The sequence below is a fragment of the Bradyrhizobium forestalis genome (genome assembly GCF_002795245.1).
Lineage (GTDB): Bacteria > Pseudomonadota > Alphaproteobacteria > Rhizobiales > Xanthobacteraceae > Bradyrhizobium > Bradyrhizobium forestalis.
Genome location: NZ_PGVG01000042.1, coordinates 1 through 57671 on the forward strand (window position 1 = coordinate 1; position 57671 = coordinate 57671).

The 57671-nt window shown below is 66.0% G+C and carries 48 protein-coding genes, 1 other RNA gene and 2 pseudogenes (1 of these 51 running past the window's edge); 36 read left to right on the plus strand and 15 right to left on the minus strand.

The window, feature by feature from the left end; translation table 11 throughout:
• Positions 1–341: 341 nt before the first annotated feature.
• The 3 genes from CVM73_RS32350 to CVM73_RS32360 all read right to left on the minus strand — a co-directional run bounded on the left by CVM73_RS32350 (position 342) and on the right by CVM73_RS32360 (position 3938).
• On the minus strand, positions 342–1910 hold the full coding sequence (locus tag CVM73_RS32350) for a DUF4403 family protein (protein WP_100235830.1): 1569 nt from the start codon (positions 1908–1910) through the stop codon (positions 342–344).
• Between the two features lie 141 nt (positions 1911–2051).
• Positions 2052–2690: a Vgb family protein gene (locus CVM73_RS32355; protein ID WP_100235831.1), complete on the minus strand. Its 639-nt coding sequence runs from the start codon at positions 2688–2690 to the stop codon at positions 2052–2054.
• A gap of 27 nt (positions 2691–2717) precedes the next feature.
• Complete coding sequence (locus tag CVM73_RS32360; RefSeq protein WP_100235832.1) at positions 2718–3938, minus strand: helix-turn-helix domain-containing protein; 1221 nt, start codon at positions 3936–3938, stop codon at positions 2718–2720.
• Between the two features lie 150 nt (positions 3939–4088).
• On the opposite strand from CVM73_RS32360, the gene CVM73_RS32365 reads away from it, so the two are divergent.
• Positions 4089–4883 (plus strand): DUF899 domain-containing protein, encoded by a 795-nt coding sequence (locus tag CVM73_RS32365; protein WP_100235833.1) that lies wholly within the window; start codon positions 4089–4091, stop codon positions 4881–4883.
• Positions 4876–5148, plus strand: coding sequence for a hypothetical protein (locus tag CVM73_RS32370; RefSeq protein ID WP_100235834.1), 273 nt, complete (start codon positions 4876–4878; stop codon positions 5146–5148). Before CVM73_RS32365 ends, CVM73_RS32370 begins: the two co-directional genes overlap by 8 nt.
• 120 nt (positions 5149–5268) lie before the next feature.
• Here CVM73_RS32370 and CVM73_RS32375 read toward each other — a convergent pair.
• From CVM73_RS32375 to CVM73_RS32385, 3 genes and pseudogenes are all read right to left on the minus strand, one after another.
• Positions 5269–5601 (minus strand): annotated as a pseudogene (locus CVM73_RS32375) (GIY-YIG nuclease family protein).
• Positions 5602–5805: 204 nt separating this feature from the next.
• Entirely contained in the window at positions 5806–6234 is a 429-nt protein-coding gene (locus CVM73_RS32380; protein ID WP_100235835.1) for a c-type cytochrome, read from the minus strand.
• 97 nt (positions 6235–6331) lie between these two features.
• A complete protein-coding gene (locus CVM73_RS32385) occupies positions 6332–7057 on the minus strand; it encodes a L,D-transpeptidase (protein WP_100235836.1) in 726 nt (241 codons plus the stop codon).
• A 274-nt stretch (positions 7058–7331) separates the two neighbouring features.
• On the opposite strand from CVM73_RS32385, the gene CVM73_RS32390 reads away from it, so the two are divergent.
• From CVM73_RS32390 to CVM73_RS32400, 3 genes are all read left to right on the plus strand, one after another.
• Complete coding sequence (locus tag CVM73_RS32390; protein ID WP_100235837.1) at positions 7332–8384, plus strand: glycosyltransferase family 4 protein; 1053 nt, start codon at positions 7332–7334, stop codon at positions 8382–8384.
• A gap of 33 nt (positions 8385–8417) precedes the next feature.
• The gene (locus tag CVM73_RS32395; RefSeq protein WP_036038402.1) at positions 8418–9107 is read left to right on the plus strand and encodes a class I SAM-dependent methyltransferase; all 690 of its coding nucleotides are present in this window, start codon (positions 8418–8420) and stop codon (positions 9105–9107) included.
• A gap of 120 nt (positions 9108–9227) precedes the next feature.
• Positions 9228–9887, plus strand: coding sequence for a hypothetical protein (locus tag CVM73_RS32400; RefSeq protein ID WP_100235838.1), 660 nt, complete (start codon positions 9228–9230; stop codon positions 9885–9887).
• A 329-nt stretch (positions 9888–10216) separates the two neighbouring features.
• Here the strand turns inward: CVM73_RS32400 and CVM73_RS32405 are convergent, their stop codons facing one another.
• The gene (locus CVM73_RS32405; RefSeq protein WP_100235839.1) at positions 10217–11881 is read right to left on the minus strand and encodes an aminotransferase class III-fold pyridoxal phosphate-dependent enzyme; all 1665 of its coding nucleotides are present in this window, start codon (positions 11879–11881) and stop codon (positions 10217–10219) included.
• 35 nt (positions 11882–11916) lie between these two features.
• Here CVM73_RS32405 and asd point away from each other — a divergent pair, with 35 nt between their 5' ends.
• Entirely contained in the window at positions 11917–12780 is an 864-nt protein-coding gene (gene asd, locus CVM73_RS32410) for an archaetidylserine decarboxylase (RefSeq protein WP_100235840.1), read from the plus strand.
• 67 nt (positions 12781–12847) lie between these two features.
• Positions 12848–13435 (plus strand): NUDIX hydrolase, encoded by a 588-nt coding sequence (locus CVM73_RS32415; protein WP_100235880.1) that lies wholly within the window; start codon positions 12848–12850, stop codon positions 13433–13435.
• A gap of 198 nt (positions 13436–13633) precedes the next feature.
• Here the strand turns inward: CVM73_RS32415 and CVM73_RS32420 are convergent, their stop codons facing one another.
• Both CVM73_RS32420 and CVM73_RS32430 read right to left on the minus strand, forming a co-directional pair.
• A complete protein-coding gene (locus CVM73_RS32420) occupies positions 13634–15064 on the minus strand; it encodes a FecR family protein (protein WP_167407180.1) in 1431 nt (476 codons plus the stop codon).
• Positions 15065–15393: 329 nt separating this feature from the next.
• Positions 15394–16170 (minus strand): DUF2147 domain-containing protein, encoded by a 777-nt coding sequence (locus CVM73_RS32430; protein ID WP_100235843.1) that lies wholly within the window; start codon positions 16168–16170, stop codon positions 15394–15396.
• 194 nt (positions 16171–16364) lie between these two features.
• Here CVM73_RS32430 and CVM73_RS32435 point away from each other — a divergent pair, with 194 nt between their 5' ends.
• Positions 16365–17195: a DUF2147 domain-containing protein gene (locus CVM73_RS32435; protein WP_100235844.1), complete on the plus strand. Its 831-nt coding sequence runs from the start codon at positions 16365–16367 to the stop codon at positions 17193–17195.
• A gap of 541 nt (positions 17196–17736) precedes the next feature.
• Entirely contained in the window at positions 17737–18939 is a 1203-nt protein-coding gene (locus CVM73_RS32445) for an extensin family protein (protein WP_100235846.1), read from the plus strand.
• 87 nt (positions 18940–19026) lie between these two features.
• Here the strand turns inward: CVM73_RS32445 and CVM73_RS32450 are convergent, their stop codons facing one another.
• Positions 19027–19362 carry a DUF6665 family protein gene (locus CVM73_RS32450; protein WP_100235847.1) on the minus strand — a complete coding sequence of 112 codons (336 nt, stop codon included), beginning with the start codon at positions 19360–19362 and terminating at the stop codon, positions 19027–19029.
• 43 nt (positions 19363–19405) lie between these two features.
• Positions 19406–20041 (minus strand): TetR/AcrR family transcriptional regulator, encoded by a 636-nt coding sequence (locus CVM73_RS32455; RefSeq protein ID WP_100235848.1) that lies wholly within the window; start codon positions 20039–20041, stop codon positions 19406–19408.
• A gap of 195 nt (positions 20042–20236) precedes the next feature.
• Here CVM73_RS32455 and CVM73_RS32460 point away from each other — a divergent pair, with 195 nt between their 5' ends.
• The 4 genes from CVM73_RS32460 (at position 20237) to CVM73_RS32480 (ending at position 27125) form a co-directional block, all read left to right on the plus strand.
• The gene (locus tag CVM73_RS32460) at positions 20237–21565 is read left to right on the plus strand and encodes an HlyD family secretion protein (RefSeq protein WP_100235849.1); all 1329 of its coding nucleotides are present in this window, start codon (positions 20237–20239) and stop codon (positions 21563–21565) included.
• A gap of 210 nt (positions 21566–21775) precedes the next feature.
• The gene (locus CVM73_RS32470; protein WP_100235851.1) at positions 21776–23362 is read left to right on the plus strand and encodes a DHA2 family efflux MFS transporter permease subunit; all 1587 of its coding nucleotides are present in this window, start codon (positions 21776–21778) and stop codon (positions 23360–23362) included.
• A gap of 516 nt (positions 23363–23878) precedes the next feature.
• A complete protein-coding gene (locus tag CVM73_RS32475; RefSeq protein ID WP_167407175.1) occupies positions 23879–25678 on the plus strand; it encodes an ABC transporter ATP-binding protein in 1800 nt (599 codons plus the stop codon).
• A 49-nt stretch (positions 25679–25727) separates the two neighbouring features.
• The gene (locus CVM73_RS32480) at positions 25728–27125 is read left to right on the plus strand and encodes an MATE family efflux transporter (RefSeq protein WP_100235853.1); all 1398 of its coding nucleotides are present in this window, start codon (positions 25728–25730) and stop codon (positions 27123–27125) included.
• A 262-nt stretch (positions 27126–27387) separates the two neighbouring features.
• Here CVM73_RS32480 and CVM73_RS32490 read toward each other — a convergent pair whose 3' ends face one another.
• Positions 27388–28131, minus strand: coding sequence for a sulfite exporter TauE/SafE family protein (locus CVM73_RS32490; RefSeq protein WP_100235854.1), 744 nt, complete (start codon positions 28129–28131; stop codon positions 27388–27390).
• A 216-nt stretch (positions 28132–28347) separates the two neighbouring features.
• On the opposite strand from CVM73_RS32490, the gene CVM73_RS32495 reads away from it, so the two are divergent.
• Positions 28348–28608 (plus strand): hypothetical protein, encoded by a 261-nt coding sequence (locus tag CVM73_RS32495; protein WP_167407181.1) that lies wholly within the window; start codon positions 28348–28350, stop codon positions 28606–28608.
• A gap of 4 nt (positions 28609–28612) precedes the next feature.
• Here CVM73_RS32495 and CVM73_RS32500 read toward each other — a convergent pair whose 3' ends face one another.
• Positions 28613–29983, minus strand: a complete 1371-nt coding sequence (locus CVM73_RS32500; RefSeq protein WP_167407176.1) for an aminotransferase-like domain-containing protein — start codon at positions 29981–29983, stop codon at positions 28613–28615.
• A gap of 73 nt (positions 29984–30056) precedes the next feature.
• Here CVM73_RS32500 and CVM73_RS32505 point away from each other — a divergent pair, with 73 nt between their 5' ends.
• The 3 genes from CVM73_RS32505 (at position 30057) to CVM73_RS32515 (ending at position 31781) form a co-directional block, all read left to right on the plus strand.
• Positions 30057–30488, plus strand: coding sequence for a DUF983 domain-containing protein (locus tag CVM73_RS32505; protein ID WP_100235857.1), 432 nt, complete (start codon positions 30057–30059; stop codon positions 30486–30488).
• Positions 30489–30555: 67 nt separating this feature from the next.
• The gene (locus CVM73_RS32510; RefSeq protein ID WP_167407177.1) at positions 30556–31266 is read left to right on the plus strand and encodes an alpha/beta fold hydrolase; all 711 of its coding nucleotides are present in this window, start codon (positions 30556–30558) and stop codon (positions 31264–31266) included.
• On the plus strand, positions 31263–31781 hold the full coding sequence (locus CVM73_RS32515; RefSeq protein ID WP_100235859.1) for a GNAT family N-acetyltransferase: 519 nt from the start codon (positions 31263–31265) through the stop codon (positions 31779–31781). The genes CVM73_RS32510 and CVM73_RS32515 overlap by 4 nt, the downstream gene beginning before the upstream one ends.
• A 131-nt stretch (positions 31782–31912) precedes the next feature.
• Here the strand turns inward: CVM73_RS32515 and rnpB are convergent.
• An RNA gene (gene rnpB / locus CVM73_RS32520) (RNase P RNA component class A) lies at positions 31913–32344 on the minus strand.
• Positions 32345–32493: 149 nt separating this feature from the next.
• Here rnpB and CVM73_RS32525 point away from each other — a divergent pair.
• Positions 32494–32844, plus strand: a complete 351-nt coding sequence (locus CVM73_RS32525; RefSeq protein WP_100235860.1) for a YciI family protein — start codon at positions 32494–32496, stop codon at positions 32842–32844.
• On the plus strand, positions 32844–34076 hold the full coding sequence (locus CVM73_RS32530) for an RNA polymerase sigma factor (protein ID WP_167407182.1): 1233 nt from the start codon (positions 32844–32846) through the stop codon (positions 34074–34076). Before CVM73_RS32525 ends, CVM73_RS32530 begins: the two co-directional genes overlap by 1 nt.
• A gap of 201 nt (positions 34077–34277) precedes the next feature.
• Here CVM73_RS32530 and CVM73_RS32535 read toward each other — a convergent pair whose 3' ends face one another.
• On the minus strand, positions 34278–35141 hold the full coding sequence (locus tag CVM73_RS32535) for an N-acetylmuramoyl-L-alanine amidase (RefSeq protein WP_208639272.1): 864 nt from the start codon (positions 35139–35141) through the stop codon (positions 34278–34280).
• Positions 35142–35580: 439 nt separating this feature from the next.
• Between CVM73_RS32535 and rsmH the strand changes: the two genes are divergently transcribed.
• From rsmH to CVM73_RS32620, 17 genes and pseudogenes are all read left to right on the plus strand, one after another.
• A complete protein-coding gene (rsmH, locus tag CVM73_RS32540) occupies positions 35581–36579 on the plus strand; it encodes a 16S rRNA (cytosine(1402)-N(4))-methyltransferase RsmH (RefSeq protein ID WP_167407178.1) in 999 nt (332 codons plus the stop codon).
• Positions 36580–36582: 3 nt separating this feature from the next.
• Complete coding sequence (gene ftsL / locus CVM73_RS32545; RefSeq protein ID WP_100235863.1) at positions 36583–36975, plus strand: cell division protein FtsL; 393 nt, start codon at positions 36583–36585, stop codon at positions 36973–36975.
• Positions 36972–38726 carry a peptidoglycan D,D-transpeptidase FtsI family protein gene (locus CVM73_RS32550; protein ID WP_100235864.1) on the plus strand — a complete coding sequence of 585 codons (1755 nt, stop codon included), beginning with the start codon at positions 36972–36974 and terminating at the stop codon, positions 38724–38726. The genes ftsL and CVM73_RS32550 overlap by 4 nt, the downstream gene beginning before the upstream one ends.
• A gap of 85 nt (positions 38727–38811) precedes the next feature.
• Positions 38812–40284: pseudogene (locus CVM73_RS32555) on the plus strand (UDP-N-acetylmuramoyl-L-alanyl-D-glutamate--2,6-diaminopimelate ligase).
• Complete coding sequence (locus tag CVM73_RS32560; protein WP_100235865.1) at positions 40281–41663, plus strand: UDP-N-acetylmuramoyl-tripeptide--D-alanyl-D-alanine ligase; 1383 nt, start codon at positions 40281–40283, stop codon at positions 41661–41663. The pseudogene CVM73_RS32555 and the gene CVM73_RS32560 overlap by 4 nt, the downstream one beginning before the upstream one ends.
• Positions 41664–41845: 182 nt before the next feature.
• Positions 41846–42949: a phospho-N-acetylmuramoyl-pentapeptide-transferase gene (gene mraY / locus CVM73_RS32565; protein WP_100235866.1), complete on the plus strand. Its 1104-nt coding sequence runs from the start codon at positions 41846–41848 to the stop codon at positions 42947–42949.
• 10 nt (positions 42950–42959) lie between these two features.
• Positions 42960–44360, plus strand: a complete 1401-nt coding sequence (gene murD, locus CVM73_RS32570; protein ID WP_100235867.1) for a UDP-N-acetylmuramoyl-L-alanine--D-glutamate ligase — start codon at positions 42960–42962, stop codon at positions 44358–44360.
• A gap of 200 nt (positions 44361–44560) precedes the next feature.
• Positions 44561–45712: a putative lipid II flippase FtsW gene (gene ftsW / locus CVM73_RS32575; protein WP_100235868.1), complete on the plus strand. Its 1152-nt coding sequence runs from the start codon at positions 44561–44563 to the stop codon at positions 45710–45712.
• 184 nt (positions 45713–45896) lie between these two features.
• Entirely contained in the window at positions 45897–46997 is a 1101-nt protein-coding gene (gene murG, locus CVM73_RS32580) for an undecaprenyldiphospho-muramoylpentapeptide beta-N-acetylglucosaminyltransferase (RefSeq protein ID WP_100235869.1), read from the plus strand.
• 120 nt (positions 46998–47117) lie between these two features.
• On the plus strand, positions 47118–48521 hold the full coding sequence (gene murC / locus CVM73_RS32585; protein WP_100235870.1) for a UDP-N-acetylmuramate--L-alanine ligase: 1404 nt from the start codon (positions 47118–47120) through the stop codon (positions 48519–48521).
• A 274-nt stretch (positions 48522–48795) separates the two neighbouring features.
• Positions 48796–49716, plus strand: a complete 921-nt coding sequence (gene murB / locus CVM73_RS32590; RefSeq protein ID WP_100235871.1) for a UDP-N-acetylmuramate dehydrogenase — start codon at positions 48796–48798, stop codon at positions 49714–49716.
• Between the two features lie 69 nt (positions 49717–49785).
• Entirely contained in the window at positions 49786–50772 is a 987-nt protein-coding gene (locus CVM73_RS32595; protein WP_167407179.1) for a D-alanine--D-alanine ligase family protein, read from the plus strand.
• 349 nt (positions 50773–51121) lie between these two features.
• The gene (locus CVM73_RS32600; protein WP_100235873.1) at positions 51122–52138 is read left to right on the plus strand and encodes a cell division protein FtsQ/DivIB; all 1017 of its coding nucleotides are present in this window, start codon (positions 51122–51124) and stop codon (positions 52136–52138) included.
• The gene (gene ftsA, locus CVM73_RS32605) at positions 52135–53457 is read left to right on the plus strand and encodes a cell division protein FtsA (protein ID WP_100235874.1); all 1323 of its coding nucleotides are present in this window, start codon (positions 52135–52137) and stop codon (positions 53455–53457) included. Before CVM73_RS32600 ends, ftsA begins: the two co-directional genes overlap by 4 nt.
• Before the next feature lie 87 nt (positions 53458–53544).
• Positions 53545–55332: a cell division protein FtsZ gene (ftsZ, locus tag CVM73_RS32610; protein ID WP_100235875.1), complete on the plus strand. Its 1788-nt coding sequence runs from the start codon at positions 53545–53547 to the stop codon at positions 55330–55332.
• Positions 55333–55695: 363 nt separating this feature from the next.
• Positions 55696–56658, plus strand: coding sequence for a UDP-3-O-acyl-N-acetylglucosamine deacetylase (gene lpxC / locus CVM73_RS32615; RefSeq protein WP_100235876.1), 963 nt, complete (start codon positions 55696–55698; stop codon positions 56656–56658).
• A 237-nt stretch (positions 56659–56895) separates the two neighbouring features.
• On the plus strand, positions 56896–57671 hold the 5' portion of the coding sequence (locus tag CVM73_RS32620; RefSeq protein WP_100235877.1) for an outer membrane protein assembly factor BamD. 115 nt of this gene lie beyond the right edge of the window; 776 of the gene's 891 nt are visible here — the first part of the coding sequence; the start codon lies at positions 56896–56898; its stop codon lies off the right edge, out of view.

The following is a 57671-nucleotide window of genomic DNA, read 5'->3' on the forward strand; positions in this document are numbered from 1 at the left end:
TGCATGCCGATCTGACTGCGTTCCGGCACCCGCAGTCGCAGCGCACCTCGCCTCTCGGCCTGCGGTCCTTCCTGCTTGGGTAACCCCTCGAACAACTGCTCGTCAGCCATCATCAGCCCCTGCTTCGTGCCATGCGATCGAATCACAGCTTCGCCTCTGTGGCAAATGCTGCCAAAAGATTCTCACGCTCTCAGGATGAGGCTAAGCAGCGTCGGTGCCCGTTGAAACTGCTGCCGCGCGCTCCGTCCTCATCCTGAGGAGCCCGCCTAAAGCGGGCGTCTCGAAGGATGGCCGCAGGGAAAAGCTCTCAAATGCGATAGCCCTGTGGTGAGTGGGGCGCGCTACATCCCCGACAGCTTGCTCACATACACATTGAGCGTTCCGCCGGCTTCGGCGACGACGCGCAGCGTCTTGGAGTCGAAGGCGATGTCGGCGAGCGTCAGGCTGTCGATCTTGGCGTCGACCTTGAGGCCGTCCTCGCTCTTCTGATAGTCGGCGATCGCGGCGGCGATCTTCTCGCGGGCATTGGCGGCGATCGGCTTCAGGTCGAGCGTCGCCTTCTGCACCAGCGCCTGCTGCATCTGCGGAACCACGGCGCGGGCCGCCGCTCCCAGGAGGCCGAAGGCCGCTTCGGACTCGACCGCGAGTTGGATGTCGGTGAGCCGCAGCGTCTGCTGCGCCTGGTCGAGCACCGGCCGACCCCAGATGTGCACGGTCGCCTCAGCGTCGAGGCCGAACCAGCTCTTCTTCTCCTTGGCGCGCACCAAAAGCGAGATCAGCAGCCGGTCACCCGACGGGATCACGTTGGCGCTCTTGACGGTGACGTCGACCGGGCCTGAGCCGTCCTCGGGATAGGTGCGGCCGACCATCTGCGCCGCGATCAGCTTGTTGATCTCGGTGAAGGGCACGTCGATCGGCACGCCGATGTTCACGCCGGTACCGGTCGGCGGCACGATCGAGATCTTGTCGGGGAACGGACAGTCCGGCTTGGTCGGCGCCGAGGTCACGCGTGTCTCGGCTTCGAGGCCGAGCAGCAGCGTCACAGCCTGTGCATCGACGCGCGGCTGCGCCGCGATGGCGCGGACCGGCTTCATCTCGAGCCAGAGCGGCGGCAGCGCGGCCGAGCCGCCCGAGCCTTGCAGCGGGATCGAGCGGCACGCCTTGGCCCATTGCGCTTTCGCATTCTCGCGCAGCGAGGGATCGTTGCGGATGCGCTCGGAGACGATGTTGATCTGCTCGCCGACATTCTTGTCGATCAGCGGCTTCACCTGCGCCGGCACGTTGACCTTGGCGCCGGCAACGTTGAGGTTGGTGTCGCCGAGATTGACCTGGGCACCAAGATTGGGCTCCAGATGCCAGTTCGCCGCGAGTTTTGGGCGCGAGGTGACGATCACGTTGCCCTTGATCTCGGCGCTGGCGTTCAAATTCTTGATGTTGACCGCGCCGATCCGTTTCGCCGCGTCGCCACCGAGCACGCTGCCGAGCGCATCGCCAAGCGCGCCCGTGGCTTTCGAGGACAGCGAGCCCGTCACGTTCAGCTTGCCGCTGAGCGGCGTCGAGATCGTCAGCACGTCCTTGTCGCCGGCAGCTGCCATCGGCCCGCGCACGGCGGACCAGCCGATATCGGCGTTCTCCAGGATCTGCGAGATCGGGTTGTCGGCCTTGCCGGCGAAATTGCGCGGTGCGGCCTTCTCGGCCTGCTCGCGGATCGCGGATATCGCGATGGCGACCGGCGCGACCACGATCGAGCTCTTCGAGACCGGCGGCAGCGGCCGCAGTTGCGCGACCGGCGGCGCCGAATTCGTCGCGCGCGGCGACAGGAAATCCATCGCCTTCAGGCTGATGAAGAACGACGCCGCGAGCACTGCGACGCCGATCAGGATAGTCTTCAGATTCAACGTCAGACGCATCAATCCCCCAAGCCGCCCCGGCGGGGATTCTATAGGGCGGGCGAGGAGGGCGCTAGAGCGCACCGGTGGGGTGGAATTGGGGCGAACAGGTTAACGGCTGCAAACGCGCCGTTACCACGCATTCAAGCCATCACGACGGAGCTAGCTGCGCCGGGGACGGCGGACTGCCCTCACATTGCCGCGACCGCCGCCGCCGCAGAAGAAGCGATCGCCGCCGTCGGACTCCAAGCCTGAAACCATGGTCCCGGCGGGCATGTCGAGCTGCTCGAGCACCTTGCCCGTCTCAGGATCGATCCGCCTGATGTCGCTGTCCTCGCCTTCCCAGGTGCCATGCCAGAGCTCGCCGTCGACCCAGGTCACGCCAGTCACAAAGCGCTTGCTCTCGATGGTGCGGAGGACCTTTCCCGTTTCGGGATCGACCTGATGAATCTTGCGCTCGCGATATTGTCCGACCCAGAGCGAGCCCTCGGCCCAGGCAAGGCCGGAATCGCCGCCGCCGCCGGGTGCCGGAATGGTGCTGAGCACCGTGCCCGAGGCCGCATCGATCTTCTGGATGCGATCCTCGGCGATCTGGAACAGGTGCCTTCCGTCGAACGCCGTTCCCGCATGCGCGGCGACGTCGATGGAGCGCGCGATGTTGCCGCTGGCCGGGTCGACGGCATTCAACTTGTCGCCGGATGCGAACCAGACGTGCTTGCCGTCATAGGTGACGCCATGCACGGCCTCGACGCCTGGAAAGGGCCCATACTCCGTGACGATCTCGGCGGCTGAACGTTTCATGTGCTCGATCCCTGTGCTCGGTGCATCCTACGTCTTCAGGAGCGGCGTGGGGAGTAACAAGCCTGTCGGGAAACCCGGAACGGGCGGCGTCATCCAGCGGCGCGCCCGTCCGTGTCCGAACGACTGCACCTTGCTCGATCGCGCCAGCTCCTCGAGGGCGCGCTGCACGGTGCGCGGGCTGATCCCCAGCGCAAGTGCGAGCGCTGAGCTCGACCACGGCTCGCCGTCGGCGAGAAAGGCGAGGACAGCGGCGTGCTTCTCCTCATTGGGCCGCGCCAGCACGAGGACGTCGCGCGTCTTCCGCGGCGCCAGCACGAAGCCCTGCTGCGTCGCGCTGATGTCGGCCAGCGGCTTGAGCTGGGTGCGGAGCCGTCCGATCTCGACGCGTAATCGCGCGCGGTGCGATTCGTCGGCGTGCTTGGCTTGAAACGCGCCTGATATCAACGTCTCTCGCAAGACATCCGCGGGCCATGCCTGCGCCAGCAGACGAGCGAGCGCGAACAGCACGGGGCGCGTTCCGAGCGACACCACGACGCCTTGCCTGCGCACCACATGATGGAAGGTGTCCACGACGAGCGCCGTCGAGGTCGCCAGTCGTTCGACCTCTCCGAGCAACAACGGGTGTTCGCTGCCGCGCGCGATCAGGCGCGCCGCCGGCGTGTCGAGAATGAGGTTGGCGCTGTCGACCTCGGCCACGAGCGCCGGGATTTTCGCAAGGCGCGCCGCGAGAGCCGCGCGGCTGAGGGCCGTGCGCGCGTCTTTCGTTCTGAGCCGCCTGATCGCGATGCCGGCAACCACGAGCTCGCGGACGACTTGCGAGGCGGGGGGGAGCGGCGCAGGGCGGACCTCTGCCAGCGTGCGCTCGGCCTCATCAAGGCGTCCGACCAGAAGGAAACGGCGCGCTTCGATATGGCCTGCATAGGCGGCATTGGCGAGATCGCCGTGCTTTTCGAGCGTCACGCGTGCCGCCGCGAGCGTCTTCACCGGCCAGTTCAAATCGCGCGAGACCAGCGCGATCTCGGCTTCGGCGACGATGCACCTTGCGCGCGCCACCGCCTCGCGCGGACCGAAGGCGCGCGCGGCGCTGCGCAGCAGCGACTTGGCTTTGGCGAGATCGCCGAGCTGCGCCATCGCGATGCCGCGCAGCGCCAGCGACGGCGCATCATTGCGCAGCGCAACGCGGTTCAGCGCGCCGAGCGGATCGCCGGCCTCGAGCGCGCGTGCCGCGGCCGTGATCAGCGACTCCATGTCAATCCCGCCACACTTGTTACTCCCACCGCGCAACCGCCCGGTGCCAGAAATCGTTGACGGCCGACAATGTGCGGTGAGGGGCGAGCGGTTCCGCGAGAGGCGGGATGGTCGCCCGGGCAAAACGTCAGGCAAGAAGTTTGGAGAACCATGATGACTTCAGCAGACCAAGCAGGGACGAACGGACAGACCGCCATGCAGACCCCACCGGGGGGGTCGCCGCAGGACTGGGAGGCCGCCCGCCAGCAACTGCTCGTGAAGGAAAAGGCGCATACCCGTGCCCGCGACGCCCTGGCCGCCGAGCGCCGGCGCATGCCATGGATGGAAGTTGCTAAAACCTATGCGTTCGAGGGGCCCGGCGGCAAGGTCAGTCTGGCTGATCTGTTCCAGGGCCGGCGGCAACTGATCGTCTACCGCGCCTTCTTCGAGCCGGGCGTGTTCGGCTGGCCCGATCAGGCCTGCCGCGGCTGCTCCATGGTGGCCGACCAGGTCGCTCATGTCGCGCATCTGAACGCCCGCGACACCACGCTGGTGTTCGCCTCGCGCGCGCCGCAGGCCGACATCGCCAGGTTGAAGAAGCGGATGGGCTGGACCATGCCATGGGTCACCATTACCGATAGCTTTGATGCCGATTTCGGCGTGGACGAATGGCACGGCACCAACGTGTTCTACCGCGACGGGGTGCGCATCTTCCGCACCTATTTCGTCAAGAGCCGCGGCGACGAGCAGATGGGCGGCACCTGGAACTATCTCGACATCACCCCGCTCGGCCGGCAGGAGGTCTGGGAGGACTCGCCCAAGGGCTATCCGCAGACGCCGACCTACAAATGGTGGAATTGGCACGACAGCTACACGGAAGGCGCCACACCCGACAAGAAATGGGTGGAGATCTCGGACGCCGGCGAGAAGGCCTTTCGCCAGGAGGCCGCGGAAGGCCGTGACTAGTCCCGTCAGCGCAACGGCCGGCGCCAGCCGCGACGGCGTCGTGGCCGCGCGCCACCTCGCCAGATGGCTGGGGCTGGCGGCCACGCCGACCTTCGCGGTCATGGCTCTGCTGACCGCCGTGCTCGGCGGCGGCCCGGCGGACATGCTCTGCGCCGCCGGGCAGGGGTCTCTGCTCGGCGGGATGGTGCCGATGTATCTCTTGATGAGCGCGTTTCATGCATCGGCGTGGCTGAGGTTGGTTGCGGAGCGGCGGCTCGGCGGGTGAACGCAGCCTCTCACCTTGCGCCCGCCTCGTCCTTCGAGACGCCGCGCAAGCGCGGCTCCTCAGGATGAGGCTCAACGGGCATCCGCGTCGCGGCGAGAGTGCTGCGGCGTACTCCGCTTCTCATCCTGAGGAGCCCGCCGGAGGCGGGCGTCTCGAAGGATGATGTGATCCGCGCTTCGCCAACTCATGCAGTTCGGCAAAATCGCCGCGCATGAAAGCTTCCTTTTTGGCGCGGCTCTATTTCTTGAGTTTGCGTTCGCATTCGATTGCGTCGGTGATGCGGTCGAACCACTGTGAGAAGACCGGCGTGACGGGCCTGCGTGACTTCGTATAGCCAGCGAACGTACCAGCGTTGTGCTGCGCGATCCTGATCTCAAGCTCGGTGCGCGTCGTTCCGATGTAGTAGCTGCCATCGGCGCATCTGAGAATGTAAAGGTACGCGCCTTCGGTCATCGTGCCCGCTTCGTCCTTCGAGACGCGCGCTAGGGCGCGCTCCTCAGGATGAGGCTAATCGGCATTTGCGGGCTGGCGCAAGTGCGATGGTTTGTTATCTCAGGCCACCAGCTCATCCCTCATCCTGAGGGCCCACCGAAGGCGGGCGTCTCGAAGGATGGCCACGATCACCGACGCCAAACAACGACCGCGTCGCCCAAGTCGTTACTGCGAAGCCGCCTGCAGATACGCAAACACCTTCGCCGCCTCCTCCGTCGAGATGCCGCCATAGGGCTGCATCTTGTGGCCGGACACGACCTCGTCGGGCTTGACCATGAAGCGGGTGAGCTTGTCCTGGTCCCAGTTGAAGCCGGCCTCTTTCATCGAGGAGGAATAGTTGTAGTTCGGCAGCGAGCCGGCCTTGCGCCCGACGATCTTGTTGAGGTTGGGACCGAGGCGGTTGTCGCCTTCTTTCACGGAGTGACAGGTGCGGCAGGAATTGTTGAAGGCCTGCTGGCCCGTGTCGTCACTCGCGGGTTGCTGCGCGAGCGAGGAGAACGCGGACACGAGCAGCGTCAGTGCTCCGGCGCCGGCGAGGGCGTGCAGCCATGGGCTTGGCGAGGATCGCAGGCGTGGTTGCATTTGCGCCTCCATCGGGGACCGCGCCGCAGCAAGCGCGTCGGGATGTCGAGGCAAACGAACACGGCCCCGGTGAGTTCCGGGGCCGCTCGCGTCACGATGTCCTGTCGCTTTACCGCGTCGCGGCGCCGAGATCTGCACGGCGCTCGGTCATCGGCAGCACGATCACCTTGGTGCCGACGTTGACGCGGGAATAGAGGTCGGTGACGTCCTCATTGGTCAAGCGGATGCAGCCCGAGGAGACGCGCTTGCCGATGGTCTCGGGCGCGTTGGTGCCGTGGATGCGGTAGATGGTGCCGCCGAGATACATGGCGCGGGCGCCCAGCGGATTGCCGGGGCCGCCGGCCATGTGGCGCGGCAGATAGGGCTGGCGGGCGATCATCTCCGGGGGCGGAGTCCAGGCCGGCCATTCGGCCTTGCGGCTCACCGACTGGATGCCGGACCAGGTGAAGCCGTCGCGGCCGACGCCGATGCCGTAGCGCAGGGCCTGGCCGCCTCCGAGCACGTAATAGAGATATGTGTTGGGCGTATCGATGATGATCGTGCCCGGCGCTTCGCGCGTCGCATAGGAAACGGTCTGGCGGCGGAAGCGGGCCGGCAGTTCGACGGCATCCTGATCCTCGGACGGCTCGGTCTGATAGGTCGGCGCCTGATAGGGCTGATAAGGCTGATAAGGCTGGATCGGCTGCGGCGCGGCCATCGGCGGCAGCGGCTGGAAGAACGGGAAGAGCTGCATCGGTGCGGCCTCGGCTGCACCTGCGAACGCGATTGCGGAGACCGCGACTGCGCCGAATGCAACGGCGCGCGAAAACGTCTTGAACGTGTCCAGATTGAACATGTGATCGCCCCTGTTTGCTCGGTGTCTTTGCTCACCGCGGCACCGTTTCGGTGCTCCGTTGCCTAAAGTCCTAACGGCAAAACGTTTCGGGACATTTGCGCGGAAAACCGAAAACGGTTTCATGGCGGCAAGGATTGTTTCATGACAGTTTCGTGGCTCCGCGAGCCTGTTAACGAACAAAACAGCACGCCGACACTTCTGTGACGTCACACGCCTGAAATATCCTTCGTTGATGGTCGTTGCCTGAGAATCATCAAACTCTCGGGATTTCCCCATGCGGGTATTAATCGCGACCGATGCCTGGCATCCGCAGGTCAACGGTGTGGTCCGGACGCTGACCTCGCTGGCGAATGCGGCCAAGGCCCTCGATGTCGAGATCGACTTCCTCACCCCCGACGGCTTTCCGTCCTGGCCGCTGCCGACCTATCCCGGCCTGCGCATCGCGCTGCCGAGCGGGAAGGAGATCGCGCGGCGGCTCGAGAGGGCGGCGCCGGACGCGCTGCACATCGCGACCGAAGGCCCGATCGGCTGGGCGGCGCGGGCCTATTGCCGCCGCAACCGGCTCGCCTTCACCACCTCCTATACGACGCGATTCCCGGAATACGTCTCGGTGCGGACCGGCATTCCGGCCGCAATCGGCTATGCCGTGCTGCGCCATTTCCACGATACCGCCGCCATGACCATGGTGGCGACGCCCTCGCTGCGGCAGGAGCTCGCCGAGCGCGGCTTCAAGCGGCTCGGCTTCTGGACGCGCGGCGTCGACACCGAGCTGTTCCATCCCGACGCTCCGGCTCAGCTCGACCTGCCGCGCCCGATCTTCATGACCATGGGGCGCGTGGCGGTGGAGAAGAATCTCGAAGCGTTCCTCTCGCTTGACCTGCCCGGGACCAAGGTCGTCGTCGGCGACGGTCCGCAGAAGGCGGCGCTTGAAAAGAACTATCCGGGCGCGGTCTTCCTCGGTGAGAAGAAGGGCGCGGATCTCACCGCGCATCTCGCCGCGGCTGACGTCTTTGTGTTTCCGAGCCTGACCGACACCTTCGGCGTGGTGCAGCTCGAGGCGCTCGCCTGCGGCACGCCGGTTGCGGCGTTTCCGGTCACAGGGCCCAAGGACGTCATCGCCGATCATCCGATCGGCGCGATCGACCACGATTTGCGTACCGCGTGCCTGCGCGCGCTCACCATGTCGCGCCAGACTTGCCGCAATTTCGCGCTGGAGCGTTCCTGGGAGAACAGCGCGCGTCAGTTCGTCGGCAATCTCACCTCACTTCAGCCCAGCCGCGTCTTGCGCGCCTCGCCTCGCATGGCGCGGCGGCCGGTGCGCGGCTGATCGTCCATTTGAACCACAGCGAGAACCTCATCGATGGCTAAGATCATGAACCTTGACGGCACCCAGCAGCTCGACCTCACCCGCGGCACGGTCGAGCAGGCCTATGACCGCTGGGCGCCGGTCTACGATCTCGTGTTCGGCGGCGTGTTCGCCAAGGGCCGTCAAGCCGCGATCGCGGCCACCAACAAGATCGGCGGCCGCGTGCTCGAGGTCGGCGTCGGCACCGGCATCTCGCTGCCGCTTTACGCGCCGAACCTGCGTATCTTCGGCACCGACATTTCGGAAGCGATGCTCGACAAGGCGCGCCGCCGCGTCAAAGAGCAGAAGCTGAAGAACGTCGAGGGGCTCGCGGTGATGGACGCCGAGAAGCTCGAATTCCCCGACAATTCCTTCGATGTCGTGATGGCGCAGTACGTCGTCACCGCCGTGCCGAATCCGGAGAAGGCGCTCGACGAATTCGCCCGCGTGCTGCGTCCGGGCGGCGAGCTGATCATCCTCACCCGCGTCAGCGCCGACACCGGCATGCGCCGCTTCATCGAGCAGAAGCTGCAGCCGGTGGTGCGTCCGCTCGGCTTCCGCACCGCCGAGTTCGCCTGGTCGCGCTATGCCAAGTGGCTGGCCGGCGCGCATGGCATCGAGCTTGCCGAGCGTCGTTTGATTCCGCCGCTGGGGCACTTCTCGCTGGTCCGCTTCCGCAAGGTCGACGTCGCCAAAGCGGCTTGAGCCTACGCGTCGCGTGCGTCATCGCGCCGCTGCACATCGTCACATGACAAAATGATGATGTCACACGGCCTACATCGAATCTCTGTAAATCCCGAACCCGAAAGCATTTTGGGGAAGAGCATGATCAAGAATTATCTCGAGCAGCTGCGGATCCAGCGCTGGGACGACCATCGCTACTATCACCACAGCCGCATCAATCAGAGCCTGCACTTCGTCAGCGCGCTGAGCTTCCTCTTCGCCTATGTCTGGCTGTTCATCGATCCCGTCGTCTCCGCGCTGGTCGGCTGGCTGGTGTCGATGACCTCGCGCCAGGCCGGTCACTTCTTCTTCGAGCCGCACACTTACGATCACATCAATCAGGCGACGCACGAGTACAAGGAAGAGATCAAGGTCGGCTACAATTTGCAGCGCAAGGTGGTGCTGATGGCGATCTGGGCGCTCTCGCCGCTGGTCCTGGTTGTCGATCCCACCCTGTTCGGCCTGTTCACGCCCTGGGCCAGCGCGACCGACTTCATGCGTCAGGTGGCCAAGATCTGGCTCGTGGTCGGCGGCGGCGGCCTTCTGTTCCGCACCGTGCACCTGTTCTTCATCCGCGATGTCGAGACTGGCCTCGTCTGGATGACCAAGATCCTGACCGATCCCTTCCACGATTTGATGCTCTATCGCGGCGCCCCGCTCGCCCTGATGCGCGGCGAGCTGATGGATCCCGGCCTGCACCTCAACCCCGAGCACACGCTGGGCCTCATCGGCGAGCCCACGCTCGAAGAGCAGCACGCCTGAGCGCGCTGGTCTCACCACGTACTCCGATGTCTGATGGTTACGTCATGCCCGGCCTCGTGCCGGGCATCCACGTCTTGGGGGCTGCTTCTTCGCCTCTCCCCGCGTGTGGTAGGGCAAGCGCATATGGTGCACACAATGCAGCGGCATTGGCAGTGGGCTCCCTCTCCCGCTTGCGGGGGAGGGTGGGGGTGGGGGTGTCTCCGCGTCGGGATTGTCGGGGATTACTGAGGGTGTCCCTATGCGGCGAGAACCCTCACCCGCCGCGCTCTGCGAGCGCGTCGGCCTCTCCCGCAAGCGGGAGAGGCGGAGCAAGCCCGCTCGATGAAGCCTCAGCGCCCGAAGCGCTTGGCCAGCATCTCTTTCAGGATCTGCCGCTTGATATTCTTGTTGGTGAGCACGCCGTCGTGCCACCAGAAGCCGTCGGCTTTCATCTTCCCGGCGGCGCGGACGAAGCGTTCGGCGACTTCGCTGAAGTCGGCGTCGGTGTAGTTGAGGCTGAAGATCAGCCGGCCGGTGCCGACCCAGCTCAGCGCCAGGCCCTCGGCGCGCAGGTAATATTGCAGCATCCAGTTGTAGCGGGACGGGGTGGTGTATTTCACCGTCCAGATCGACGAGAAGTTGGCGAACCGCACCGGCAGGTCGGCGCCCTCCATCATCTGGTTCAGCTTTCGCACGCGCCCGTTCCAGGTCTCCTCCAGCCCGTCATAGACGGCGCGGAAGTTGGGACTGGAGAGCCGGCTCAGGAACTCGTCCATCGCCGTCATGACGTAGGGATGCGAGTTGAAGGTGCCGCGGGCGAAGCAAATGTCGGCGGGGCGATCGTCGCGGAAGCGGCGCATCAACTCGCGTTTGCCGCAGACCACGCCGACCGGCAGGCCGCCGGCAAGGCTCTTGCCGTAGGTCACCATGTCGGCGCGCACGCCAAAATAGTCCTGGGCGCCGCCGACGGCGAGACGGAAGCCGACGAACACCTCGTCGAAGATCAAGACGATGCCGCGTTGGTCGCAGACCTCGCGCAGCTTTTTCAGCCATTCGGTGTAGGCCGCGCGATCGAAATTGCCGCCGCGGGAGGAATCGACCAGCGAGGAATCGCCCGGCGCGTTGGCGTTGGGATGCAGGCCCTGCAGCGGATTGACCAGCACGCAGGCGATGTCCTTGCGCGTGCGCAAAACATGCAGCGTCCTCTCCGACATCTCGGCCAGGGTGTAGGTCTCGTGCGCTGGAATCGGGTTGCCGACGCCGGGCTGCACGTCGCCCCACCAGCCATGATAGGCGCCGGCGAAGCGGACCAGATGCGTGCGCTTGGTGTGGTAGCGCGCCAGCCGCACCGCCTGCATGACGGCTTCGGTGCCGGACATGTGGAAGGAGACCTCGTCGAGGCCCGAGATCTGGCAGAGCCGCTGCACGTTCTCGAGGATGACGGGATGGTAGGGACCGAGCACCGGTCCGAGCGCATGCGCCCGCTTCTCGGCGCCTTCGATGCACTCCTTGTAGAAGTCGTTGCCGAAGATGTTGACGCCGTAGGAGCCGGTGAGATCGTAGAAGCTGTTGCCGTCGACATCGGTGACGGTGACGCCGCGCGAGGACTCCATGAAGGTCGAGGTGCCCAGGTGCTCGCGCACGAGACGCGAGAACTGGAACGGCACGCGGTAGCTCTCGGTGAAGTTCAGATCGGAGATTTTCTCCGCGGCCTCTTTCGTCATCGCGCGGCCCTTCGGGTAGCGCTCGGCGTAGAGGTCGGCGAGGCGGAAGAAGCCCTGCTTGCGCTGCGCGGCGATGTTCGCCGGCGCGCCGTCGCAGGAGAAGTAGTCGTTCTCTCCGAACTCGTAGAACGGGAGCAGCTTTGCCACCCGGCGCGACATCTTGGAGTGCCCGGCGAGCGAGCGGTGCTTGGCGCGGGACAGTTCGACCCGCGCCTTGATCTTCGGGAAGACGGCGGCAGCGGAGGCTGCGGCGGCCACGGACATCGAGAGAATCGGGAGTGTCGTTTCCATGACAACAAGCGCTAATACTGCGAGCTGACAGATTCATGACAGTCAAAGCCCTCATCACCTCTTTCACCCAGCAGGAAGATCTCAACTTCCTGTTGACCAACCGCATCCCCCGCGCGGCCCTGACCCGCTTCATGGGCTGGTTCTCCAAGATCGAGAATCCCTTCGTGCGGGACTTCTCGATCGCGCTGTGGAAGCTGTTCTCCGACCTCGACCTGTCGGAGGCGCGCAAGACCCATTTTAGGAGTTTGCACGATTGCTTCACCCGGGAGCTGAAGCCGGGCCTGCGGCCCTTTGACCCCGATCCTTCGGCGGTTGCGAGTCCGTCCGACGGCATCGTCGGCGCTCATGGCCGGATCGCGGACACCGAGCTGTTCCAGGTCAAGGGCGCGCCCTATTCGTTGCTGGACTTGCTTGGTGACTCGGCGCTGGTCGAGCAGCACCGCAACGGCTCCTTCGTCACGCTGCGGCTGACCTCGAGCATGTATCACCGCTTCCACGCGCCCTATGACGCGCATATCGAGCGCGTCACGCTGATCCATGGCGATGTCTGGAACGTCAACCCGATCGCGCTCAAGCGCGTCGAGCGGCTGTTCTGCAAGAACGAGCGCGCGGTGATCCGGACGCATTTGTCGACTGGCGAAGCGGTGACGCTGGTGCCCGTTGCCGCGATCCTGGTCGCGAGCATCCGCCTGCACTTCCTCGACATGGTGCTGAATGCGCAGACCCGCGGCCCGGTCAATTTCCCTTGCGACGTCAACGTCGCCAAGGGCGAGGAGCTCGGCTGGTTCGAGCACGGCTCGACCATCATCATCCTCGCGCCCGGCGATTTCACCTTCTGCGACGGTATCAACGAGGGCACGCGCATTCGCGCCGGTCAAGCGCTGTTGAGGAGAAAGTAGCCTTCAATCCGCCGCGTCCGCCGCCTATATCGTCCGTGGGGACGATTCTACGACGACGGATTTGATGATGGCGCGGGCGCCGGTGATGGCGGCGGGTGGTATTGTGCTGCGGCGTGGCTCGACGCCGCTGCTTGCAGTCGTGCGCCAGCGCAAGCGCAACGAGTGGGTCTTGCCCAAGGGCAAGCTCGATGACGGCGAGACGCCGAAGGAAGCCGCGCACCGCGAGGTGATCGAAGAGACCGGCCACGACGTTGCCGTGCACGAATTTCTGGGCACGCTCGTTTATCAGTCCGGCGGGCGCTCCAAGGTGGTGCATTTCTGGCGGATGGAGGCTGACGGCGGGCCGGTCCGCAAGCTGATGAACGACATCAAGGCGGTCGACTGGCTGACGCTGGACGACGCAATCGCGCGCCTCTCGCGCGAGTATGAGCGCGCCTTCCTGACCCAGATCGGTCCGATTGCGCTCGCGGCGGCGGGGCTCGCGCCTCTGTCCGCGCCGGAGTCGAAGCAGGATTCCGAGCCGGTATCGCCATTGGCCACCGACGATATCGAGTCAGCCCTGCAAACGCTGACACCGGCGGAAGCCGCGTCCGTGGATGAACTGCGGCACGGCCTGTTGCAGAAGGTGAAGGCCTGGTTGCGCGGCGAAGCGTGAGTTGCTTACGCGTAGTTTTAGTGCGGCATTGACGGTGCCCCCTCTCCCCTTGTGGGCCCCTTGTGGGGGAGGGTGGCTCGCCGCAGTAGCGGCGAGACGGGTGAGGGGTCTCTATCCTCACGGGCGGGTCCGGCGAGTGGATAGAACCTCTCATCCGGCGCTTCGCGCCACCTTCCCCCACAAGGGGAGAAGGAAGGCTCACCGCCGCTCTTTCTTGTCCTTCGGCGCCGGCGCCGGCTTGCGCGGCGCGGCGGGGACGCGCTGCTGGGAGCCACTGGGGCGCTGCATGCCGGGGTGTTGAGCCGCGGGCGGCTGGCCCGGCTGCATGCTGCTGCGCGGCAATTGCTGCTGCGGGCCTGCTTGTTGCGTCCCGCCCGGTTGTGGCGGCACGACTCCTCCAGGCTGACTCTGTCCACGGCGCTGCGGCTGGGTTTGCGGCGTGCCGCTGGGTGCTGTGCCCTGTCCAGCGCGCGGTGCGCCCGGACGGCCGGCACCTTGCTGCTGGCCGGGTTGCGGTTGTTGCTGCTGCCGTTGGCCCGCACGCGGCGTACCCGGCTGCATCGCGCCACCTTGTTGCCCTTGCCGCTGCTGCTGCGGCTGCGCGCCTTGCCGACCTGGCGTGCCCGGCTGCTGCTGGCCCGGACGGTTGTCTCGACGGGGCTGGCCGTTCGGCCGTTGCGGCAGTTGGCCCGGCGCCGTCGTCGGCCGCAATTGTTGCTGCTGCGGCGGTTGTGCCGGCCGCGGAATGCGGCTGAGCGCGCCCGGATTGGCGCGACGGAAGTCGCGCTGTTCGATGACGATCTGCCGGCCCGTGGTCTGCGCCAGATGCACCTGGCTGACGAAGCCGCGGTCGCGCGCGATCTGCTGCGGTGGGATCGTGATCGGTACCGCGGCAAAGCGCATGACGCCGCCGCTCGCGCCAGGCCGGATCGCAAAGCCGCTCGCAGCTTGCGTCAGCGCGCCGAGCCGCGCGCCGCTGCTGCGGTCGTCGACATCGATGTGGCCGACCCGGCCGTCGGCGTCGGGATAAAGCTTGATGTTGACGTTGTTCGCGCTACGCGCCGCTGCGCCTTCGGGCACGTCGACGACTCCAGTGGTGCCGCGGATGCCGAGCGTTGCCGTCGGCGTCGTGATCTTCATGTCGCCGGTTTTCGCCACCGCGGCCGCAACGAAGGCGACGGTGCCCTTGCCGACGTCGAAGATCGCCGAATTCTGCTTGCCGCCGTCCTCATAGACGTAATTGTCGATGGTGATCCTGGCGCTGGCGGAGAGGTTGAACGTGGTGGCGTCGTTGAAGGTGATGCCGAGCGAGGAGTTCGACGAGGTCTGCACCACGTCGTTGAGATAGATGTCGTCGCGCACGCGCAGCGGATAGGAGTTCTTGTCGCGGATCACGGTCGCGATCCCCGTCACCGTCGCGACGTTGCCGATCGGCTCGACCGCAGCGGGCTGCGTGTCTGCAGACGGTGCTGGTGAGGCCGACGGCGTCGGGGAGGAGGCGGGTGTTGACTGTGATTGCGGCTGCGCCTGTGCAAGCTCGATTGCATCGGATGCAAAAGCTATGCTGCTCGCGGCCGACGGCAAGGCCAGCAGCACGAGCGCGAACACGGAGCGGCGCCAAGCCACCATTGAAGTCACGAGGATGTCCCGGTGAGAACGCGAGGCGAGATCGGCCGATTTCAGCCGTGTGGGGCTGAATGGTGGATGAACGTCTGTCGGATGGGAAGGGTGAATGTTCAAACGCTACTCTTTCCCCTCATGGTGAGGAGCGCGCTCTTGCGCGCGTCTCGAACCATGCAGGCCCGGCTCTCAATCCCGGGCCTTACCCTTCGAGACGCCCGCTGCGCAGGCTCCTCACAGGTGAGGGATAAAGTGATGCTGTCGCGCGAGATCCTCAGGTGCGCAATTGCGCACCATAGTTCGATGCTTCGCATCGCCCCGGGATGACGGCGGTAATATCAGCTCACGCGCTTCCAGGTCTGGCCGCCGCAGAACATGCCGCCGAAGGCGCAGCCCTGCACGCGCATCGCATTCGGACCCTTCATCGCAATGGTCGAGTCGTAGTTGCGGCCGGAGTCGGGATCGTGGATGCGGCCGCTCCACTTCGAGCCGTCGGGCTTCATGTTGATCAGGATGCGCTCGTTGGTCTTCTCGGCGTATCCGCAGAGATTGGCGCCGCACTGCTCGACGCGGACATTGCCTTTGTTCTCTTCGGTCGCCCACACGCCGATCGGCGTGCTGGCAGCCGCCACGGGCGCGGCGGCAACCGGAGCCGGTGCGGGAGCAGCAGCGACGGGAGCAGGCGCGGAAACAGGCGCAGGCTGCGTATTGTCGACGCCGACGGACGGGGTGGCGGCAACGGTCGCGGCCGGGGCGGCGGGCGTGCCAACGGTTGGCGCGGTCGGCGGAACCGCCTGCACCGGCGCTTGCGGCATGGGCTGCTGCTGCACCGGCGCCGGCGCAGGTTGCGCCGTCGTGGTCGCCGGAGCCGGGGTGGTGTCGACGTCATCGTCCTTGGAGCCACCAAGGCCGTTGAGGTTGATGTTGTTCAGCTTGATCGGCTTGTCCGACAGGCCGGGCGCGACGATGGTCACGCAATTGAGCGAGGCGCAGTTGCGCGGCGTCTCGATGCGGATGTGCTGCCCCTCGATCTGGAACGCGATCGAATTGCCGGCCTGCGCGGCGGCCGTCGAAGCGAGGAAGAGGGCGGTGGCGGCGATGGAAAGCTTGTTCATGACAACCTCCGAAAATGGCGTGGTCCCGATATGAACTGGTGTCGCTGGTGGATGAAGCGTGGCTCGACCCTACACGGGGATGGTCCAGCGTTCTGTGATGGGCGTCACAACGACGCCCACCGCCTGGGTGAGGCAGCGCACATTCAGCCGCGCCTGCTCTGCGTAAAGTCGTCTCGACACTGAGGGAAACGCCGATGCAGCGGCTTGCAACTTGGCTTGGCACATTGATCGCATTGATGGCGATCGCGCCCACGGCGCAGGCCGGCTCCTACACCTTCTCGGTTGGCGGCCACCGGTTCCATGTCGAGGCGCCGCGCAATTGCCGATCCACCTCCTGTGTCACGGTGTCCTCCAATCGCAGCCTCCGGCCGACGGACAATGTCGGCGCAGCACCGGCCTCGCAACCGGCGCCCGCGCCAGTGGTCCAGGCGCCGCAGCCGGCTTGTCCGGCGGCACCGGTCCGGCCGCCGCAAGCAACTGTGGTCGTGCCGCCCCCGCCGCCTCCCGTCCTTGCCGCGACGACGTCGCAATCCGTTGTGGCGCCGCCGGCGCCAAGATTGGAGGCGTCCCAGGAGACGTCAAAACTCGAACCGCCGCGCATCCAGCCGCCGGCCATCGTCCCAAAGCCCGGAAGCCAGCAGACCGCAACGGTTGCACAGACCGGCGACGACGAGAGTTATACGCCGCTCGGCGAGTGGGAGAGCGCCGGCGCCAGGGGTACGGTCCGCATCGAGCGCTGTGGACCTGCGCTGTGCGGCTATGCGCTCACTGAAGCGTCGAGCAGGGGCGAGAGCGTGCTCGTCAACATGAAGCCGAAAAAGCACGATGCATGGGCCGGCAGCATCTACAGCCGCTCCAGCGGCAACACCTATTACGCGACGATGACGTTGAAGAGCTCAGGCAAGCTGCACGTGGAAGCCTGTGCGCTCGGCCGCTTCTGGTGCTCCGGCAACGACTGGACGCGGGTCGAGGCGCCGCGCGAGCAACTGATCACGACGTCACCTCAATGGAGCGCGCGGTCGTAGCTCGCGAGATGTCGAAGTTGTCCCTCTCATCTTGTTACGAGAGAGGAGCTGAGCGTTTGCTGCTGCCCTGGATCTTGTAGAGGCGAGATGCGCATTGCTGTGCCCTCGCCCCTTGTGGGAGAGGGCAGCTTCGCTGGTCGACACGGGCTCACTGGGGTGAGGGGTTGTCTCCACGAGCACAGGCGCGCGAGGATAGAAACCCTCATCCGGCGCTTCGCGCCACCTTCTCCCACAAGGGGAGAAGGAACAAGAGGCTGCTGTCTTCTTCTAAATCATGCCGAGCACGATGGCGCCGACGAAGGCCATGGCGAGGTAGGCGGTGATAACGCTCAGTCTGCCGGCGAACGTCATGAAGTCGCTCCCGCTGGTCGCGCGCTTTGCCGCAACCGTTATGGTTAACAGAGAGTCTCCTCGCGGAAAAGTCAGCCTTGCTGTCGCTCATCGGCGGCAGCGTCCGGCCACGCGCGGGGCCGTCATGGTTAAGGAAGGCTGAAGTCAACACGTTGAAGAGTCTTTAAGTAAATTCACCGAACGTGCGTGCATGACGCGCGGAGTTCGTTTGTACCTCGTCGGCTCCATCGTCCTTGTTTCGCTAGCGGGTTGCGGTCGCGGCTTCTTTCAGGCCGAACGTGAGCCATGGCGGGCCGAGGCGGAAGCGGCGTGCCTGAAATCGGGCGCGGTGAAGGAAGGTGCGGACATCGTCCGCATCGACCCGATTTCCGGGCCTGGCAGCTGCGGCGCCGAGTTTCCGCTCAAGGTCGCCGCCATCGGCGAAGCCTCCAGCACCTATGGCTTTGCCGACGAGGCGCCGCGCCCGCCCGGCAGCATCGGCAACCAGCCGCGTTGGCCGGTGCAGCCGCAGTCGAATTATCCGCAGAGCCAGAATTATCCGGCGTCGTCCTATCCGCAACGCTCGAACTATCCCGAGAGCTCGGTGCGTCAGCCCGCCGGCTACGGCACCTCAACCGGCCCGATGTCACTGAATGCGCCCGGCGTCGCCCCGCAGGAGGACGAGATCGACCTACCGCCCGAGGGCACCGATGCCGCGGGCGCGGCGCGCTACATGAATGCACCGAGCTATCCGGCACGGCCAGCGCCTTACTCGCAGGCGCCGGCGCAGCAGCCGCTGCCGCGTCTTGGCCCGGCACAGGGCAATCCGGTCACGACCGTCGGTCCCGTCGCGATCAAGCCGACCGCGACGCTCGCCTGTCCGATCGTTTCAGAGCTCGACCGCTGGCTCGCCGACACGGTGCAGCCTTCGGCAATGCGCTGGTTCGGCGTCCGCGTCGCCGAGATCAAGCAGATCTCCGCCTATTCCTGCCGCGGCATGAACGGCAATCCGCACGCGCACATCTCGGAGCACGCCTTCGGCAATGCGCTCGACATCTCCGCCTTCGTGCTCGCCGACGGCCGCCGCGTCACGATCAAGGACGGCTGGCGCGGCATGCCGGAAGAGCAGGGATTTTTGCGCGATGTACAGTCGGGTGCGTGCGCGCATTTCACCACCGTGCTCGCGCCCGGCTCGAACGTCTACCACTATGATCACATCCACGTCGATCTGATGCGCCGCGCCAGCCGCCGCCTGATCTGCCAGCCCGCCGCCGCCTCCGGCGAAGAAATTGCCGCCCGCGCGCAATCGCGCAGACCCTATGCGAGTGCGCGCGAGCCGTCGGTGACCGGTTCGCTCGGCGCGCGCAAGAGCACGATGCGCAAGCGCGAGGAAGACGAGTACGCCGACGATTAGCACGTCGTGTCTCTTGTAGCCCGGATGAGCGCAGCGATATCCGGGAACAGCCTTCCCGCATATCGCTGCGCTCATGCGGGCTACGATCTACGCAGGCTTCGGCGGTGTAGGAGCCAGCCCCATGCAGCGCTGCACCTCACCCGGGACGTTGTAGGTGCGCATGATATGGCGGCTGTCGCGCAAGCCGGACGCCTCACGTTGCACCACGAACATCCATAGCGCCTGGCCGGCTTCCAGCACCAGCTTGCGCCTGGCCGGTTGCATTGAGGCCGGCAGCTCGGTCGCTGCGTGGGCAGCGTCGAATTCGCGCAGGCGCGAGAGGCACTGTTCGAGCGCGGAGCCCATCCGTCCAAGCGCCGAGGCCTGTTCCTGGACGATCTCGTAGTGGAGGATGTCGACCGGCGGGCGAAGATCGCGAGACATGGCCGCAATATAGTGCTGCCCGCCCCGTAGGCGCAACGCGCTGCTACTTCGCCTTATACGCCGCCAGGAACATCCGCGTTGCGCTGTCGACCACCGCGGTCATGCGCTGTTCCGACGGCGCGGGTGCGGCCTGGAACACGAAGGGTAGGAAGAGCGAGGCTTTGCACAGCTCCATGAATTGCGAGGCGGCAAGATCGCAATCGTCGATCGCGAGATCGCCAGATGCGACACGGGCCTTGAGATAGCCGGAGAGGCGATTGATGCTCTTGTCCAGCACGCGCGCATAGTAGCGGCGACCGACATCCGGCATGCGTTCGGCGATCGCCATCACGGTGCGGATCGCCGATCCGCCGCCCGGGCGGCAGATCAAGTGAAGGTAGGCGATGCCGAATTCCTTCAGCGTGGTCTCGGCATCGCGGTCGAGATCGAAATTGAACACGACCTGGCCGTGCTGGAGCGCCTCCTGTTCGAGGATGGCTTCGAACAGCGCGAATTTGTCGGCGAAGTAGACGTAGAGCGTGCCCTTGGAGACCTGTGCGGCGCGCGCGATCTCGCCCATGCTGGCGCCGTCGAAACCAAGATCCATGAACACCTTGCGGGCACCGTCGAGGATCTGGCGGCGCTTGGAGCTGTCCTCCTCCTGGACGGCGTGCAGATGTTCGCTGGCAGCCACAACCATTGGTTCAGTGTCTCGGAAGGTTTTTGGACCGGATCAAGGCCATGAAACCCCAATAAAGGATTCGAGGCGGTACAGTCTTGACCCGGAATATTATTGTATATTGACCGAACCGTTCGGTCAATGATATCTGGGATCGGCGAGAGGAAACCGGCTGCGCAGCGGCCGCCCTCGGTCGCGCTTATTGGGGAGGCCTTTATGGCCGTATCGAGAGACCAGGCGGCGCGCGTCCTTCGCCAGGAAGCGGTGGAGGACCAGGCGGGCGGTGATGCTGCGTCCGAGACATCGGCACCCCCTGCCGAGCAGTTGCGCGCTCATGTCGCCGAGGAAACGAAGCGGCCGACCCGCGAGGCGCCGGAGAACCCGGTGACCGACAAGCCGGCCGCACCCGCGCCGGGCGCGCCCGCCGCCACTGCGCCCAAGTCAGGTGCGCCCAAGTCCGGCAAGCGCAAATTCGTCCTGATGGGCGTCGGCCTCGTCCTCGCACTCGCTGTTGCGGGTTATGCCGGCTATTACACCTTGGTCGGCCGCTTCTACATCTCGACCGACGACGCCTATGTCCGCGCCAACAACACCATGCTCGGCGCGCGCGTTGCCGGGCACATCTCCTCGATCCTCGCCGGCGACAACACGCCGGTGCGTGCCGGCGACATCGTCTTCCGCATCGACGACGGCGACTACAGAATCGCGGTCGACGCCGCCGCGACCAAGATCGCGACCCAGCAGGCCGCGATCGATCGCATCGGCCGTCAGGTCGCCGCGCTCGACAGCCAGGTCGCGCAGGCCAAGGCGCAGCTCGTCTCGGCTGAAGCGGGCCTCAAGCGCGCCGACCTCGATTATGAGCGCCAGCAGGCGCTGAGCAGCAAGGGCTTCGCCTCGCGCGCCACCTTCGAGAGCTCGGAGGCCGGACGCGACCAGGGCGCCGCGGCGGTCAAGGCCGCGCAGGCCGCCTACGACGTCGCCGTCAGCAATGTCGATGTCGCCAAGGCGCAGCAGGTCGAGGCGCAGGCTCAGCTCGCCGAGCTCAAGACCACGCTCGCCAAGGCCGAGCGCGACCTCGGCTTCACCGCGGTCCGTGCGCCGGTTGGCGGCACGTTCTCCAATCGTCTGGTCAACACCGGCGACTTCGTCGCGGTCGGCCAGCGTCTCGGCAACATCGTGCCGCTGGACGATGTCTATATCGACGCGAACTTCAAGGAGACGCAGCTCAAGCGCATCCGCCCCGGCCAGCCGGTGACGATCAAGGTCGACGCCTACGGCATGCGCAAGTTCTCCGGTGTCGTCGACAGCATCGCGGCGGGCGCGGGCTCGGTGTTCACGCTGCTGCCGCCGGACAACGCCACCGGCAATTTCACCAAGATCGTGCAGCGCGTGCCGGTCCGTATCCGCGTGCCCAAATCGGTGGCGAAGCAGAACCTGCTCCGGGCCGGCATGTCGGTCTACGCGACCGTCGACACCAACAAGGGCGCGGCCGACGCCGACAGCGAGGTCGATCTCGACGATCCCACCGCGATCCATCCGCAGTAGGATGTTGTGACATGAGGGCGCGACGCATTCTTGCCCGGAGCGCAGCTGCGCTCCCTCTCCCGCTTGCGGGAGAGGGCTGGGGAGAGGGTGTCTCCGCAGTGGGACAATCCCCAAGCGGAAAGAACCCTCACCCGGCGCTTCGCGCCGACCTCTCCCGCAAGCGGGAGAGGTGCACCGCCCCCGCGCCTTGCTCCAGCCCGAGCTGACACCATGGCCAACGCCACCACTGCTGCACCTGCCATGATGGCGGATCCCGCTTCGGAGCGCATCGCGCCGAAGCGGCTGTTCGCTTTCATCATCATGGTGTTCGGGATGTTCATGTCGATCCTGGACATCCAGATCGTCTCGGCCTCGCTCAGCGAGATCCAGGCCGGGCTGTCGGCGAGCTCCAGCGAAGTCTCCTGGGTCCAGACCGCCTATCTGATCGCCGAAGTGATCGCGATCCCGCTGTCGGGATTCCTGTCGCGCGCCTTCGGCACGCGGCTGCTGTTCGCGATCTCGGCGGCGGGCTTCACCTTCTCGAGCCTGCTCTGCGGCTTCGCCACCACCATCGAGGAGATGATCCTCTGGCGCGCGCTGCAGGGCTTTCTCGGCGCCGGCATGATCCCGACCGTGTTCGCCTCGGCTTACACCGTCTTCCCGCGCACGAAATTCCACATCGTCGGTCCCATCATCGGGCTCGTCGCGACGCTGGCCCCGACCGTCGGGCCGACGGTCGGCGGCTACATCACCGACCTGATGTCGTGGAACTGGCTGTTCTTCATCAACGTCGTGCCCGGCATCGGCATCACCGTGGGCGTGCTGGCGCTGGTCGATTTCGACGAGCCGCATTTCGAGCTGCTCGACCGCTTCGACTGGTGGGGCCTGCTGTTCATGGCCGGCTTCCTCGGCACGCTGGAATATGTGCTGGAGGAAGGCCCGCAATATGAATGGATGCAGGACACTTCCGTGGCGATCTGTGCCTGGATCTGCGCGATCTCGGCGATCGCCTTCTTCTGGCGCGTGTTCACGGCGGCCGAGCCGATCGTCAATTTGCGCACCTTCTCCGATCGCAATTTCGCCGTCGGATGCACGCTGCAATTCTGCATCGGCATCGGTCTCTACGGCCTGACCTACATTTATCCGCGCTATCTCGCCGAAGTGCGCGGCTACAGCGCGCTGATGATCGGCGAGACCATGTTCGTCTCCGGCATCACCATGTTCCTGGTCGCGCCGCTGGTCGGCCGGCTCATGGCCAAGCTCGACATGCGCTATATGATCGCGTTCGGCCTCATCGTGTTCGCGATCGGCTCCTACCAGATGACCTGGATGACCCGCGATTACGATTTCTACGAGCTGCTGGTGCCTCAGATCCTGCGCGGGATCGGCATGATGTTCGCGATGGTGCCGACCAACAACATCGCGCTCGGCACGCTGGCGCCAGACCGGGTGAAGAATGCGAGCGGGCTGTTCAACCTGATGCGCAATCTCGGCGGCGCGGTCGGCCTTGCCGTCATCAATACCGTGCTCAACGACCGCACCGACCTGCACATCACCCGCCTGCAGGAGCGCGTGACCTGGGGCAACGCGACCGCGACCGAAACCCTGACCATGTTCATGCAGACGTTTCAGGGGCTCGGCGATTCCACGCTGATGGCGATGAAGCAGCTGTCCCAGCTCGTGCATCGCCAGGCCGTGGTGATGAGTTTTGGCGACGCCTTCCTCATGCTGACGGTGTTCTATCTCGGCCTCAGCCTGCTGGTCGCGCTGCTGAACAAGCCGGCTTCGCCGTTCGGCGCTGGCGGCGATGCGCACTGAGCCGGCCACATACTCCGTGTCATCGCCCGGCTTGACCGGGCGATCCAGTACGCCGAGACAGCGCGGCTAGAACCGAGAAGCCGCGGCGTACTGGATGCCCCGGTCAAAGCCGGGGAATGACAGCGGAGATTGAGGTGTGATTGCGGGCCAGGGCCCGCGCGCCAAATTGCAACACTCGTGCGTGATCTCGCGCGAGCCCCGTTGCAATTCACGAGCGACACATCTATAAAGCGCACCTCATTCAATCGAACCGGGGAGAGATTTGCATGATTTCGTCGCATTCGCAGATCGTACGCCCGCGCTCGATGATGCTCTCGATGATGTCCTGGCTCGGTATGTACGCGGCCTGCTAGAGGCCTCTTCCGCCAGTTTCGATCGGGCCAAGGTATCGACCAAGCGTCCCGATTGCTCCGCTTCCCAAGTCAAAATCAGTCTTACGTGACGCCGTTGTGGCCTTCGGCGCAACTTGCGTCCATCGATGGAGCCGGCTCGCGCCAAGAGCGGCCGGATGATGCCATGACCGCTCTTTCAAAGAAGCCCGCGGCGATACGCGTGGTGCTGCCCTTCGTGTTCCGGCACTGGCTGAAGCAGCCGGGGCGCGGCTTCGTAATCGTTGGCGGCCTGCTGGGCGCGACCGCCGCGGACCTGTTCATGCCGGTATTCTCGGGCCACCTGATCGACGCGCTGACGCGCGGGCCATCCGATTCCGATGCGCGCCACGCGGCGCTGGTCGCGTTCGGCGCCATCGTGGCGCTGGGCGCGGCCTCGATGGTGCTGCGGCTGGCAGGATTGCAGGCGATCGTGCCGTTCACGCTGAAGATCATGTCGGACGTCGCGCAGGACGCGTTCATGCGCGTGCAGCGCTTCTCGACCGACTGGCACGCGAACTCCTTCGCGGGTTCGACGGTTCGCAAGGTGACGCGCGGCATGTGGGCGCTCGACCTGCTCAACGACACGTTACTGTTGGCGCTTTTGCCCTCGTTCGTCGTTCTGATCGGCTCGATGATCCTGCTCGGCGTGCACTGGGCCTCGCTCGGCGTGGTGATCGCGCTCGGCGCGCTGGCCTATGTCACCATGACGGTGGTGTTCTCGACCCGCTACATCGCGCCGGCGGCGCGCGTCTCCAATGCCTGGGACACCAAGGTCGGCGGCACGTTGGCGGACGCGCTGACCTGCAATGCCGTGGTGAAATCGTTTGGCGCGGAAGCGCGCGAGGACACGCGGCTCGCCCGCGTCATCAATCGCTGGCGCGTGCGCGTGCGGCGGACCTGGTTCCGCTACAACTACACCGCCATGGCGCAGCTCTCGCTGCTGCTGGCCTTGCGCGGCTCCGTGATCGGCGGCTCCGTGCTGCTGTGGATCTCGGGGCATGCCTCGCCCGGCGACGTCACCTATGTGCTGACGAGCTACTACGTCATCCACGCCTATTTGCGCGACGTCGGCATGCACATCAACAACCTGCAGCGCTCGGTCAACGACATGGAGGAGCTGGTGGCGATCCACGACGAGCCGATCGGCATTGCGGATGCTCCCGATGCACGGCCGATTGCGATCGAGGGCGGCGAGATCGTGTTCGACGACGTCACGTTCCACTATGGCGGCCATCGCGCGCCGCTGTACGACGGACTGTCGCTGACGATCCGTGCCGGCGAACGGGTCGGCCTCGTCGGCCGCTCCGGTTCCGGCAAGACCACCTTCGTCAAGCTGGTGCAGCGGCTCTACGACGTCACCGGCGGTCGCGTGCTGATCGACGGGCAGGACATCGCGCTGGCCACGCAGCAATCGCTGCGCAGCCAGATCGCGATCGTGCAGCAGGAGCCGATCCTGTTCCACCGTTCGCTCGCCGAGAACATCGCCTATGGCCGGCCCGGCGCCAGCCTGGAGGCGATCGAACAGGCGGCGCGCCTCGCCAATGCGCACGACTTCATCCTGCGCCTGCCGAAGGGCTATGGCACGCTGGTGGGCGAGCGCGGCGTGAAATTGTCCGGCGGCGAGCGGCAGCGCGTGGCGCTGGCGCGCGCGTTCTTGGCGGATGCACCGGTGCTGATCCTGGACGAGGCGACCTCGAGCCTCGATTCGGAATCGGAGGCGCTGATCCAACAGGCGATGGAGCGGCTGATGAAGGGCCGCACGTCGATCGTGATCGCGCACCGGCTGTCGACGGTGAGGAGCCTCGACCGCATCCTGGTGTTCGACCGCGGCGAGATCGTCGAGCAGGGCACCCACGCCGTGCTCGCGCGCAAGCCAGGCGGCATCTATCGCGGCCTGTTCGAGCGCCAGGTGGTGGAGCTCGGACACATCGCAGCGGCGGAATGAGCGGCGTCGCCGGGGGCGAATCCCGGCGACGCCGCCATGGGGGAACGACATGAAAGACCTGACAAACGGCTCCATCGTGCGACACATCCTGGCCATGACGCCGCCGATCATGGCCGGCATGGTCTCGATCATGATCTGCCAACTGGTCGATCTGTACTTCGTCTCGGGCCTCGGCGACGCCGCGGTTGCCGGCGTCGCCGCGGCCGGCAATGCCGGTTTCCTCATCAACGCGCTGATGCAGGTGCTCGCCGTCGGCACGGTGGCGCTGATCGCGCATGCGGTGGGACGCAAGGATCGGCCGGACGCCAACCTGATCTTCAACCAGGCGGTCGCGCTGTCGATGATGTTCGGCCTGTCGACGCTGGTGATGGGCGCGGCGCTGTCGCGTCTCTACATGCGCTCGATTGCGGCGGACGAGGCCACGATCGAGGCGGGGACCATCTATCTGTTGTGGTTCATGCCGGCGCTCGCGCTGGAATTCGTCATGCAGGTGATTGCCTCCGCGCTGCGCGCCACCGGCATCGTGCGCCCCGCCATGCTGGTGCGGGTCCTCGCGGTCATCGTCAACATCGCGCTGGCGCCGGTGCTGATCTCGGGGTGGGGCACCGGCCATGCGCTCGGCGTCGCCGGCGCGGGGCTGGCGAGCTCGATCGCGGTGGCGGCCGGCGTCCTGATGCTGCTGGCGTATTTCCGCAAGGTCGAACGCTATGTCGCCTTCAATCTGGCGCAGTGGCGTCCGCAGCCGCGCCATCTGAAGCGCATCCTCAACGTCGGCCTCCCCGCCGGCGGTGAGTTCGCGATGATGTTCATCTTCATGGCGGTGGTCTATTACGTGCTGCGCGACTTCGGCGCGGCGGCGCAGGCGGGATTCGGCATCGGACAGCGTGTCCTCGCTCTGATCCAGATGCCGGCGCTCGCGGTTGCGCTGGCGGCCGGGCCGATCGCCGGCCAGAACGTCGGGGCCGGCAACGGTGCGCGCGTGCGGGAAACCTTCGTCAAGGCCGCGCTGATCACCACGATCGTGATGATCGGCTTCATGGTCCTTGCGCAGCTGAAGCCGGGACTGCTGCTCGCGGGATTCTCCAACGACCGGGAGACGATGGAGGTCGCCTTCCTGTTCCTGCGGATCATCTCGCTGAACATGGTGGCGCAGGGCCTGATCTTCACCTGCTCGAGCATGTTCCAGGGCCTCGGCAACACCAAGCCGGTGCTGCTGAGCTCGGCGACGCGCGTGTTCACCTATTCGCTGCCGGCGATCTGGCTGTCGACGCGGCCCGGCTTCCGCATCGAGCACGTCTGGTATCTCTCCATCGCGGCAACCACGCTCCAGGCGGCCCTGAGCCTGTGGCTGCTGCGCCGCGAGTTCAGAAAGCGCCTCGCGCCGTTGCCGCAGGACGAGGCCGCGGATCAGGTGGAAGCTGAGCCTGCCGTGCGTGCGCCCGCGTAGAGCGGAATGGCTTTAAGTTGAATCGATTGGCCGCGGGCTCGTTCAAACCTCTCCCGCTTGCGGGAGAGGTCGGCGCGAAGCGCCGGGTGAGGGTTCTCTCCATACGGGGGTTATCGCTTGCGGAGACATCCTCTCCCCAACCCTCTCCCGCAAGCAGGAGAGGGAGCGCACCTCCTTCGTGGTCGCATCAGACCTAATCTCATCTTGCCTTAGCGATAGTGACCTCCTCCCCACGGCTCCCGCCCGTTCGCGGCGCCGTGGGCTAAAGTCCGCCAACACTGTTCCAGACGAGGCCGAGGCCCGACAGGAACAACAGGCCGAGCACGACATCGCCAAAATGCTTGTCGCTCAACGCGTGATAGACCCGCGCACCCGCCCATGCGCCGATCAAGGTGCCCGGAAAGGCGATCAGCGCGAGCCAGACCACTTTGAGTTCGACGAGACCCGACGCCGTCTGCAGCACCAGCGCGGTGGCGAGCACCGTGAAATTGAAGAGCTGGAAGATGCCGCGCCGCTCATGCTTGTTCCAGCCGCGGATGTTGGCCCACAGGATCGGCAGCGGCCCCGAGAGTCCGGCGAGGCCGCCCAGAATGCCGCCGGCGAAGCCGATCGCGCCGTCGGCGATCCGGCCGCCGAACTTGAAGGCGAGCGGCCTCTTGTTGAGGTACAGCGCGCTCGAGAAGATCAGGAGCAGCACACCGACGCTCAGCTTGAACACTTTCGGATCGGCCGTGGCGACCATCATGGTGCCCAGCGGAACGCCGATCAGGCCGCCGATCAGGAACGGCCAGACCAGCGAGAGGTCGAAGCTTTTCCACATCGAGGGCAGCGTCGAGGTCTGCGCGATCACCGAGCAGATCAGCACCAGCGGCACCGCGAGCGAGGGCGGCAGAACGTAGAGCCAGATGCCGAGCGCCATCAGCGCCGTGCCGAACCCGGCCAGTCCCGAGACGAAGCCGCCGGCCAGCGCGCCGAACAGCAGCAGCGCGTAAGTGGACGCTTCCACCTGTCATTTCCTGTCGTTAGGGGCGATCTCGAACGGTTGATCGCCATCCGGCGCATAGCACAGATGCGGCCGGGAAGGTCAATTTCAAAACCGCACGCAAGCGTGATCCCCAGGGGCGGGCGTCCGCCGAACAGGCGCCTACATGAGGCGTGCTAAGCAATTTGGGGGACACGTCGCAAGCGAGCCCCGTCCCTGATGAGATGATGGAGCATGATCATGATCCGCACGAAGATCGTCGTCGCGGTCGCGCTGCTATCGGCGGCGGCCTTGATGCCGACGATGGCGCTGGCGCAGTTTTCCGAGCCTGCGGCCTATCAGGCCGCGCATCCGGACCGGGATGTGCTGAACGGCGGCCAGCTCACGCCCGCAGGGCGCGCAGCCCGTGGTGAGGCAGTAGCCCCGAGCGAGGCCTATGCGGCCTATCCTGCAGCCGTTGCACCGGTCGTTCGGCCACGCCACCGTCGTCATCATCAATAAGCGTCTAGACGATCTGCCTGGTGTCGGCGGGCTTGTGCAGCGCGCCGACCAGGATGCGCAGCGCCTCGGTCAATTCCGGCCTGTTCCGTGCCGCCCCGAGCGAGACGCGCGCCGCGTGCGGCGGTGTCCCGTCGACTGCAAAGGCATCGCCGGCGACGATCGCGAGTCCATTCCGAAGCAGATGCGCAGCGACGTCGGGGCGTCCTTCCGGCAGCCGCAGCCAGAGATGATGCGCCGCAGGCTTGGCGAGGAATTGAAAGCCTTTCAGTGCGCGCTGCGCGAGTTGCTGGCGGCCGACCGCTTCGGCGCGGATGGCAGTGATGATGCGGTCGGCGATGCCGGTCTCGATCCAGTGCGTCACCAGCGCGACCATCAGTGGTGCCGGCATTTGTACGGTTGCCTGCAAGGAGGTGCGCATGTGAAGCTGCGCGCCGCTGTCGGGCGTCACCAGATAGGCAACGCGCAGCGCGGGCGCGATGCATTTTGACAGTGTGGTCGCGAGATAAGTCCGCTCCGGAATGAGGTTCGCGATCGGCGAAGCCGAGCGGTCGAGCAGGCCGTAGGCGTCGTCCTCGATCAGGATCGTGTCGGCATCGCCAATGATCTTTGCGATGGCGCTGCGCCGCTCGGCGGAAAGCGTCGCGGTGGTCGGATTGTGCAGCGTCGGAATGAGGTAGACGGCCTTGGGTCTGTGCGTGCGGCAGGCCTTTGCCAGCGCATCGGGCAGAATGCCGTCCTCGTCCATCGCGACTCCGACGAGCTTGACGCCGAGCCGCGCTGCAGCGGCCTTGATGCCGGGGAAGGTGAGCGCCTCGGTCAACACGATGTCGCCGGGCCGCGCGAGATGGGCAAGCATGTTGAACAGGATCGTCTGCGTGCCGGGAAAGATCACGAGCCTGTCGGCGTGTGCGTGCGGAACGCGTGCGCGCATCCAGCGCGCCGCGACCTCGCGCTCATGTGCGCTGCCGCCGGGCGGCTGATAGTTCAGGAACGCGGTCAGGCCCGACTGTGCGCGCAGGGCTTCCATTCCGGCGATGATGCGCTCGTCGAGCTGCGCCTCCAGCGGATGCGGCGGCACGTTCATCGAGAGGTCGATCGTAACAGGATGCGGCAGGTCGACGGCGCGGCGTGCGCTGGTCTCCGACACGAACGAGCCCTGTCCGACGCGGGCTTCCATGATGCCCCGGCGTCGGGCTTCGGTGTAGGCGCGCGTCACCGTGGTAAGGTCGACGCCGAGCGCTTTTGCAAGTGCGCGCTGCGTCGGCAATTGCTGGCCGCGCACCAGCCTCCCGGCGGCGATATCGGCTTCCATGGCCTCGACGATGCGCTGGTAGCGCGGGCCCAAGAGCTCCGAGATTGTAGGGGTCCAATCCATGCAATATAGGACCATATCCTTTGAATGTATGGATGCAAGATATTATTGTATGGATCGTTGAAAAGGAAGAGGTATGGTCATGGCGACGGTCTCTCTGGCAAAGGCGATGTGGCGCGGCTTCGGCGGCAAATGTCCCAATTGCGGGGAAGGGCGCATGTTCGGCCGCTTCCTGAAAGTGGCTGACGCTTGCGATCATTGCGGCGAAGAGCTGTTTCACCAGCGCGCCGACGACTTTCCCGCCTATCTCGTGATGGTCGTGGTCGGCCATCTCGTGGTGCCGGCGATCCTCGCGATCGAGACCGCATACGCGCCGCCGGAGTGGCTGCAGCTCGCGGTGTGGCTGCCGGTGACGCTGTTCGCGTCGCTCGCATTGCTGCAACCGACCAAGGGCGCCATCGTCGGACTGCAATGGCAGCTCGGCATGCACGGCTTCGAGGCGAGCAAGCTGCGGCGCGAGGCCGGCGACCTTGCGCCGGTGCTGGTGAAGGACACGCGCGCAGCCTGAAGCGGCGTTTACATCGCGCGGCCGGCCGCTACACTCCATCGTACCAACAAGAACGATGGAAACGCCGATGGCTGCGCGCGCAAAGACCTTCCTGCTCTGTCATGGCGCATGGTCCGGCGGATGGGCCTGGAAGAAGATGCATCCGCTGATGGCGCAGGCCGGCCATCGCCTGGTGGCGCCGACCTACACCGGGCTCGGCGAGCGCGCGCATCTCGCAAGCCCGGCGATCGATCTGGAAACGCACATCCAGGACATTCTCAACGTCATCGCCTTCGAGGATCTCAGCGACATCGTGCTGCTTGGCCATAGCTATGGTGGCATGGTCGCGACGGGCGTCGCGGACCGCGCGCGCGAGCGCGTGACGCAGCTGATCTATCTCGACGCCTTCGTGCCGCGTGACGGCCAGTCGCTGTTCGATCTCAACGAGGGCGGGCGCGAGCCGATGCGCAAGGCCACGGCCTCGGGCGACGGCTATCGCATCCCGCCGAACCCGCCGCCGCCGGACACGCCTCAAGCCGATCTCGACTGGCTCAATGCACGCCGCGTCCCAATGCCGATCAAGTGCTTCGAGACCAAGCTGAGGCTCGAACACGGCGAGCCGGCGATGCCTCGCAGCTACATTTATTGCACGCGCATCCCGCCGGGCGACGTGTTCGGGCAGTTCGCCAGGCGGACGAGGAGCGAGGATGGCTGGCGCTATGTCGAACTCGACGCCAGCCATGCGCCGAATGTTACCGCGCCCGAGGCGCTGATCGCGGTGTTGGAAGGCACGTCGTGATCAGGCAAGCCGAGCAGCGAGACGCGTCCAGCCTGGCAGCGGTGAGCATAGAAGTCTGGCTGAGCACTTATCTCCGCGAAGGGGTGAACGCATTTTTCGCGGACTACGTTCTTGCCGAGTTCACTGCGCAGAAGTTTCGGGACGCTGTCAGTGATCCCAATCTATCGATCTGGGTGTCGGAGAACCGGATAGGAATCGACGGTTTCGTGACGGTCGGTTCGACGTCCACGCCGCCGCTGGCCAATTGCCCGCCGCTGGAAATCATGACCCTGTATGTTCAACCGAGACACCAGTCGGGCGGAAGAGGCGTTGCACTTCTGCAGCGCGCCTTGGCTCATTGCCGGAGCATGGGTGGCGAACGGGTCTGGCTGAAGGTCAACGCGCAAAATGATCGAGCCATCGCCTTCTATCTGCGACATGGCTTCAAGAGGATCGGCTCCACGCATTTCGTGATTGCTGACAGTGCGTACGAAAACTTCGTTATGGAAGCAGATATCCCGTGTCCCGTGGACTGAAGGCCCGGAATGACGTCAGCCCAAAATTGGTGAGGGGTCCGATGCGCTAGCACCGAACCCCTCGTCGCTTCTTTGGTAGACGCGCTGTCTTGACGCGAACCGGAACTCCACTTCGCTCGAAAGCGCTTTAGAATATCAGCCGGCCTGTAAGCCGGGTTCTGTAGGGCATCGTCCGCTTGCGCGAACGATGCGTGACGGCCATTCCTCTGGGGTCATGTTTGCACATGGCCTCGAGCAACCTACCCGGACGGCGGGCCTGACATCGCCCCGCGGCGTTATCGCTTTCGCGAACAGCCCGCTTAAGCCGTCCCTATTCGGTTTTGCTCCCGGTGGGGTTTACCATGCCGGCTCCGTTGCCGGAACCGCGGTGCGCTCTTACCGCACCTTTTCACCCTTACCTCGCCGAAGCCCCGAAGGGGCGAAGGCGGGCGGTTCGTTCTCTGTGGCACTTTCCCTGGGGTCACCCCCGCCGGACGTTATCCGGCACCGCATGTCAAGGGAGCCCGGACTTTCCTCCCCGGCGGCCTTTCGGCACCTGCCGGAGCGGCCGTCCGGCCGACTGACGGATTAGGCATGGGGATTTGTGCTGCTCCCGTCAAGGAGATATCGCTCCCGAACGTCGGTTGAAGAATTTTTATCCTGAAGATGTCGTTTGGCGTATGCCCCGTTCGACTGAATGTCGGCGATCCAGCCGAACAACAGGAGTTGAGCAATGCAGTACCTGCTGCTGATCTACCGGAATGAACAGAAGCTGATCAACATGAACCCCACCGACCGTCAGAAAGTGTCGGAGGAGTACGGCGCCTACACGCAGTCCATCATCCAGAGCGGTCACTTCAAGGCCGGCGACGGGCTGCAGCCGACCACGACGGCGACCACCGTGCGCGTGCGCGAGGGCAAGACCCTGACGACCGATGGCCCGTTCGCGGAGACCCGCGAGCAACTCGGCGGCTACTATCTGGTCGAGGCCAAGGATCTCGACACCGCCATTTCGCTCGCTGCGCGGATTCCCGAAGCCAGGGAAGGGTCGATCGAGGTCAGGCCGGTCATGATCTACAAGTGATCGCCTCCACCGACATCGACAAGATCTTCCGCGACGAGGCGGGGCGGGCGCTGGCCACGCTGATCCGCCTCGTCGGGGATTTCGATCTCGCCGAGGACGCGCTGCAGGATGCCTTCGCGGTTGCGCTCGAACGCTGGTCGAACTGCGAACTGCCGGAAAATCCGCGCGCCTGGCTGGTCAATGTCGCCAAGCACAAGGTGATCGACCGCATCCGCCGCCAAGCCGTCTTTCGCGGCAAGCAGCAGGCGCTGGTGCACGAGCTCGAGCTCAACGCGCTGAGCCCCGACGAGCCGCCGGCAACGCTCGACGACGACATGCTGCGGCTGATCTTCACCTGCTGCCATCCCGCGTTCGCGCCCGAGGTCCAGGTCGCGCTGACGCTGCGCACTGTCTGCGGGCTGTCGACGGCGCAGGTCGCGCGCGCCTTTCTCGTGGGCGAGGAGGCGATGGCGCAGCGGCTCGTCCGCGCCAAGCAGAAGATCAGGCTTGCCGGCATCCCCTATGAGGTGCCGGAGCGCGAGGCGCTGGCGCCGCGGCTCGATGGCGTGCTCGCCGTGATCTATCTCGTCTTCACCGAGGGCTATGTCGCGACCGAGGGCACGGACCTGATGCGGCCCGATCTCGTCGTCGAGGCCATCCGGCTTGGCCGCCTGCTGGACCGGCTGATGCCCGATCGTGCCGGCATCAAGGGCCTGCTGGCGTTGATGCTGCTGCACGACGCGCGCCGCGCCGGGCGCCAGACACCGGCCGGCGACATCGTGCTGCTCGAAGAGCAGGACCGCGCGCTGTGGGATCGCGCGCAGATCGAGGAGGGCTTGCTCCTGGTGGAGGACGCGCTCCGCGTACCGGGCCGGCCGCAACCCTATGCGGTGCAAGCTGCGATCGCGGCGCTGCATGCACGCGCAACCAGTTTTGAGGAGACCGATTGGCCGCAGATTGCGGGGCTCTACCAGGTGCTGCTGCGTATCAGCCCTTCGCCGGTAATCGAGCTCAACCACGCCGCGGCGGTGTCGATGATCGACGGCCCGGCACGCGCGCTCGATCTCGTCGATGCGATCACCGCGCGCGGCGGGCTTCGCGGCTATGAGCTGCTGCCCGCAGTGCGCGCGGATTTGTTGCGGCGACTCGGCAGGACGAACGAGGCGCGCGAGGCCTATCATGCGGCGACCGAGGCGACGCAGCTCGAGCCGTTGCGGAGGCTCTATGCGCGACGGCTGAGGGAGATGGAGTAGGGCCCTCGTGCCCCGGACGCAGCGCAGCGCCCCCTCCCGGCGATGCGAAGCATCGTCCGGTGCGGTGCGCTGCAGAGCCGGGGCCCATCTCTCCGCAGTGGACTCGTTTGGCGACTGGGTCCTGGCTCTGCGCAGCAGCGCAAGAGCGCTGCAGCGCGTCCGGGACACGAGACGGGGCAATGGCGCGTACGGCTCTCGCCCTCACTTCGACGCCACCGTCGTCCCGTCCGCCGGCAAGCTCGCCAGGAGCGCCTGCAATGTCGACAGCGTGGAATGATCCGCGACACCGTCGAGCCGCGTGGGGCGGAAATGGCGCTGGAAGGCGGTGACGACCTCCATCGTCGCAGCGTCGTATTTGCCGTTCAGAGGCACGCCATAGCCGTACCTTGCGAGCGCCTGCTGCATGCTCAGCACCGCATCGCTGATGGTGCCGAGCATCAGGGTCTCGCCTCGAACGATCGGCGCCGGCGTGACCCAGTGACCGACGCCGGAATTGGCCAGCGAATGCCACGGAAACTTCTCGCCGGGGTCCTTCTTGCGGGCGGGCGCGACGTCGGAATGGCCGAGCACCCGGTGCGCCGGCACCTTGCGGCGGAGCATGATGCCGCGGCACAGCGCGATCACGGCGGCGATCTGGCGCAGCGGAAACTCGGGATAGCCCCAGTCATGGCCGCGATTGATGATCTCGATGCCGATCGAGCAGGAGTTGATGTCGTCCTCGCCGGCCCAGGAGGAGACGCCCGCGTGCCAGGCACGCTTGGCCTCGGGCACGCATTGCACGATGCGGCCGTCCTCCAGCACGACATAATGCGCCGAGACCTCGGTGCCGGCCGTGCAGAGGCGCGCCAGCGCGCCCTCGACATCGGGCATGCCGGTGTAGTGCAGCACGATCATGTCCGGCTGCCGTCCCTTGCTGCGCTCGCCATAATTGGGCGAGGGGATGATGTCCGACACGATCGAGGAATCGGGCTCGAACGTCCGCAGGCTCGCCGCGGTCTTGGGAACCGGGAGAACACGGTGACGCTTCGAATCAGATCCAGACGGCGTGGACGAACCGGAGGGCATGAGCAGCTCAAACGGACGGAGATGGGGCAAGCCCTTCTCTTTACTATTCCTTTACCCTCCACCGCACGCAATCGCGCGGCGGGGTTAATGGATGCATTTTGGCGATGTGTGTGGATGAAGCATCACCCCCTCGTCACCTTTTCCACTTGTCACGAGCCGAGCAACGCTTTCTTAACGCTAAGGGCCGTTACTGAGTGATGAAGAGCCGACCCGCGTCCGGAGGCGGCCAAAGCGTATTTTGGCTCGAAATCCCATGGCTGCCCGACAAATTCCACTGGGAACACTGGGTTTGTGGCCCGGGACGACCGGGTTCGGTAATCATGCTGGACAGGGGCATTGTCGTGGAACCGCCGCGACGCGCAATGATTCGAGGCGTTATGGGCTTGTTCGACCCCGATCTCGCTTGGATGTCAGGCTGGGCGGTCGGCAGGCGTCGCGCATGAGCTCGGTTCCGCATATCCCCGTTCTTGGCCGTGAGGCCATCGCGCATCTCGCCCCGCGCGAGGGCGGCGTCTACGTCGACGCCACTTTTGGTGCCGGCGGCTATAGTCGCGCGATCCTGGAGGTGCCGGGAACCCGACTCATCGCCATTGATCGCGACCGCACCGCGATTGCCGGCGGTGCCGAGCTGGTCGAACGCTCCGCGGGCCGGCTGACGCTGGTCGAGGACCGCTTCTCCAACCTTGCCGAGGTCTGCGCGGCGCAAGGCGTCGATGGCGTCGACGGCGTCGACGGCGTCGTGATGGATGTCGGCGTGTCCTCGATGCAGCTCGACCGGGCCGGCCGCGGCTTCTCCTTCCGTCTCGACGGTCCGCTCGACATGCGGATGGGGCAGACAGGCCCGACCGCGGCGGACGTCGTCGCGCGCGCCTCCGAAGGCGATCTCGCCGACATCATCTATCTGTTCGGCGAGGAGCGGCATTCGCGCCGCATCGCCCGCGCCATCGTGGCGGACCGGCAGGAAACCCCGTTCACGACCACGCGCGCGCTCGCCGATCTCGTCGGCAGGGTCGTGCGATCGAAGCCGGGCGACATTCACCCGGCGACGCGGACGTTCCAGGCGCTGCGCATCTTCGTCAACGAAGAGCTCGAGGAACTCCAGACGGCGCTCGCTGCGGCCGAGCGCGTGCTCAAGCCCGGCGGCCGCCTCGTCGTCGTCTCGTTCCATTCGCTGGAAGACCGCATCGTCAAGAATTTCCTCTCCGAGCGGTCCAAGACGGGCGGCGGTTCGCGGCATCTGCCGGAAGTCGCGCAAAGTCCGCCGAGCTTCCAGCTGCTGACGCGGCGGCCGGTCGTCGCCGGTGAGGACGAAGTTGCGCATAATCCGCGCGCGCGCTCCGCAAAGCTGCGCGCCGCCGAGCGCACCTCGGCGCCGGCGCATGAGACCGACGAGACATCGTCCTGGCCAAAGCTCTCCGACGTGATGAGGGGCGGCTAGCGCATGCGCATCATCCACCTCCTCGTCATCGGTGCGCTGATCTTCGCGGCCGCCCATGTCTACCGGATCAAGATGGACTCCACGGCGCGCACCGAGAAGGTGCTGCGGCTGCATGCGGAGATCCGCGAACAGCGCGATGCGATCGCTTCGCTGCGCGCCGAATGGGCCAAGCTCGATGCGCCCTTGCGCCTGCAAGGACTGTCCGACCGGCATCTGTCGCTGAAGCCGGTCAACGGCACGCAATATGATTCGCTGAAGAACCTGCCGGAGCGTCCGCCGCGGATGTTCAGGCCGGGCGAGCCCGATCCGATCGGGGCCATGCTCAAGACCATCGAAGCCGCGAGCGACCCCGACACGGTGACGGGCTCCGTATCTCAGCCCGAGGACAAGCGATGAGCCCGGCGACGCCTGCAAGACCAACCGAAAAGCCGACTGAGCCCTGGCGGCAGCGGCTGATCCGCAGCCTGCTCTACGGGCGCAACGTCGATCGCGCCGCGAAGGCGCGCGCGCGCGTCGGTCTCGCGATGCTCGCCTTCGCCTCGGTCTACGCCCTGATCGGTGGCCGGCTCGTGATGTTTGCGATCGGAGCCGACGCCCACGGCGCGCGCCGCGCCGCGGCGCAGGAGGTGGTTGCGACCGCGCGGCCCGACATCGTCGACCGCAACGGCGCCATCCTTGCGACCGACGTCAAGGCGGCGAGCCTGTTCGGCGAGCCGCGCCGCATCATCGACAAGGACGAGGCGATCGAGCTCCTGACCGCGACCATTCCCGACCTCGACGAGGCCGAGGTTCGCGAGCGCCTGAAGTCGCGCAAGGGCTTCGCCTGGCTCAAGCGCGAGGTCACGCCGGCGCAGCAGCAGGCCATCCACAAGCTCGGCATTCCCGGCATCGGCTTCCTGCGCGAGAACAAGCGCGTCTATCCGACCGGCAACGAGGTCGCCCATCTCATCGGGCTCGTCAACATCGACAACCAGGGCATCGCCGGCCTGGAGAAGTGGCTCGACAACCAGGGGCTCGCCGATCTCCATCGCGCCGGCTTTGCCACCGACCGGCTGCAAAAGCCGATCGAGCTCTCGGTCGATCTGCGCGTCGAGCACGCGCTGCGCGACGAGCTGTTGAAGGCCAAGGACAAGTTCCACGCCAAGGCCGCCTCCGGCATCGTCTCCAACGTCAAGACCGGCGAGATCGTGGCGATGGTCTCGCTCCCGGACTTCGACCCCAACAATCCCAGGGAAGCGCACGACCCCGACCGCATCAACCGCCTGACCACCGGCGTCTACGAGATGGGCTCGACCTTCAAGGCGTTCACGCTGGCGATGGCGCTCGATTCCGGCAAGATCAATTTGAACTCGTCTTGGGATGCGCGCGGAAACCTGCATTACGGCAAGTTCACCATCCACGACAGCCATCCGCTCGGGCGCTTCATCAACACCAAGGAAGTGTTCACCTTCTCCTCCAACATCGGCGCGGCGCGGATCGCGCTCGGCCAGGGCGTCGAGGCGCACAAGGCGTTCCTCGCCAAGATGGGGCAGTTGACGCGGCTGCGCACCGAATTGCCGGAGAGCGCGGCGCCGCTGATCCCGCGCCGCTGGGGCGAATTGAACACGGTGACCATCGCGTTCGGCCAGGGCATGTCGGTGGCGCCGCTGCAGGCGGTGATGGGGATCAACGCGCTGGTGAACGGCGGCTATTTGATTCCGCCGACCTTCATGAAGCGTAGCGAGTCCGAGGCCGCAGCGGTGGCCAAGCGCGTCGTCAAGCCGGAGACCAGCGACAAGATGCGGTTCCTGATGCGGCTCAACGCCGAGATCGGCACCGCCAAGACCGCCGACGTCAAGGGCTACTACGTCGGCGGCAAGACCGGCACGTCCGAAAAGGTCATCAACGGCCGCTACGCCAAGAAGCGCGTGCTCAACTCGTTCACCGCCATCATGCCCTGCGACGATCCGAAATATCAGATCCTGGTGATGCTGGACGAGCCGCAGGCGATTCCCGAGACGAAGGGCTTCATCACCTCGGGCTGGAACGCGGTGCCGACCGGCGGCAAGGTGATCGAGCGGATCGCGCCGCTTCTGGGCGTCGAGCCGCGGTTCGACCTGCCGCCGTCCGAGCGCCTTATTCTTGCAGCATCCAGGACAACCCAGTAATCAACCGGGTGGGCCATCGCCGGTACTGAGTCGGGATTTTCCTTGAGGATTCGGCTTTCCGGCCGGGCATGTCGACTGGAAGACCATGAAGCGGCGCGCCCTCTTAGGTCAGGCCGTTCTGGGCAATGATGCCGCGCCCGAGCCCGCCGTTGCGGCGCTCGAGGTGAGCGGCGTTGCGCTCGACAGCCGCGTGGTCAAGCCGGGCGATCTCTTCTTCGCGCTGGCGGGCAGCAAGACCGACGGCGCTCGCTTCATCGATACTGCGGTTGCTGCGGGCGCGATCGCCGTCGTCGGCGACCATGTGCCGGCAGCATGCAAGGTGCCGTTCATCGCCGTCGCCAATCCGCGCCGCGCGCTGGCGCTCGCCGCCGCAAGATTGTTCCCCGCGCAGCCCGCGACGATCGCCGCGGTGACCGGAACCAGCGGCAAGACCTCGGTCGCGGCCTTCACGCGCCAGATCTGGGAACGGCTGGGGCATGCCTCCGCCAGCATCGGCACCATCGGTCTCATCTCGCCCAAGCGCACCGTCTACGGCTCGCTGACGACGCCGGATCCGATCGCGTTGCACCGGCAGCTAGATGAGATCGCGCGCGAAGGCGTCACGCATCTCGCCTTCGAGGCCTCCTCGCACGGGCTCGACCAGTATCGCCTCGACGGCGTGCGCGTCTCGGCCGGCGGCTTCACCAATCTCTCGCGCGACCACATGGATTATCATCCGACCGTTGCGCATTATCTCGCGGCCAAGCTCCGCCTGTTCCGCGAGCTGGTGCCGCCGGGCGGCGCCGCAGTGATCTCGGCCGATCATGATTGCTCGGCGGAGGCGATCGAGGCGGCGACGGCGCGCGGCCTGCGCGTCATGGCGGTGGGCCGCAACGGCGATGGAGGAGGCGAGGGCATTCGTCTCACCGAGGCCGAGGTCGAAGGCTTCTCGCAGAAGCTCACGGTCGAGCATCGCGGCAAACGCTATGCGATCCGGCTGCCGCTGGTCGGCGAATTCCAGATCGAGAACGCGCTGGTGTCGGCCGGCCTTGCCATCGGCACCGGCAGCGATGCGGCAGACGTGTTTGCGAGCTTGGAACATCTCGAAGGCGCCAAGGGCCGGCTCGAGCGCGTCGGCGAGCGCAACGGCGCGCCGATCTTCGTCGACTACGCACACAAGCCCGATGCGCTGGCGTAGGCGTTGCAGGCGCTGCGGCCCTATGCGAAGCGCAGGCTGGTCGTCGTGTTCGGCGCCGGCGGCGACCGCGATGCCGGCAAGCGTCCGATCATGGGCGAGATCGCGGCGGAGAATGCCGACGGCGTCATCGTCACCGACGACAATCCGCGCAGCGAGAAGCCGGAAGCCATCCGCGCGGCGATCCTCGCCACCGCCAGGGGCGCCCGCGAGATCGGCGATCGCGCCGCCGCGATCCGCGCGGCGATCGAGGACTTGCAGGAGGGCGATGCGCTGCTCATCGCCGGCAAGGGGCATGAGACCGGACAGATCGTCGGCGGGGACGTTCTGCCCTTCAGTGATCACGAGGCGGTTGCGGCCGCATTAGCGTCGAGGATTGCATGAGCGCGCCAATATGGACGGTTGCCGAGGTCGCGCGTGCGCTTGCCGTGGCCGGATCGTTCCCGGATACGCCAATCGACTTCGTCACGCAGGACAGCCGGCTGGTGAAGCCGGGCAGCCTGTTCGTCGCGCTGAGCGGCACGCCAAGCGGCGGCTTCGTCTCCGCCTTCGCGAGCGCGCGCGACGGCTGGGAGTTCGCCGACAAGGCGGAGGCTTCGGGCGCGGTCGCGATGATCGTGCCGCATGAGATCGCGGGCATCCGTATTCCCCAGATCGTCGTCAAGGACACGCTGATCGACGGCCTCTGGGGACTCGCGCGCGCCGCACGCGCGCGCTTCAATGGGCCGGTGATCGGGCTGACCGGCAGCGCGGGCAAGACCAGCACCAAGGAGTTTCTGGCGGCCTATCCGAACGCCTATGCGAGCCCGTCGAGCTTCAACAATTTCTGGGGCGTGCCGCTGACGCTGTGCAATGCGCGGCCCGATGCCAGCCTCTGGGTCGTCGAGATGGGCATGAACCAGCAAGGTGAGATCGCGCGGCTCAGCGAACTCACGCGGCCGACCGTCGCGCTCCTCGTCAACGTCCAGCCGGTGCATCTGGAAAAGCTCGGCTCGCTCGACGCCATCAGGCGCGAGAAGGTGTCGATCGCGCTCGGCCTGCCCGAGGGCGGCGTGCTGGTGCTGCCCGCCGGGATCAAGGCGCCCGAATGGAAGGGCAAGGTCGTGCGCTTCGGCGGCGAGCATGCCGAGGTGCACGAGGTCGCGCACGCGCCGCATGGCGAGAGCTGGCAGGTCGTGGCCATGATCGGGAAGAAGGAGATCGCCTTCAGCCTGACGCCGGGCGCGCCGCACCGGGTGCACAATGCGCTGGCCGCGCTCGCCGCCGTTCATGCTGCGCATCTCGACGTCGCGACGCTCGCGATCAAGCTCGACCGCGTCGGCATCATGACCGGCCGCGGCGTCGAGCAGGCGGTCGGCGACGTCACCGTGATCGACGACAGTTTCAACGGCAATCCAGCCAGCGTTGCTGCCGCGCTGCAAAGCCTGCAGGCGCGCAATATGAGCGGCGGCCGCCGCATTGCGGTGCTCGGCGACATGCTGGAGCTCGGCGACGATGCGCCAGACTACCACACCGCGCTCGTCAAGCATCTCGACGGGATCGACGGGGTCTACTGCGTCGGCGCTCTGATGCGCCACCTCTATGACGTGCTCCCGGCCGGAAAGGGCCTCGGCTGGCACGACGATCCCGCCACGTTGAAGCCGGGCGAGGTCGCAAATCTGCTGCAGGCAGGCGATGTCGTGGTTGTCAAGGGCAGCAAGAAGATGTTCTGGGTCAACAAGTTTGTGCCGGGCCTGGTGGCCGCCTTGCAGGCAAAGGCGTAAACTGCTTGGAAGGCGCTGTTCCCGAATCCCATCCTTTGCGGCGGAAGCCGTGCGTTTTCCCTGAGGTCACACCTGACCCGATGATGAAGACCAGCGAATGAGCGTGAGGCACGTTGAGGCCAAGATAAAGGCCGAGAACAAGGCCAAGGCCGCGTGTGCAAAGGCGCCATAGGACCGTCTGAATGTTTTACTGGCTGATCGAGCTCTCCAACACATTTCCAGGCTTCGGTGCGGTTCGCACCTTCCTGAACGTCTTCCGCTACATCACCTTCCGCACTGGCGGCGCCGTCGTGACCGGCGCGCTGTTCGTGTTCCTGTTCGGCCCCTGGATCATCGATCACTTGCGCATTCGCCAGGGCAAGGGCCAGCCGATCCGCACCGACGGTCCGCAATCGCATCTCGCCAAGAAGGGCACGCCCACCATGGGCGGGCTGATGATCCTCTCCGGCCTCACGGTCGGTACCGTGCTGTGGGCCAATCCGCTCAACCCCTATGTGTGGATCGTGCTGGCGGTGACGCTCGGCTTCGGCTTCGTCGGCTTCTATGACGATTACCTCAAGGTGACCAAGCAGACCACGACCGGATTCGGCAGCAAGCTTCGCCTGCTGATCGAAGCGGTCATCGCGCTGGTCGCCTGCTACGCGCTGGTGCGGCTGAACCGTGATCCCGCCTCGACCGCGCTGACGATTCCCTTCCTGAAGGACACGGTGCTGCATTTCGGCTGGTTCTTCGTAATCTTCGGCGCCTTCGTCATTGTCGGCTCGGGCAACGCGGTGAACCTCACCGACGGTCTCGACGGCCTCGCCATCGTGCCGGTGATGATCGCGACCGCGAGCTTTGCGATGATCGCCTATCTCGCCGGCAACGCCGTGTTCGCCGAATATCTCCAGATCAAATATGTCGCGGGCACCGGCGAGCTTGCGGTGCTGTGCGGCGCGCTTCTGGGCGCCGGCCTCGGCTTCCTCTGGTTCAACGCGCCGCCGGCGTCGATCTTCATGGGCGACACCGGCTCGCTCGCGCTCGGCGGCATGCTGGGTGCCATCGCGGTCGCTGTGAAGCACGAGATCGTGCTCGCGGTGATCGGCGGCCTGTTCGTGCTGGAGGCGGTATCCGTCATCGTGCAGGTGGTGTCGTTCAAGCTCACGGGAAAGCGCATCTTCCGGATGGCGCCGATCCATCACCATTTCGAGCAGCTCGGCTGGACCGAGCCGCAGATCGTGATCCGCTTCTGGATCATCTCGGTGATGCTGGCGCTCGCCGGCCTCTCCACGCTGAAGCTGCGCTGACGGTCACGCGATGATCCCCGTCACATCCTTCGCCGGCAAGACGGTCGCGGTGTTCGGCCTCGGCGGCTCGGGGCTCGCCTCCTGCCACGCGCTGAAAGCCGGCGGCGCGGAAGTGGTCGCCGCCGACGACAATGCCGAGAACGTCGCCAAGGCCGCGCAGGCCGGCTTCGTCACCGCCGATTTGCGCAACGTCTCCTGGGCGAATGTCGCAAGCCTCGTGCTCGCGCCCGGCGTGCCGCTCACCCATCCGGTGCCGCACTGGAGTGTGCTGAAGGCGCGCGAAGCCGGCGTCGAGGTGATCGGCGACATCGAATTGTTCTGCCGTGAGCGGCGGCGGCATGCGCCGGAGGCGCCGTTCATCGCCATCACCGGCACCAACGGCAAGTCGACCACGACGGCGCTGATCGCGCACCTCACCAAGGTCGCCGGCTACGACACCCAGATGGGCGGCAACATCGGCACCGCGATTCTGTCGCTGGAGCCGCCGCGCATGGGCCGCGTCCACGTCATCGAGATGTCGTCCTACCAGATCGACCTCACGCCTTCGCTCGATCCTTCCATCGGTATCCTGCTCAATGTCAGCGAGGACCACATCGACCGTCACGGCAACATCGAACATTACGCCGCGGTGAAGGAGCGGCTTGTCGCCGGCGTGCAAGGCGGCGGTACGTCGATCGTCGGCGTCGACGACGGTTTCTGCCGCGATGTGGCCGACCGGCTCGACCGTGCCGGGAAGACCGTGGTACGCATCTCGGTCAAGAATCCGCTCGCGACCGGCATTTACTTCGAGCACGGCAATATCGTGCGCGCCTCGGGCGGCGCCCGCAGCGAGGTCGCCGTGCTCGGAGGCATCGGGTCGTTGCGCGGTCTGCACAACGCGCAGAACGCGGCCTGCGCCGCCGCCGCCGCGCTCGCGATGGGCATCAGCCTGGATGTGCTGCAGAACGGCCTGCGCAGCTTTCCCGGCCTTGCGCACCGCATGGAGCAGGTCGGCCGCCGCGGCAACGTGCTGTTCGTCAACGACTCCAAGGGCACCAACGCCGACGCTACCGCGCATGCGCTGTCGTCCTTTGCCGACATCTTCTGGATCGCGGGCGGCAAGCCGAAGGCCGGCGGCATCACCAGCCTGACCGGCTTCTTCCCGCGCATCCGCAAAGCCTATCTGATCGGCGAGGCCGCGCAGGAGTTTTCCGGCACGCTGGGCGAAGAGGTCGCGCACGAGATCAGCCAGACCCTCGACGTCGCCGTCGAGCACGCCGCACGCGATGCGGAGGCGTCGGGCCTTACAGATGCCGTCGTGCTGCTCTCGCCCGCCTGCGCCTCGTTCGACCAGTACCGCAACTTCGAGATCCGCGGCACCAAGTTCCGCGAGCTGGTGCAGGCGCTGCCGGGCGTGAAGCCGGTGGTGTGAACTGCGCTCTCGTGTCCCGGACGCGCGTAGCGCGAGCCGGGACCCAGCAGCCGCAATGGGCCCCGGCTCTGCAGCGCACCGCAAGGGCGCTGCGCTGCGTCCGGGGCACGAGACTGTTCACAACTTCATCGCTTCCCTTAACCCCCCGGTAACCAACCTCGGCGACCAATGGACGGACCTCTGTCCGAAAGCGGCCGCCCATGCTCTCCCGTGAAGAACGCACCCCCTTTTCCGAGTGGTGGTGGACCGTCGACAAGCCGCTGATGGGCGCCATCCTGGGGCTGATGCTGACCGGCGTGATCCTGTCGCTGGCGGCGAGCCCGCCGGTTGCGACCCGCATCGGCCTCGATGCCTTTCACTTCTTCAGCCGCCACGTGCTGTTCCTGGTGCCATCCTGCATCGTGCTGCTCGGCGTCTCCTTCTTGTCGCCGCGCGCGATCCGCCGCTCGGCGCTGATCATCTTCGCAGCGAGCATCGTCCTGATCGTGCTCACGCTCGCGATCGGCCCTGAGGTGAAGGGCTCGCGGCGCTGGATCACGCTGCTCGGCGTCAATATCCAGGCTTCCGAAATCGCAAAACCGTCCTTCGTCGTCATTGCGGCCTGGCTGTTCGCGGAATCGACCAAGCGCCCTGAAATGCCGGCGACCTCGATGGCGCTGGTGCTGCTCTTGATGCTGGTGTCGCTGCTGGTGATGGAGCCGGATTTCGGCCAGACCATGCTGATCCTGATGGTGTGGGGCTCGCTGTTCTTCATCGCAGGGATGCGCATGATCTGGGTATTTGGCCTCGCAGGCGCCGCCGCCGCGGGCCTGTTCAGCGCCTATCTGTTCGTCCCGCACGTCGCGGGGCGCATCAAGCGCTTCATGAACCCGGCCTCCGGTGACACCTTCCAGGTCGATACCGCGATGGAAGCCTTCTACAACGGCGGCTGGTTTGGGCTCGGACCGGGCGAGGGAATTGCAAAACGCAGCCTGCCGGACAGCCATACCGACTTCGTTTTCGCGGTTGCGGCCGAAGAGTTCGGCATCATCCTGTGCCTTGCGATGCTGGCGCTGTTCGCCTTCGTCGTCATCCGCACGCTGTCGCGCGCCTATGCCAATGAGGACATGTTCTCGCGCTTCGCGGCTTCCGGCCTTGCGATCCTGTTCGGCGTGCAGGCGGCGATCAACATGTCGGTGAACCTGCAGCTCATCCCCGCCAAGGGCATGACGCTGCCGTTCATCTCCTATGGCGGCTCCTCGATCGTCTCGCTCGCCTATGGCGTCGGCATGATGCTGGCGCTGACGCGGCTGCGGCCGCGCACCGAGGTCGAGGCGAGCGGCCACGCCGAGGCGATGCGGAGTTACGCGTGATCCTCGTGTCCCGGACCAGCTCCGCGAAGCGGAGCGCAGAGCCGGGACCCAGAGTGCCGTGGGCATGGGCCCCGGTTCAGCAGCGCACCACGCCGCGAAGTGCGGCGCATTGCGCTGCGCCCGGGGCACGAGCACCGTCGTTGCGGCTCGCAATGGCCGCTGACAGCCTGTAAAACTCCCCACCATGAACTCCTCCCCCCTGATTCTTCTCGCCGCGGGCGGCACCGGCGGCCATCTGTTCCCCGCCGAGGCGCTCGGGGTCGAGCTGATCCGGCGCGGCTTTCGCGTCCGCCTCGTCACCGACGAGCGCGCGTTGCGCTATAGCGGGCTGTTCAGCAAGGACATGATCGACGTCGTCAGAAGCGAGACCGCGCGCGGCCGCAATCCGTTTCAGCTTGCCTATGCCGGCCTCACGCTCGCCGCCGGCACGCTGTCGGCCTACGCGCTGATCAGGCGGTTGAAGCCCGTCGCCGTCGTCGGCTTCGGCGGCTATCCGACGCTGCCGCCGCTGGTCGCGGCGAAATTCGCCGGCGTGCCCGGTATCATCCACGACGCCAATGCGGTGCTCGGCCGCGCCAACCGGTTCCTGTCGAGCCGCGTCCGCGCCATCGCGACATCCTTGCCCGGCGTGCTCGATCGCGATCCGGCGCTGTCAGGCAAGACCACGACGGTCGGCACGCCGATGCGGCCCGCGATCCTCGCGGCCGCTGCCGTGCAATACACCGCGCCCGAAACCAACGGTCCGCTGCGCCTGCTCGTCGTCGGCGGCAGCCAGGGCGCGCGCATCATGGCCGACATCGTGCCTGATACGATCGAGCGGCTCGAGCCCGCGCTGTGGAGCCGGCTGGTTCTGACCCAGCAGGTGCGTGAAGAGGACATGACTCGCGTGCGTGCGGTCTACGACAAGCTCAAGATCAAGGCCGAGCTTGCGCCGTTCTTCACCGATCTGCCGGCGCGGCTTGCCTCCAACCATCTGGTGGTGTCGCGCTCCGGCGCGGGCACCGTCGCCGAGCTCGCGGCGATCGGCCGGCCCTCGATTCTGGTGCCGTTGCCCGGCTCGATCGACCAGGACCAGTTCGCCAATGCGGGCGTGCTGGCCAAGGTCGACGGCGCCATCCGGATCCCGCAGACCGAGTTCACGCCCGATCGTCTCGCCTCGGAAATCTCCGCCTTCGCCGCCGAGCCCGCGCGCCTTGCCGCCATGGCCGAGGCCGCCCGTGGCGCCGGCCGGCTAGATGCCGCCGAGCGGCTGGCGGATCTCGTGGTCAAAGTCGCTGGAATCTGACGCAAAAAGCCCTTGTCTTCGCGTTCCAAAGCGGGGCATCCAGTAGGAACGGCCCGCGGCTGATTTGGCCGTGACTTCGCCAGATGCCGCCCTTTCGGTGGCAAGGTCAGGGAACAGAGCATGAGACTGCCGCGCGAGATCGGACCCATCCACTTCGTCGGGATCGGCGGGATCGGCATGAGCGGCATCGCCGAGGTGCTGGTCAATCTCGGCTACGCCGTGCAGGGCTCGGACGCCGCCGACAATTACAATCTCGATCGTCTGCGCAAGAAGGGCGCGAAAGTCTCGGTCGGCCACAAGGCCGAGAATATCGACGGCGCCGAGGTCGTGGTCGTGTCCTCCGCGATCAAGCGCGACAATCCGGAATTGATGGCGGCGCGCGAGAAACGCATTCCCGTGGTGCGCCGCGCCGAGATGCTGGCCGAGCTGATGCGGCTGAAGAGCTGCGTCGCCATCGCCGGCACCCACGGCAAGACCACCACGACCACGATGGTCGCAACGCTGCTCGATGCCGGCGGGCTCGATCCCACCGTCATCAACGGCGGCATCATCAACGCCTACGGCTCCAACGCGCGCCTGGGCGACGGTGACTGGATGGTGGTGGAGGCCGATGAGAGCGACGGCACCTTCCTGAAGCTGCCGACCGATGTCGCGATCGTCACCAATGTCGACCCCGAGCATCTCGACCACTTCAAGACCTTCGCGGCCGTGCAGGACGCGTTCCGTCACTTCGTCGAGAACCTGCCGTTCTACGGCTTCGCCGTGATGTGCATCGATCATCCCGTGGTGCAGAGCCTCGTCGGCAGGATCGAAGACCGCCGCATCATCACTTACGGTGAGAATCCGCAGGCCGATGCGCGGCTGGTTGATCTCACCGCGGGCGGCGGCGGCTCGAAGTTCAAGGTCGTGATCCGCGACCGCAAGACCGGCACCACGCATGAGATCGCCGATCTCGCGCTGCCGATGCCGGGGCGCCACAACGCCTCCAATGCGACGGCTGCAATTGCAGTCGCTCACGCGCTCGGCGTTTCCGACGACAAGATTCGCAGTGCCATCGCAGGCTTCGGCGGCGTCAAGCGCCGCTTCACCAAGACCGGCGAATGGAACGGCGTCACCGTGATCGACGATTACGGCCATCACCCCGTGGAGATCGCGGCGGTGCTGAAGGCGGCGCGCGATTCCTACACCGGCAAGGTGATCGCCGTGGTGCAGCCGCATCGCTACACCCGCCTGCAGTCGCTGTTCGAGGAATTTTGCACCTGCTTTAACGATGCCGATGCGGTTGTTGTCGCCGACGTCTATGCCGCCGGCGAGGCGCCGATCGAAGGCATCGACCGCGACCATTTCGTCGCGGGCCTGCGCGCGCATGGCCATCGCGAGGTGATCCCGCTGCCGGCAGCGTCGGAGCTCGCCGGCATCGTCAAGGCATTGGCAAAGCCAGGCGATCTCGTCGTGTGTCTTGGCGCCGGCAACATCACGCAATGGGCGTACGCGCTGCCGGGCGAATTGAAGGCGCTGGGATGAGCGAGCGGATGTCGAGTCATCGTCGATCACTGCCCGTGTGGCCACCCCTCTCCCTAACCCTCCCCCGCAAGGGGGGAGGGAACCCATCCGCCGGTGCGTCCCTGACTCTCGTAAAAGATGAGGGCGCAGCTGTGACGCCAGGTGAGGCGAGCACGCTGGTCAGGCTCCCTCCCCCCTTGCGGGGGAGGGTTGGGGAGAGGGGTAAGCTCCGGGCGCTGGCCAACAACGTCGCACGATGCAATCTTAACCCAGCTCGCATGTCGGTCAGTGCGCTATGAGCTTCCCCGACATCACTCCCTCGCTCAAAGCCGCGATGCCCGAACTTCGCGGCCGGCTGCTGGCGAACCAGTCACTCGCCGAACTCACCTGGTTTCGCGTTGGTGGGCCCGCGCAGGTGCTGTTCACGCCGGCGGATGAGGACGATCTCGCTTATTTCCTTGCGCATCTCGCAAGCGACATCCCGGTCTATGTCGTCGGCGTCGGCTCCAACCTCATCGTGCGCGACGGCGGCATTGCCGGCGTGGTGATCCGGCTCGCCCCGCGCGCCTTCGGCGAGGCGACCGCGAACGGTGACACCGTCACTGCCGGCGCTGCCACGCTCGACAAGCGCGTGGCGGAAGTGGCGGCGTCCGCCAATATCGGCGGGCTGGAATTCTATTTCGGCATTCCCGGCACGATCGGCGGCGCGCTGCGCATGAATGCGGGCGCCAATGGCGGTGAGACCAAGGATGTGCTGATCGAGGCGAGGGGCGTCGGTCGCGACGGCACGAAGCATGTCTTCTCCAACGCCGACATGAAGTTCGTCTACCGCAACAGCGGTGTCGATCCCTCCATCATCTTCACCTCCGCGCGCTTTCGCGGCGAGATCAGGGATGCGGAGGCGATCCGCGCGCGGATGGCGGTCGTGCAGAACCATCGCGAGACCGCGCAGCCGATCCGCGAGAAGACCGGCGGTTCGACCTTCCAGAATCCCCCGGGCCACTCCGCCTGGGAGCTGGTGGATGCCGCCGGCTGCCGCGGCCTGCGCGTCGGCGGCGCGCAGGGCTCGGAGATGCACTGCAACTTCCTGATCAACACGGGCGATGCCACCGCGCGCGATATCGAGACACTCGGCGAGACCGTGCGCGAACGCGTGAAGGCGAATTCCGGAATTGAGCTACACTGGGAAATCAAGCGGATCGGGGTTTCCGCGTGAGTGTCATTCCGGGGCTCGCGACTTTGTCGCGCCCCGGAATGACGAATGGAGAGATTGCGGACTATGACCATGCGCATCACCATCCTCTTCGGCGGCTCCAACAGAGAGCGTCTTGTCTCGGTCGCCTCGGCCCAGGCGCTGCATCAGGCATTGCCCGAGGCTGACCTCTGGTGGTGGGACGTCGAGGACAAGGTGCATGTCGTGCAGTCGAAGCAGCTGCTCGAACATGCCCGCCCGTTCGAGGACGAGTTCAAGCCGGGCACGCGTGGCATTCCCCTGGAGCAGGCGCTAGATCAGGCCAAGGCTGAGAACCGCGTGCTGGTGCTTGGCCTGCATGGCGGGCGGGCCGAGAACGGCGAGTTGCAGGTGATGTGCGAAGCGCGTGGCGTGCCCTTCACCGGCTCGGGCTCGGCGTCCTCGCATCTTGCCTTCGACAAGTTCGCGGCCAAGCGGTTTGCCGCGCTCGGCGGCGTGACGCCGCCGGAAAACGTTGCCTTGGACAACATCGACGAAGCCTTCGCCGACTACGGCAAGCTGATCGCAAAGCCTGCGCGCGACGGCTCGAGCTACGGCCTGATCTTCGTCAACGCCAAGCAGGACCTCGTCGCTGTCCGCAACGCGGCGAAACACGAAGAATACGTGATCGAGCCCTACATCGCTGGCGTGGAGGCGACCTGCGGCGTGCTGGAGCGCACCGACGGATCGATCATTGCGCTGCCGCCGATCGAGATCATTCCAGGCGAGGGCAATTTCGATTACGCCGCGAAATATCTGTTGAAGTCGACCCAGGAGATCTGCCCCGGCCGCTTCGCACCGGAGATCACCGCCGCGCTCAAGGAGCAGGCGATGCTGGCGCACCGGGCGATGTCCTGCACCGGTTACTCCCGCTCGGATTTCATCGTCTCGGAGAGGGGGCTGGTCTATCTCGAAACCAACACGCTGCCCGGGCTGACCAAGTCCTCGCTCTACCCCAAGGCGCTGAAAGCCGAGGGCATCGCGTTCGCCGACTTCCTGCACGGGCTGGTCGAGCTCGCCGGGCGCGGCGTGCGGAAATAATTAGGACTGGTTAACGGCTGGGCGGGCGAAACGGCCCGTTTTGGGGCCCAAATCCGGTAAAATGCCGGACATCGCGGCATAAATGCCTCACATGGCTGGGCAAAAAGCGTCCCGCGTTAACGAACTTTACCTTTTGTTTACCAGGACATCCGAAGGTTAACGCTGGCGGCGCATATGGCGCTTTGGCTGCCGGCGCGTGAGCTGTGGCGGGTGATGTCACCTCCAGCGAACGCTTTGAAGGGGAGAGGCTTCGTCTGCTGAAGACCAGCACCCGGCCCGGCACGTCCGAGACGTCATGTTCGCCAGGATCCGCGCGATGTCGCGGGCAAACTGTTGACGAGCTCGTGCAATGGATGGAGCAGGAAGCCTCACTCGGTCGCTTCTCAGATCGCTGAGGCCCCAAGCCGACCTGAAGGCGGCCGCTATCGGAGCGGTCGTGCTTCTGCGCGAGTGGGTGCAGGACAAGCACGCCGAGGCGCGCGCTGCCGCCAAGGACAAGGCCAAAGCCAAGGCCGTCGTCGAGCGTGAGCCGCCGCCGCGCGTGGTCGCGCTGGTCGAACGCTATCTGCCGCGCCGGGTCGGCCTCAGCATGACCGTGCTGCTGCTGATCGGAAGCTGCGGCTTCGGCATCGTCAAGGGCGGCCATCTCCAGGACTTCATCACCGCGGTCAGCGATGCCCGCAACGCGCTGGCCAATTCCGCCGGCTTCCGCATCACCTCCGTCGTGATCAACGGCCGCAAGCAGCTGACCCAGGACGAGATCCTCGCGATCGGCGGCGTCAGCGGCCGCTCCTCGCTGCTGTTTCTCGATGCGGACGCGGTCCGCGACAAGCTCAAGGCCAATCCCTGGATTGCGGATGCGACCGTGCTGAAGCTCTATCCGGGCCAGCTCATGATCGAGCTCACCGAGCGCAAGGCGTTCGCGCTGTGGCAGGAGGCCGGCCGTCTCTCCGTCATCGCCGATGACGGCGCCGTGCTCGAACCCTATGTCTCGCGCCGCTTCCTGACGCTGCCGCTCGTGGTCGGCACGGGCGCCGAGACGCAGGCGCGCGATTTCCTGGCGCTCCTGGCGCGCTATCCGCAGGGCCATTCGATCACCAAAGCCGCGATCTTCGTCGGCGAGCGGCGCTGGAACCTGAGACTCAAGGACGGTCTCGACATCCGCCTGCCCGAGCAGGACGTCGGCAACGCGCTTGCGATGCTGTCGAAGCTCGACAAGGAGGACAGGCTGTTCTCCCGCGACATCGTCGCCGTCGACATGCGCCTGCCCGATCGGCTGGTGGTGCAGCTGTCCGAGGACGCCGCCAAGGCGCGCGAGGAGCAGTTCAAGGACAAGAAGAAAAAGAAGGCCGGGGATTCCGCATGACCGGTCTTGATCGCACCCAGACGCCGAAGACGCGCCCGATGCCGCACAAGCGCGGCGGCCTCGTCGCCTGCCTCGACATCGGCACCAGCAAGATCGCCTGCATGATCGCACGGCTGAAGCCGTCGCCGCCGAGCGATGCGCTGCGCGGCCGGACCCACGCGGTGGAGCTGGTCGGCTACAGCCAGATCCAGGCGCGCGGCATGAAGGCCGGCGCGGTGATCGATCTCGGCGAATGCGAGCAGGCGGTGCGCCAGGCCGTCGGGCTTGCGGAGAAGATGGCCAAGGTGCGGGTCGAGTCGGTGCTGCTGTCGGTCTCCGGCGGCCGGCCGGCCGGTCAGCTGGTCGAAGCCGCCGCCGACATCCGCGGCGGCGCCGTGACGCCGGCCGATGTCAGCCGCGTCACCTCCACCGGCATGCGCCACGCCACCGGCGAAGGCCGCACCGTGCTGCACGCGCTGCCGGTCGGCTACACGCTCGACGGCGTCAAGGGCATCCGCGATCCCCGCGGCATGGTCGCGCACCAGTTCGGCGTCGACATGAACGTCGTCACCTGCGACGCCACCGTGGCGCGGAACCTGATGCTGGCGGTGGAACGTTGCCACATCAATGTCGAAGCCATGGCGGCGAGCCCCTATGTCGCCGGCCTGTCGGTGCTGACCGACGACGAGGCCGATCTCGGCGCCGCCGTCGTCGAGATGGGCGCCGGCACCACCACGATTGCCGTTTATTCAGGCGGCCGCTTCGTGCATGCGGCGGGTTTTGCGGTCGGCGGGCAACATATCACGATGGATCTTGCGCGCGGACTCTCGGCGACCATTGCCGATGCCGAGCGAATCAAGACCTTATACGGGACCGTCATCACCGGCGGATCGGACTCGCGTGAGCTGATGTCTGTGCCGACAGCCGGTGACGAGCAGGATCTGCCGCAGATCGTTTCCCGCGCCACCATCGCGAACATCGTCAAGCACCGTGCCGAGGAAGTCTTCGAAATGGTTCGGGACAAGCTGAAGGATTCGCCCTTCGCCGCAGAGCCCAACGGCCGCGTCGTGCTGTCGGGCGGCGCCTCGCAGCTCACCGGTCTCGTCGAGCTCGGCACCCAGATTCTCGGCCGGCCCGTGCGGGTCGGCCGTCCGCTCGGTTTCGGCCGGCTGCCCAACGAGGCGAAGAACGCCGCGTTCGCGGTGCCGACCGGACTCCTCGTCTACCCGCAATATGTTCACCTCGAACATGTCGAACCGCGGCATACGCGGCAGCAGGTCAGGACAGGGACCGGCGGATATTTCGGAAAGGTCGGACGATGGCTACGCGAGGGCTTCTGATGACTGCTTTCCGCAATCTTCGATTTTCACCAACTCCCGCGGCCGCCGGCCGGGGCGAACCCACGCGCGCGTGATCGAGAGGCAACCATGACCATCAGCATCAATGTTCCTGATATTCACGAACTGAAGCCCCGGATCACCGTGTTCGGCGTCGGCGGCGCCGGTGGCAACGCCGTCAACAACATGATCACGGCGGGCCTGCAGGGCGTAGACTTCGTGGTCGCCAACACCGACGCGCAGGCGCTGACGATGTCGAAGGCGCAGCGCATCGTGCAGATGGGCACGGCGGGCACGCAGGGCCTCGGCGCGGGTTCGCAGCCGAACGTCGGCGCGGCGGCGGCGGAAGAGGTGATCGACGAGCTGCGCGACCATCTCTCGGGCGCCAACATGGTGTTCGTCACCGCCGGCATGGGCGGCGGCACCGGCACCGGCGCTGCGCCCGTGATCGCCAAGACCGCGCGCGACATGGGCATCCTCACCGTCGGCGTCGTGACCAAGCCGTTCCACTTCGAGGGCGGTCGCCGCATGCGCACGGCCGAGGCCGGCATCAACGAGCTGCACAAGGTCGTGGATACGCTCCTGATCATCCCGAACCAGAACCTGTTCCGGGTCGCCAACGAGAAGACCACCTTCGCCGACGCCTTCGCGATGGCCGACCAGGTGCTCTACTCGGGTGTCGCCTGCATCACCGACCTGATGGTCAAGGAAGGCCTGATCAATCTCGACTTCGCCGACGTCCGCGCCGTCATGCGCGAGATGGGCAAGGCGATGATGGGCACCGGCGAAGCCTCCGGCGACAAGCGTGCGTTGACCGCCGCGGAAGCCGCGATCGCCAACCCGCTGATCGACGACAGCTCGATGAAGGGTGCCAAGGGCCTCCTCATCTCCATCACCGGCGGCAAGGACCTCACGCTGTTCGAGGTCGACGAGGCCGCGACCCGCATCCGCGAGGAGGTCGACCAGGACGCCAACATCATCGTCGGTGCGACCTTCGACGAGGCACTCGACGGCCTGATCCGCGTCTCGGTGGTCGCCACCGGCATCGAGCAGGCCGCGATCGCCCGCAACAGCCAGGCGACCTCTGCTCCCGTCGCCAACGCCGCGCCGCAGGTGCAGCAGGCTCCCGCTGCTCCGGCCGCCGCTGCCGAGAGCCGTCTCGCCGACCTCACCGCCCGCCTGCGTGCCGACAACCAGCGCCTGGCCGAACGCGCCCAGAAGCTGGAAGGGCAGACCCCGGTCGCTGCGCCGGCTGCTGCCGCGCCCCGTCCGAATGTCGAGCGTGCTGCGCTCGCCGCCATCGCCGCTGCCGTTGCTGAGGTGCCGCAGGCGCCCGCGCCGCAGACCTATGGCGACGTCACCGTGCGCCCGATCGCGCAGAAGCCGACCCTGTTTCCGGAGCCTGACATGGCCCCGGTCGCGATGCAGGAGCCGATGATGCCGGAAAACTTCATTCCGCCGCAGGCCGAGCGTCCGCCGGTCCGTGCGCCGCGGATGCCGCGGATCGATGAGCTGCCGATGCCGGCCCAGGCCGAACTTCGCCAGGCCCGCGGCGAGGTTGAAGAAGAGGCCCCGCAGAAGACCCGCCTGTCGCTGCTGCAGCGCCTCGCCAATGTCGGCCTCGGCCGTCGCGACGAGGAAAGTGAGCCGCCGGTCGCGGCCCGTACCGCCGGTCCCGCGATGCCGCCGCTGCCTGATCGCCGGCCGCAGAAGACCGTGGCGCAGCAGATCGCATCCAACGAGCCGGTATCGGAATATGCGCGCCGTCCCGCGCCGCAGGGCCTGGACATGCACGGCCGCCCCGCGCCTGTTGCGCCGGCGCCACAGGGCGACGACCATCTTGATATCCCGGCCTTCCTGCGGCGGCAGGCGACCTGAGGATTGTTACAATAAGGCAGTCGAGAAAAGGTCCCGGCGAGAAGCTTGCCGGGACCTTTCCTTTTGTCCCGTGCACGCCCGGATTGCGCCGCCAAGCAACTGATTTTAAATCATTAATTACACATTCGGTGGTTCAGTAAAACTGCCGGCGACGGCCTCCAACCTCGGCGCAATTTGGTTAAGCCTTGGCGCGAATACGGCAGGTTTGGGGTAACAATCGGTAAAAAAGCGTGAGTTGGCGCTGTTTGAGGCAGCAACTATGGTTTGCCGTGACTTGGGGATACGGATTCGCAGGGGCTCGGCACAGGCCGGCCAGGTGGGTCTCGTATAAGTCGCAGTGGGTCGTAGTGGGGCGGGTTCCTGATGAAATTTAGCCGGCAAACAACGCTTCGTGCGCAAGCCTCTGTGGCAGGCGTAGGCGTTCATTCCGGTCTTCCCGTCACTCTCACGCTCGGGCCTGCGCCTGTCGACGCGGGTTTTATTTTTGTCCGCACCGGACTCGACGGAAGTGACCGCGAAGTGCAGGCGACCGCCGAGCAGGTGATCGCGACCGACTTCGCCACTGTCCTCGGCGACCACGATGGCCCGCTGGTGTCCACCGCCGAGCACGTGCTTGCCGCACTGCGGGGCATGGGGGTCGACAACGCCACGATCGAGATCGATGGTCCCGAAGTCCCGATCATGGACGGCAGCGCCGCGGCCTTCATTGCGGCGATCGACCAAGCCGGTATCGTGACCCAGCCGGCGCAGCGCCGCTTCATTCAGGTTTTGAAGCCGATCTCGGCCAAGATCGGCGACTCCTTCGGCGAGATCAGGCCCCACACCAGCGGGTTTCGCGTCGAGGTCGAGATCGATTTCACCAATCCCGTCATCGGCCAGCAGAGCTACGCCTTCGACCTCAACCCGGAAGCTTTCCGCCGCGAGGTCGGCCGGGCCCGGACTTTCGGTCTGATGGGCGATGTCGCGCGGCTCTGGAACGCGGGCTATGCCCTCGGCGCCTCCTTCGACAACACCGTCGTGTTCGACGACGAGCGGCTGCTCAATACCGAAGGCCTGCGCTACGCCGACGAATGCGTCCGCCACAAGGTGCTGGACGTGATCGGCGACCTCTCGCTGGCCGGCCTGCCGCTGCTGGGCGCCTACCGCTCGGTGCGTGGCGGCCACAAGCTCAACCACGCTGTCCTGACCGCGATGCTCGCCGACCGTACCGCCTGGCGGGTGGTCGAGGGCGAGGCTGCCCGCCGCACCACGCGTCCCGTGGGCGAAGTCGGTCGCGGCATCGTCGGCGGCCGGATCGCCGCGGCATTCGGACCGGATGTGTCCTGAAGAGACCTGTCGTCGTTTGGTTGGCGGCTTCCCCGGGAAACTCCTGGTAACCATGATCGGCTAGCATTGCGGCACGTTCGCCTTAATCCGGGCGAAATGCGTGCCTATCCGGTTAACGATCGTTTTTCGGATACATCGGCGTGGGCGCATGGCAGGCACCACGGTTACATTTCGCGCCCATGACGGGGTTCGTGGGCTGGCGGACACCGCATCACAGGGGCGTCAGGGCTTAAACTCATGTCGGCACAGCGTATGACGCGCGGATATTTCTCGGTCTCGTCGCGAGCCCGTGGGCTGCTTCAGGCCGTCGCCTTCATCATGCTCGCGCTGCCGCTCGCCGGTTGCGGCACGGGCTCGCTCTGGGACAAGTTTACCGCCAAGGACGACACCTTCGTCGAGGAGCCCGCCGACAAGATCTACAATGAGGGCCTGTACCTCATGAACGAGAAGAAGGATATGAAGGCGGCGAACAAGAAGTTCGAAGAGGTCGACCGCCAGCATCCTTATTCTGACTGGGCCCGCAAATCGCTGCTGATGTCGGCCTATGCGTCCTATCAGGGCGGCGATTATGACGGCTGCATCGGCGCCGCCACCCGCTACGTCACGCTGCATCCCGGCAGCCCGGACGCGGCCTATGCGCAATACCTGATCGCCGCCTCCCATTACGATCAGATTCCCGACATCAGCCGCGACCAGGCCCGCACCGAAAAGGCAATCGCCGCTCTGGAAGAGGTGGTGCGCAAATATCCGAACTCGGAATATGCGACCTCGGCCAAGGCCAAGATCGAGGGCGCGCGCGACCAGCTCGCCGGCAAGGAAATGAATGTCGGCCGCTACTACGCGCAGAAGCGCGACTACACGGCCGCGATCAACCGTTACAAGACCGTCGTCACGCAGTACCAGACCACCCGCCATGTCGAAGAGGCGCTGTTCCGGCTCACCGAGGCCTATATGGCGATCGGCATCGTCGGCGAGGCGCAGACCGCGGCGGCCGTGCTTGGGCACAATTTTCC

Bases quoted from the DNA above. Each gene is read 5' to 3' on its own strand.
- CVM73_RS32350 (WP_100235830.1), bottom strand. From the start codon at position 1,910: ATGCGTCTGACGTTGAATCTGAAGACTATCCTGATCGGCGTCGCAGTG.
- CVM73_RS32355 (WP_100235831.1), bottom strand. From the start codon at position 2,690: ATGAAACGTTCAGCCGCCGAGATCGTCACGGAGTATGGGCCCTTTCCA.
- CVM73_RS32360 (WP_100235832.1), bottom strand. From the start codon at position 3,938: ATGGAGTCGCTGATCACGGCCGCGGCACGCGCGCTCGAGGCCGGCGAT.
- CVM73_RS32365 (WP_100235833.1), top strand. From the start codon at position 4,089: ATGATGACTTCAGCAGACCAAGCAGGGACGAACGGACAGACCGCCATG.
- CVM73_RS32380 (WP_100235835.1), bottom strand. From the start codon at position 6,234: ATGGAGGCGCAAATGCAACCACGCCTGCGATCCTCGCCAAGCCCATGG.
- CVM73_RS32385 (WP_100235836.1), bottom strand. From the start codon at position 7,057: ATGTTCAATCTGGACACGTTCAAGACGTTTTCGCGCGCCGTTGCATTC.
- CVM73_RS32390 (WP_100235837.1), top strand. From the start codon at position 7,332: ATGCGGGTATTAATCGCGACCGATGCCTGGCATCCGCAGGTCAACGGT.
- CVM73_RS32395 (WP_036038402.1), top strand. From the start codon at position 8,418: ATGGCTAAGATCATGAACCTTGACGGCACCCAGCAGCTCGACCTCACC.
- CVM73_RS32400 (WP_100235838.1), top strand. From the start codon at position 9,228: ATGATCAAGAATTATCTCGAGCAGCTGCGGATCCAGCGCTGGGACGAC.
- CVM73_RS32405 (WP_100235839.1), bottom strand. From the start codon at position 11,881: ATGGAAACGACACTCCCGATTCTCTCGATGTCCGTGGCCGCCGCAGCC.
- asd (WP_100235840.1), top strand. From the start codon at position 11,917: ATGACAGTCAAAGCCCTCATCACCTCTTTCACCCAGCAGGAAGATCTC.
- CVM73_RS32415 (WP_100235880.1), top strand. From the start codon at position 12,848: ATGGCGCGGGCGCCGGTGATGGCGGCGGGTGGTATTGTGCTGCGGCGT.
- CVM73_RS32420 (WP_167407180.1), bottom strand. From the start codon at position 15,064: ATGGTGGCTTGGCGCCGCTCCGTGTTCGCGCTCGTGCTGCTGGCCTTG.
- CVM73_RS32430 (WP_100235843.1), bottom strand. From the start codon at position 16,170: ATGAACAAGCTTTCCATCGCCGCCACCGCCCTCTTCCTCGCTTCGACG.
- CVM73_RS32435 (WP_100235844.1), top strand. From the start codon at position 16,365: ATGCAGCGGCTTGCAACTTGGCTTGGCACATTGATCGCATTGATGGCG.
- CVM73_RS32445 (WP_100235846.1), top strand. From the start codon at position 17,737: ATGACGCGCGGAGTTCGTTTGTACCTCGTCGGCTCCATCGTCCTTGTT.
- CVM73_RS32450 (WP_100235847.1), bottom strand. From the start codon at position 19,362: ATGTCTCGCGATCTTCGCCCGCCGGTCGACATCCTCCACTACGAGATC.
- CVM73_RS32455 (WP_100235848.1), bottom strand. From the start codon at position 20,041: ATGGTTGTGGCTGCCAGCGAACATCTGCACGCCGTCCAGGAGGAGGAC.
- CVM73_RS32460 (WP_100235849.1), top strand. From the start codon at position 20,237: ATGGCCGTATCGAGAGACCAGGCGGCGCGCGTCCTTCGCCAGGAAGCG.
- CVM73_RS32470 (WP_100235851.1), top strand. From the start codon at position 21,776: ATGGCCAACGCCACCACTGCTGCACCTGCCATGATGGCGGATCCCGCT.
- CVM73_RS32475 (WP_167407175.1), top strand. From the start codon at position 23,879: ATGACCGCTCTTTCAAAGAAGCCCGCGGCGATACGCGTGGTGCTGCCC.
- CVM73_RS32480 (WP_100235853.1), top strand. From the start codon at position 25,728: ATGAAAGACCTGACAAACGGCTCCATCGTGCGACACATCCTGGCCATG.
- CVM73_RS32495 (WP_167407181.1), top strand. From the start codon at position 28,348: ATGATCCGCACGAAGATCGTCGTCGCGGTCGCGCTGCTATCGGCGGCG.
- CVM73_RS32500 (WP_167407176.1), bottom strand. From the start codon at position 29,983: ATGGATTGGACCCCTACAATCTCGGAGCTCTTGGGCCCGCGCTACCAG.
- CVM73_RS32505 (WP_100235857.1), top strand. From the start codon at position 30,057: ATGGTCATGGCGACGGTCTCTCTGGCAAAGGCGATGTGGCGCGGCTTC.
- CVM73_RS32510 (WP_167407177.1), top strand. From the start codon at position 30,556: ATGGCTGCGCGCGCAAAGACCTTCCTGCTCTGTCATGGCGCATGGTCC.
- CVM73_RS32525 (WP_100235860.1), top strand. From the start codon at position 32,494: ATGCAGTACCTGCTGCTGATCTACCGGAATGAACAGAAGCTGATCAAC.
- CVM73_RS32535 (WP_208639272.1), bottom strand. From the start codon at position 35,141: ATGCCCTCCGGTTCGTCCACGCCGTCTGGATCTGATTCGAAGCGTCAC.
- rsmH (WP_167407178.1), top strand. From the start codon at position 35,581: ATGAGCTCGGTTCCGCATATCCCCGTTCTTGGCCGTGAGGCCATCGCG.
- ftsL (WP_100235863.1), top strand. From the start codon at position 36,583: ATGCGCATCATCCACCTCCTCGTCATCGGTGCGCTGATCTTCGCGGCC.
- CVM73_RS32550 (WP_100235864.1), top strand. From the start codon at position 36,972: ATGAGCCCGGCGACGCCTGCAAGACCAACCGAAAAGCCGACTGAGCCC.
- CVM73_RS32560 (WP_100235865.1), top strand. From the start codon at position 40,281: ATGAGCGCGCCAATATGGACGGTTGCCGAGGTCGCGCGTGCGCTTGCC.
- mraY (WP_100235866.1), top strand. From the start codon at position 41,846: ATGTTTTACTGGCTGATCGAGCTCTCCAACACATTTCCAGGCTTCGGT.
- murD (WP_100235867.1), top strand. From the start codon at position 42,960: ATGATCCCCGTCACATCCTTCGCCGGCAAGACGGTCGCGGTGTTCGGC.
- ftsW (WP_100235868.1), top strand. From the start codon at position 44,561: ATGCTCTCCCGTGAAGAACGCACCCCCTTTTCCGAGTGGTGGTGGACC.
- murG (WP_100235869.1), top strand. From the start codon at position 45,897: ATGAACTCCTCCCCCCTGATTCTTCTCGCCGCGGGCGGCACCGGCGGC.
- murC (WP_100235870.1), top strand. From the start codon at position 47,118: ATGAGACTGCCGCGCGAGATCGGACCCATCCACTTCGTCGGGATCGGC.
- murB (WP_100235871.1), top strand. From the start codon at position 48,796: ATGAGCTTCCCCGACATCACTCCCTCGCTCAAAGCCGCGATGCCCGAA.
- CVM73_RS32595 (WP_167407179.1), top strand. From the start codon at position 49,786: ATGCGCATCACCATCCTCTTCGGCGGCTCCAACAGAGAGCGTCTTGTC.
- CVM73_RS32600 (WP_100235873.1), top strand. From the start codon at position 51,122: ATGGATGGAGCAGGAAGCCTCACTCGGTCGCTTCTCAGATCGCTGAGG.
- ftsA (WP_100235874.1), top strand. From the start codon at position 52,135: ATGACCGGTCTTGATCGCACCCAGACGCCGAAGACGCGCCCGATGCCG.
- ftsZ (WP_100235875.1), top strand. From the start codon at position 53,545: ATGACCATCAGCATCAATGTTCCTGATATTCACGAACTGAAGCCCCGG.
- lpxC (WP_100235876.1), top strand. From the start codon at position 55,696: ATGAAATTTAGCCGGCAAACAACGCTTCGTGCGCAAGCCTCTGTGGCA.